Here is a 57,671-nt window from a genome sequence, read left to right as displayed (position 1 = left end):
CTCGGCCGCCTGCCGTCCGCTGATGCAGTCTCCCGTGAGAAGCAAGCGTTTGGCTCGCTGGTCGCCGAGGCGGTGCGCCCACATACCCGCCGCGGGCACACCCCACACTCGGGTCGGGGGATAGCCGATTTTCGTGTCGTCTGCGGTGATTATCTGGTCGCAGAACAGCGCGATATCGGTGCCGCCGGCTACACAGAAGCCGTGGATCTTTGCGACCGTCGGCTTGTTCGCGTGAAGCAGACTCGCGAAGCCGCGGTTGAATCGGCTCATCATGGCGTAGTCGACCATCGGATCCCAGTTGCCGCCTGGATCGTGATTGCGCGCCTGGACACTAGGGTCCAGCACCGTCCCGTCCGTCGCCCGTCCGTCGCCCGAACTCCCGCGGTTCTCGGCGAAGACATTCAGGTCGTATCCACCGCAGAACCCCTTCCCGCGTCCCGACAGCAGGATTACGTGGACCCGAGGGTCGAGGTCGGCCCGCTCGACGGCGTCGGCGATCTCGAAGGGGGTATCGGCGGTGATCGCGTTGCCGTGTTCCGGTCGATTGAAAGTGATCCGGGCGATGCGTCCGGTCACCTGGTAGGTGAGAGTCCGATACTCGGTGGCCGTTTTGTCGCGGTCCGGTGGCGGGCTTGCGAACAGGTAGTCTCCGCCCTCGCCCCAGCCTTCGCGCCATGCGGCGGGACGGGTGCCGGACTGGTTGTCGTAGTCGGTCATAATCCTACCTTCGGGGTGGCGCGGTCGATGATCACGCTGGTGTCGACGCCGGTCGGTAACGTCCCGAAGACGCTGCCCCAGTCCCCGGACAGTCGGCTGACGCAGAATGCATCCGCGACCGCCGGGTGTCCGTAGCGAATCAGGAGCGACCCCTGAAGGGCGAGTGCCATGTCGCCGACGATGCGTCGGGCCCGGTGCTCAAGGGTACCGAAGTCGCGGAAACTCGTCTTCAGATCCTCGACCGCGATGTCGAACCGGGAGTCGACGCCCGTGGCGGTGTCGAGTTCGTCGAAGAAGACCTGTAGCGACTCCGGCTGCTTCGCCACTGCACGCAGGGTGTCGAGCGCGGCGACGTTGCCGGAACCCTCCCATACCGACAGCAGTGGAGCCTCCCGGTACAGCCTCGGCATGCGCGACTCCTCCACGTACCCATTGCCGCCCAGGCATTCGAGGGCCTCGGCCGCGTGGATCGGCCCGCGTTTGCAGACGAAGTACTTGCTGACCGCCAGCGAGATGCGACGCAGCGTGATGGCGTGCTCGTCGCCCGCGGTCGCACGGTCGGTGAGCGCGGCCAGCCACATGGCGACGGTCGTGGATGCCTCTGACTCGACCGCGAGGTCGGCGAGCACGTTCCGCATCAACGGTTGATCGACCAGGTGGGCGCCGAATGCGCTGCGGTGGACGGCGTGGTGGGTTGCCTGCGCAGTGCCGGCAAGCATTCCGGTGGCCGAGCCTATGGTGCAATCCAGGCGGGTCATGTTGACCATTTCGATGATGGTGGGAACACCGCGCCCCTCCTCGCCGACGAGCCAGGCAACGGCGTCGTCATATTCGACTTCGCTGCTCGCGTTGGAACGGTTGCCGAGTTTGTCCTTGAGCCGCTGCAGATGCATTCGGTTTTGGGTGCCGTCCGGCAGGATGCGAGGCAGGAAGAAGCACGACAGTCCGCCCGGTGCCTGTGCGAGGACGAGGAAGATGTCGGACATCGGAGCCGAGGTGAACCATTTGTGCCCGGTCAGCAGGTAGCTGCCGTCGGATTGCGGAACGGCGCGGGTGGTGCCTGCGCGCACATCGGACCCGCCCTGCTTCTCGGTCATGGACATCCCGGCGATCAGACCGGACTTCGTCAGCGGGGGACGCAGCGTCGGATCGTAGACTCGGGCGGTCAACAGCGGCTCGTACTGTTCCGCCAGTTCACGGTTGTGCCGCAACGCGGGGACGACGGCGTAGGTCATCGAGATCGGACAGCTGTGGCCGGCGTCGACTCGGCCCCACACGGCCATCTTCGCAGCCCGCGCCAGATGCGCGTGCGGGCCCGGGTCGGCCCAGGGGGCGCCATGCAACCCCATCTCGACCGCCGCAGTCATCAGGTGGTGGTAGGCGGGATCGTATTCCACCTCGTCGATGCGGTGTCCGTAACGATCGTGGGTGCGCAGGATCGGAGGGTGGGCCTCGGAGAGGTCGCCCCAGCGCTGCGCCTCCTCGCTTCCCGCGAGCCGTCCGACCTCATGTAGTCCCTCGAGCGCGTCGTGTGCGCCTTCTCGTTGAAGCGCTTCGAGGAGGGGTGGGTAGTCGGCGGCGTCGAAGTTCGTCAGTGGAGGCACTTGGTTGAAGACCTCGTGTGTGGCAGTCATGTCGGGCTCCCGAGAGATCGAAGTGTGAAAGTGAGAAGAGCAGGGATGATCGTGGAGTCGGCGGATCCGCTGCTTGTGGAGTCGCCAACTCCGGTGCTTGTGGAGTCGCCGACTCCGCGGGCCAGGGGCAGGACGAGGGCCTCGCCGATGGCGCCGACGATGCAGGCTGCGGTCACCGAGGCGTCCTGTTCGGGGATCTCCCCGGACTCGACGGCTGCCGCGATCGCACCAGCGAATGCGTCACGGAACGATTCTCGGAACAGCAGGCGTTGGGTGTCGACCTGCGGGTCTACTGGTTCTACGAGTAGCGCGTACGCGAGTGTCGGTGCGCGCAGCGCACGTTCGGCGAAGGTGCTGACGGAAGCGGAGACCGCGGCTAGGTTGCGACCCTCGATGTTGCGTGCGGTATTGCCGGCTTCGACGGCGGCGCTTACCTCGCGACTGCAGACGATGCGGAAGACCTCCGTGAAGAGTTCACCCTTGTTCGTGAAGTGCCGGTAGACGGTGCCGGTGCCGACGCCGGCCGCTGCCGCGACGGCCGAGATCGAGCACCCGCCGTATCCATGGCGAGCGATCAGCTCGATCGCGGATTCGATCAGCGTGGTGCGAAGTGCGTCCAGTCGTTCCTGGACCGCGGGTGTGCGCCGGTAGGCCATATAAAGAAGTGAACATCGGTTCCGTTCTTGTGTCAAGGGTGGTCGAAGAGTGCTAGCGTCGCCGTACCGGCGAGGAAAGGCGAACTTCGATGACCTCCAACTTGGTGCTCGTGCGCAAGGACGGCCCGGTCACGACGATCAGCCTGAACCGGCCCGCGGTGCGTAACGCGGTGGACCGGCCCACCGCCGAGGCGCTCGCCGATGCTTTTCGCGCGTTCGACGCCGACGAGGGCGCATCTGTGGCGGTGTTACATGGGGAGGGCGGAACATTCTGTGCCGGGGCAGATTTGAAGGCGATAGGTTCGGAAACGGGAAACCGGGTCGCGCCCGACGGCGACGCACCGATGGGTATCTCCCGTATGCGCTTGACCAAACCCGTGATCGCCGCGATTGAGGGGCACGCGGTGGCCGGTGGGCTGGAACTGGCGCTGTGGGCCGACCTGCGGGTCGCAGACCAGGACGCCGTCCTGGGCGTGTTCTGCCGCCGCTGGGGCGTGCCCCTCATCGACGGCGGGACCGTCCGCCTGCCGCGCCTGATCGGTGAGAGTCGCGCGATGGACCTTATCTTGACCGGGCGCCCGGTCGATGCCGACGAAGCCTTGGATATGGGGTTGATCAACCGAAAGGTCGCGGCGGGAAGCGCGATCCCGGCGGCCCAGCAGTTGGCCAGGGAGATCGCGGCCTTTCCACAGGTATGTATGAGGCAGGATCGACTGTCGCTGCTCGAGCAGGACGGGCTCACCGAAGATCATGCCCTCATGAACGAATTCCGTCACGGCGCATTCTCTCTGGCCAACGGGACACTCGAGGGCGCTGCGCGGTTCGCTGCGGGAGCCGGCAGGCATGGGGAGTTCGGGTGAGCCGGAATCTCAGCGGCCAGTTCTCTCGGTTGCGGGTACCCGTTGTGGCCGGCTGATGCCCTTGCCCCAGAGTTCCAGGGGAAGCTGAGTGGGAAGCTCCAGAAGAAGAAGGCACCCGATCCGAAGAAGACTGTACCTCCGGATCCTTCCGAAACGGACTCAACCCAGAAGGAGAGCGGAGGGGGATATTCAGAATCCGGGGCGATTGATCCAGTAGACCCCGTCTACAGGTTCATTTTCAGCCGAAATGTCCGGCCCTACGGCCAAGTCCTCCAGGTACAGTGATGCTGCAAAGGACGGGTCGTGATTGTCGTCGGCCATTATTCGAAGTTTCGACAGGATGAATCTGTATCCCATCACACCCTTGGGGACGTCATCGTTGCCGTAATACTCGATCACGGCAACGATGACGTCCTCATTTGGTAGTACTTCAAATGATCGAACCCGCAGGCCGCCGCGATTCTGGAGGGATGCCAATCCCCTGAGGAAGGCGCCTGCACATTCGAGCGTCCATGTCTCGAATACTGTTGAGTATTCTCGATCCTCCTCGATTGAGGGTGAATCTTGGCTAATGCGTTTACGATGCCGTTTGGACATATTCCCCCTTCCAGGTTGATCACGCATTGACAGACTACGGATGCTCGGTACGAGGCGGTCGATCTCTCGCTTCGCGTGGTCTCCTACAACCTGACGATCGCCGGATGCACCCCCCGATGCGTCCAGGATCACGTGTGTATCCGCCCGCCGCCCGCTACCTATATCTTTCGCGCAGCGCGAAAACGGCTGGAGGCGGGGCACTCATCAGCGACCGGTCCGACATCGGCCGCGTAGTCGACATCGCGGAGCATCGGTAGGTCCACGACCTCCGCACCGCTCGCGACAAGAGCATCGCGGGTGAGCCGGCCGGTGTCCGGACGCGACGTGGGGACGGGGAGTATCGCTTCCGCCATCACTGCGTCCGGCACACCGAGGACCCACCAACCGCCGTCTTCGGCGGGCCCCAGGACACACCGTTTTTGCTGGGTCAGGATCGCCGCCGATTCCTCGAGGAGAGCCGCGCTCACCTGTGGGGTGTCCATCCCGATCTGGAGAATCGGCACGGCGAACGCCCTGAATGCGTCGGCGTGTGCGTGCACCAGTCGCTCCGCGAAACTGCCTCCGCGCTGCTGTATCACGGTGAATCCGCGGAGCGCCGAGGTGATGTCCTCGGTCCCGACCGCTCGGTCGAGGTCACCGGTCATCGCTACGACTCGATGCGTGACATCGGCTGCTGCGACGGCGTCGAGGGTATCGAGCAGCGAAGCCGCCGCGAGGTCGGCGGCTCGGGTATCGCCGATCTCGGTCGCAAGCCTGGTTTTTGCGAAACCGGGGACCGGTGCTTTCGCGACGACGAGAACCACGACGTCGAGCGTCACCCGATCACCTTCCAGAAGTCGTGCACTGCAGTGATGGTCCCCTTCAGGGAACCGGACACCTTCGATGTTCCTGCGGTGCGCGGGCGGTAGGTGATGTCGTGCTCCACAACCCGCCATTGCGCACGGCCTGCGAGGACGAGAAGTTGCAGCGGATACCCGGACCTCCGGTCGTCGACGTGCAGGTCGAGTAGGGCCTGACGTCGGACGGCTCTCATCGCCCCGAGATCGTGGACCGGCAGTCCATATCGGCGTCGAATCCGCGCGGCGAGGACGGCATTGCCGATTCTGCTGTACAGCGGCCACGTTCCGCGCCGATCGGCACGACGACGCCCCACCGCGAGATCGGCGCCCGAGTCCAATGCGGCGACGAGGCGCGGAAGTTCGGCTGGGTCCATCGAACCGTCGCCGTCCAACACACAGACCACCGGGCTCTGTGCCGCAAGTACCCCGGCGTGAACGGCGGAACCGTAGCCCGGGATCTGTTCACGCACCACCGATGCACCGTGGGCACGCGCGACACCGGCGGTGTCGTCGGTGGAGTTGTTGTCGACCACCACCGTCCGGTAGCCGTCGGGCACCGCCGCCAGTACACCGGGCAGGGACCCGGCCTCGTTCATGCAGGGGATGACGACGGTGACGTCCGGCGGGGTGGTCGGTGCGCGCTCAGACACGAGGCGGCCCTGCCGGCGCCGCGGACCTCAATGGTGCGTGCGCAAAGGCCGCGATCCCCGCTTCAGGGAGGATCTGCGCCCGGAATCCGAGTTTCTCGCCGGCCAGTCGAGGGCTTGCGACGATGTGCCGTACGTCCCCGGGACGGTACTCGCCGGTGACGACGGGCGCTGGCCCGCCGTAGGCGCGCGCGAGGGTCACGGCCACCTCGCCGATCGTGATCGGTTGCCCCGAGCACACATTGAATGCCGAGAATCCCGGTATCGGCGCGTCGATTGCGGCCATATTCGCCGAAGCGACGTCTCGGACGTGCACGAAGTCGCGCATCTGCAGGCCGTCCTCGAATACGCGCGGTGGTTCACCGGCTTCGAGGAAAGAGCGGAACATCGCGGCCACCCCGGAGTACGGGGTGTTGCGCGGCATGTGATCGCCGTACACGTTGTGGTACCGCAGGGCGGTCACACAGCCGCCGGTGGCCAACGACCAGGCGTGGGCGTAATTTTCCTGCGCGACCTTGCTGGCCGCATACAGGCTCCGTGGTCGCAACGGTGAATCCTCCTCCACAAGCTCCCAATCGAGAGTCTCACCGGTGGTCGGGTCGGTGGTGTCGAATATGCCCGCCGCGAGGTCATCGCTTCGGCGGGCCGCAGGCTCCACGATTTCTCCGACGGCATTGCGGTACCTTCCGTCCCCGTAGACGACCATCGACGACGCCAGGACCAACCGGCGGCAGCCGGTTTCGTGCATCGCGGCGAGCAGCGTCGCCGTACCGACGTCGTTGTGGCTGGCATATGCGGGGGCGTCGCTCGCATTCACTCCCGCCCCGACGACCGCGGACTGATGGCATACCACGTCCACACCCCTAAGTAGCTCTGTCAGTGTGGGGAGGTCGCGGACGTCCGCGCGCTGAATACCTTCCGGTGCCTGGGCATCGGCGCCGTGGGCGGATGGGAGCAGTGCATCCACAGCCACGACGTCGTGACCGGCAGCGGACAGCGTGGTGTGGATATGGCTGCCGATGAATCCGGCTGCACCTGTGAGCAGTACGCGCGTTCCCGTCACGGCAGCTCGATCGGTAGTGTTTCACCCTCGTGGACCCGGCAGGTATCGCAGGCGCCTTCGGGGGCGGCGGCGATCGCCGACCGCACCAGCGTCTTCAGTGATCCGATATTGCGTTGGACCTCGGCGAACACATCCACGGCTCGCACACCGGCACCCACCTCGATCCCCGCGTCGAGATCGGTGACCAATGCGATAGTTGCGTAACACATCTCGAGCTCGCGTGCGAGGACAGCCTCGGGGTGGCCTGTCATGTTCACCAGGCTCCAGTCCTGCCGAGCGAACCATAAGCTTTCCGCCCGGGTCGAGAACCGAGGTCCCTCGATCACCACCAGCACGCCGCCCTCGATCGTCCCCGGCTGCGACGCCGCCTTGCGAAGAACGGGGCAGTACGGGTCGGCGAACTGGACGTGTACGCCGCCGCCGTCGAAGTACGTCTGGGTACGACCGCTGGTGCGGTCGACGAGTTGGTCGGGTACCACCATCGCACCATGCGCGAGTTCGGGGGTGAGACTGCCGGTGGTGGTGGGGGCGAACACCTGACGCACACCGAGCATGCGCAGTGCCCACAGGTTCGCGCGATAGGGGATCGTGTGCGGCGCGAACTCATGTCGAGCGCCGTGTCGCGGCAAGAAGGCGACCCTCTTGCCCTCGACGTCGCCGACCGTAATAGGGGCGGCCGGACTGCCGTACGGAGTGTCGACCGTGACCGTGGCGGCGCCCTCCTCGAAGAACGAGTAGAAGCCGCTCCCACCGATGATGGCAATGTCCGCGGAGGGCAGTTCGGGCGAGGATTGTTCAACCATGAGGCCATCCTTCGTCGTTATGCTGGGCGCGAGTGCGGCATTCGCCAAAGGAGATGACATCATCCGATCTGCTCAGCAAGCTGGTAAACGCAACTTTCGGTGCAGCGATGGTGTGGGTGCGGCGTTGGCTCTCTTGCTCGTCGCGGTGGCGTTCGTCGTACCGTATCTGGGCAATAAGACCATCACTCCGATCATCAACCGGTCAGCGCAATCGGTCAAGGACTTCGCCGATGCCGCCCCGCTCTTCGGCTTCCGGGATGTGCACGTCGGCTGGGGCACTCCGTTCGCGGTCCTCATTGCGGTCGCGATGGTCTTGTGGGGTCCGCCGCTGGCACAGCGATTGTCGTGGCGTCGACTGGCGGTGGGTACCTACCTGACCGCGGTGGCGTGGGCGATGGCGCTGGCCATGGTGGACGGATGGCAGCGCGGCTTCGTCGACCGGCTCACGTCCAGGGACGAATACCTGCATGACGTGCCTGGAATCACCGATATTCCGGCGGTGCTTCGTGGATTCTCGCAGAGAATTCTGGACTACCAACCCGATTCGTGGACCACGCACGTGTCCGGGCACCCTCCCGGTGCGGTGCTCACGTTCGTGTGGCTCGACCGGATTGGGCTAGGCGGTGGAGCATGGGCGTCCGCGCTGTGTGTCGCGGTTGGGTCGAGCGCCGCTGTGGCAGTGATTGTCACGGTCCGTGCGCTCGGTGACGAGCAGATGGCGCGCCGGGCTGCTCCGTTCCTGGCCTTGGCGCCCGCGGTCATCTGGATCGCAGCCTCGGCCGACGCGATCTTCGCCGGTGTAGTCGCATGGGGGATTGCACTGCTGGCGCTCTCGGCGTCGCGGCGTGTGCGGTACCCGTGGTTGGCCGCGCTCGGGGCAGGTGTTCTGCTCGGATTCGGCGTCTACCTCAGCTACGGACTGGCGTTGATGGGTGTAGTGGCTGTTGCGGTGCTCCTCGTCGCCCGGACTGCGCGATCGCTCCTCGGCGCCGTGATCGGGGCACTGGCCGTCGCCGCGATCTTCACGGCGTACGGGTTCTGGTGGTTCGACGGCTACACGCTGGTGCAGGAGCGCTACTACCAGGGCATCGCCATGGATCGGCCTTTCGCGTACTGGGGTTGGGCGAACTTCGCCGCGCTCGTCTGTGCGGTGGGAGTGGCAGTGCCCGCCGCTCTGCCCCGCGCGTTTTCCTGGGCGCGGTTGCGGTCGTTGTCGCCGGTTCCGGTACTCGTGATCTCCGCGCTCCTGATAGTGGTGATCGCCGACCTCAGCAGGTTGAGCAAGGCGGAGACCGAACGGATCTGGTTGCCGTTCGAAGTGTGGCTCCTCACCGCCCCGGCGCTCCTACCGAGGGGTAGCCACAGATTCTGGCTGGCAGCGCAGGCAGTCGGGGCGCTGGCGATCAACCATCTGCTGTTCACCAATTGGTGACGCAGAGCGGCAGAATGTTCGCGGCAACCGTCATCTGAAGTCACAACCGTTGTCCAATGGACGCCCCGAAGGTCTTTGTTCTCAAAAATGCGTAAGTGTGGTTTGATCAAAATTCAAAGGTTCTCTACTCTCGGAATGGCACCCCTCACTCGCCTGACTTGAAGAGGACACGAATCATGGCCCTGATGATTGGCATCGACGTCGGTGTCGCTGACCTGGCCCAGAAACGCACCCCGGAACTCCCCCTGGACGGCCGGCAAGTATCTGAAGGAGTGAGATGTCCAATCGGTTGAGCCTTCCCACCCCGGTCACGGAGGTGTGGGATTGGCAGAGGGAGGCCGCGTGCCGCGGTCGCGAGTCTTCTGTTTTCTTCCATCCCGATCGCGAACGAGGCCGCGCCCGTGCAATGCGTGACGTGCAGGCCAAGCTTGTCTGCCGCGGATGTCCGGTGCTAACCCCCTGCCGGAAGCATGCGCTCAGTGTTGGTGAACCGTACGGTATTTGGGGAGGGATGTCCGCGAATGAGCGCACAGAACTTCTCGACGCCCACAACGGTTCGGTCGACGACGCTGTAGCGGACTCGTTCGGCTTCGACCGGGCGCGCCGGGCCTGAGCTCTCGACCACGTCGGGTCAGTCCGGCAGTCGCCGCATCTCGATGATGGTCAGACCCAGCGCGTCGAAACGGGCCAGCATGCCGCGGAGATCAGTTGGGCCGTCGACCCGGCCGAAGAGTGTGGTGTCGCCGGTCGTCACGTCCGAGACATCCAACTCGGGGAAGGCGGCCAGTACCCGATCGGAGAGGCTGCCGGAGATCAGGAAGGTATACCTGACGTTGCCGGGCCAACTCGATTCGGGACGTACCACGTCGGGCTCCTTCATTCGCATCGTCTTCCAGAACTCGGTCAGCCGTTAATCTCAGAGTGATCCACCGAATCGACTCGTACATCACCCGCAAGTGGTGAACCAGCTCAGAGCAATCCGCTCCGCTGCGCCGCTCCGATGGCGTCGCGGCGGGATCTGACGCCGAGTTTGCGGTAAATCCCGCGCAGATGCGTCTTCACGGTGTTCACCGACACGCACAAGTCGGCCGCGATCTGCTCCGCGGTGCGCCACGACGGAAGCTCCATCAGGAGCTCCAGTTCGCGTCGAGTCAACATCTCGGACGCGGTGCTCTGCACCCGCGGGAACGATGCGCGCAGTCGGTCTGCGAAGGGTTCGAGGACCCCGAATCGGCCTGTGCTCCGCACGAGAAGCTCTCGAATCTGTGATCCGCAGTCGTGGAATGGTCGCAGTACAGAGTGGGGCTCCGCAAGGCGTAGCGCCTCAGTCAGGGCGCGGTGGGCGCGTGAATCATGCTTACGGGCATGCGCGATTGAGGCGTCCACGAGCCATGCCGCAATCAGATTGGTTCCTGCGACGCACTCGAGATCACCGTCGAGGACGGGTTGTAGCCATTTTTGGGCGGCATCGAGACGGTGAGCGTGAAGATGGGCGATCGCCTCGACGAGTGCGGTGTCGCCGGTCGATCCGAGAAATTTATGCGTTTCGGTGACCAGTTCGCGCACCCATCCGGTCTCGCCTGCGGTGAGGTATGCGCACTGGATTCCGGGCAGCAGCACCGCTCGGATTCCAGGCGGCACGGGCAGGGAAGAAGACAGGGGACTGTCCGCGTGCAACGACGTCACCAATTTGTGCCGATGCTCAGACCCGCCGAGACCGAACAGCGCAGCGACGCCGTCGGCGAATCGCGCGGCATCGGTGTTTGCGTGGCGCAACGCGTCGGCGGATTCGAGGGCGATTGTCGCGGCATCGCCGTCGGACCGAACGTAGCGGCACCAGGAGTCGACGAGCCGCACCAACTGGAACATCGGATCTTCGGTCGCCGAATGGTCTCGGCCGATCGAGAGCGCCTCGTCCGCGAACGCTGACGCCCGTACCACGTCTCCCTGGGACATCGCCATTGCCGCCAAAGTTCCCAGGCAGTACATGACGCTCAGTGGGCCATCCCCGAGTCGCGCGTGGGCCAGTGCTTTCGCGAGCACATCCTCCGATTCGTCGGTTCGTCCGAGGAAGAGTAGCGCGCGCCCTTCCTGCAATAGGACGAATGCGTCGAGTCCGGGATCGCCGGTAGATTCCACGCCCACGCTGCGAAGTCGCTTCAGAGCATCGTCGATGCCACCTGCCTGAATAGCGGTCTGGACACGGAGAGATTCGCGGAGCAGTAGGTGCAGTCGGGACTCGGTGGCGCCGTCCACCAGCATCCCCGACCGCTTGCGGTCGAGGAGATCGAGGGTTGATGTGGCAACCGGGACGTTTCCGGCCGCCAGAGCTGCGGCGGCACGGATCAACCGCGCTGACGCGTGGTCTTGCGACGAGCGGGGCGCCCGCGCGAGAAGCCGGTCCACGGCTTCACCATGACCATCTACGATCAGGGATAGAGAACAGCGGCCGAGGAGCGCCACAATCTCGCCGTGGTCACCGGAGTTCACGGCGTGTTCGAGTGCGAGCAGGGAGTCGCCGAACTCATCGTGCCAGCGGGCGACTGTCAGTTCGAGGCGTTCGACCTCGACGTGACCGATTCTGCTGATCTCCGCCCGGAGATAACTCCGCAGCAGCGGATGATAGCGATACCGCGTTGGGGAGTTGGCGATTCGGCTGATCAGAAAATTATGGTGTTCGAGCCAGTCGATCTTGGCGCGCGCGTCTGTACATCCAGTGAGCTTCTCCGCGAGTTCGACTGTGAACGAGGCGGGTACGGATGTACGCAGAAGGAATTCACGCATGTCGTCGGTCTGGCCGGAGAGAACCTCCTCGATGAGATAGTCGGCCACCGCCCGGCGGTCACCAGTGAACTCCGCGATCAACTGGCTCGGATTTGGGTGACCTTCCAAAGACATTCCTGCCAACCGTATTCCGGCCGCCCATCCTTCACTGCGATCCATGAGGGCGTCCAGATCGTCCACGTTGAGTCGAACGTCGTGTTCTGCGAGCATCTCGGTCGCCTCGTCGGGCGTAAAGGCAAGATCTCGAGCCGTGATCGTGAAGAGCTTGCCGTCCAGACGAAGCCGCTGCAGTGCCAGCGGTGGTTCGAAGCGTCCGCAGACGATCGTTCGGAGCATCGGAGGTTGCCAGCGCATGAATGCCTCGAGGTCGGCGAGAACGTCGGCGTCGAGCAGGAGATGGGCGTCGTCGATCACTATCCAGATGTTTTCGGCCAGTTCGTTCAACGCCGCCGACAATTGTGTGCCGAAGTCGGGTGACGTGGAATCGAGTTCTTCGCATGACTTCTGCAGCCCAGGATTCCCTGTCTCTGCGAGGGACCGCAGAATCGTCCGGTGGACGCCCTCAAGATCGTTGCACCTCTCCTCGATCGTGAGCCAGGCAATTGTGGGAGTGCGTCCGGTGGCGAGTATTTCTCGCGCCCAGTCGGCCACAGCGCGCGTCTTGCCCGACCCCGCCGGCGCACAGACCAGCGCAACCGAATATGGGTGGGCATCGTCGACAAGAGCTGCGGTGAGCAAAGTGTGCAGGCGGGTACGGGTGACCGTTCGTCCCCGGGCACCGGAAGGTATTCGAGTGTTCCGATCAAACTCGCCGACATGTACTGCCGTCACGCAGACCTCCAATTCTCGCTGGACCGAGAAACGATCTTCGACAAGCACCGATTACCGACCTCGACGGTCGGTATGGGTGATTTTAGCGAGTGGGTGCTGGGTTGCGTGCGTGAACGCGCCCCGCGACATCGGGCCTCGTGGCTCCGATGTTGCGGGGGGGTGAACGTTTAAGGTGTGACGATTGGGAACGCGGGGTCGGGTACGTCGAGCAGTTCCGTGAGGACGAGAAGCTTCGACGGATCACCCGTTACTTGGATCCCCTCAGCTCCCTTGCCGGTGAACAGTCCGACTAGCTGCATCTTCGTCAATGTCAGAGTGACATCCGCTTGCACCGAGGTCCTCGGCGAGACTGTCTGAATGAGTGCGCCGTTGGACAGCGTCGTACGGTAGTGCGCTTCAGGGTCGGTGAAATGCCACTCGGCGACGAGGGACTTGTCCCATGCACGGGGGCCGTTGATACGCAGGGCCATCGAGTCGAAGATCTGATCGATGGTGAGCGCTCCCAGCATGTCGACCGCGACGGTCTGGAGTGGGGGCGGAACGATGCCGCCGCGCAATTCGAGGGCGCCGGTGAGGTAGAAGTTACGCCACGTCGCGTTCTCCGAACCGAACCCGAGTCGCTGGTAGGTGCGGGCGAGCAACTCTTTGGCCTCACCGTCCGACGGGTCGGCGAACACGGCGTGCTTGAGGAGTTCGGCGGCGAACCGGAGATCACCCTCGTCGAAGTACTGCTTCGCCTTCGTCCGGACCTCGTCCTGTCCACCCATGCATTCCACGTACCTGGTAGCGGCGTCTTCGGGTGGGTGCTGCCACAGCGACGACGGGTTGCCGTCGAACCAGCCCATGTAGCGCTGGTAGATGGCTTTCACGTTGTGGCTGACCGATCCGTAGTATCCTCTTGCATGCCAGGCTGATTCGAGTGCCGGTGGCAAGGGGAAGTCTTCGGCGATCTCGATGCCGGTCATGCCCGTATTCAGCATGCGCAACGTCTGGTCGTGCAGGTACTGGTAAAGGTCGCGTTGTTGTGACAGGTACGTGACTACGCGGTCGCGCCCCCACGTCGGCCAGTGGTGAGACGCGAACGCGACGTCGTAGTCGCCGTCGAACATCTCGATGGCCTGGTCGAGGTAGCGTGACCACGTTCGGGGATCCCGGACCAGAGCACCCCGCAGCGTCAGTAGATTGTGCATGTTGTGAGTGGCGTTCTCCGCCATGCACAGTGCTCGTTGGTCGGCGAACAGGAAGTTCATCTCCGCGGGCGCCTCCGTGCCGGGTGTCATCTGGAAGATGATCCGGATACCGTCCAGGATCTCCACCTGGCCAGTGTGTGTGATGTCGACAGTGGGCGGAAGCAGTCCGGGAACCCCGGTCGACGTGGTGGTTCCCAGACCCGCACTCAGGTGTCCGTCCGGTCCCTTCGGGAGCATGGCGCCGTACATGTAGGAGGCCCGCCTGCTCATTGCTGCCCCGGCATAAATGTTCTCAGAGATGGCGTGTTCGAGAAACCCTTCCGGGGCGAGGATCGGAACGTCCCCGCGGCCGTTCGGCAGAACGCCTTTGACGCCCCCGAAATGGTCGGCGTGCGAGTGGGTGTAGATCACCCCGGTGACAGGCCGATAGCCTCGATTACGCCGATACAGAGCCAGCCCGGCAGCCGCGGTCTCCCGCGAGATCAGTGGATCGATGACGATCACACCGGCTTCGCCCTCGACGATCGTCATGTTGGACAGATCGAGGCCGCGCACCTGATAAATGCCCTCGGTCACCTCGTACAGGCCGTCCTTCGCGCACAGCTGAGACTGCCGCCAGAGGCTCGGGTCGGCCGTGTCCGGGCAGTCACCGGCCAGGAACGAATACTCCTGCATGTCCCAGACGACGCGACCGTCCTCGTCCGTGACGGTGCACGGGTCGAGTCGGTCGACGAAGCCGCGGTTCGCATCCTCGAAGTCGGTGATGTCCGAGAAATCGGGTGTCATGTTCCTTCTTTCGACTGGGCTGGGTAAGCGAGTGGGCTGGGTAAAGAGGAAATGGAGCCGACACCACGGTGTGGGTCGTCGGCACCCGAGATACTCGATTCAGACTCTGGCACCAGGTCTGTGGGGGCACATCATCCGTTGAAGATGAGGATCACCCGGCGAGGATGATGTGGCGATTTCTGCGACGTCGGATGATGTGACTGTTCGCTATCACACTTTCGAGAAGGGCATGGACATGACGACCAACCCGGAGTCCGGTACGGACAGCCCTGTCAAACAGGGTATTGCAGCAGGAACGTCCATTGCGGCAGCAATCTTGCTGCTGACACTCGGCGTGATCTCGTTCTTTCAGGGCATCGCCGCGGTTGCCTCCGACGATCTGCTGGTCATCGGCGTCGAGTACACCTATCAGTTCGATACCACCGCGTGGGGCTGGGCCCACATCGCTCTCGGTGTCCTTCTCGCCATCAGTGCGATTGGTCTGATGACCGGTGCCACGTGGGCTCGCATCGCGGCCATCGGCATCGCCTCGTTGTCGATCCTCGCAAACTTCCTGTGGCTGCCCTACTACCCGCTGTGGTCGGTTCTGATCATCGCGCTCGACGTGGTCGTGATCTGGGCTGTCTCCACCTGGGACACCAAGTCGGTATCCGCAGCATGATTCGGTAACCGCAGAATGGGCCGTGCGGGGGTGGCCGCGGTCGCGTATTGATCTCTCGCTGCCGGCCGAGACGATCGATGTGAGACTTTAGCTCACACAGCGGGACTTTCGCGTGTTGTCGGCGGGTGTTCATGCTGGGATCGGTCCACCTCTGTTAGCGTCTGCATCCATGTCGATCTTCGGTCGTGCCCGCCCCACTGGCAGCCTCGTTCTTCTCTGGAGTGCGCTGGTCGCGGTACTCGTTGCAGTCGCGGCCCCGCCTGTCTCGGCCGAACCGGCATCGGGATCCACAACGACCTGGCTGTGCAGGCCCGGTCAGGCCGACGATCCGTGCGGCGGCCGGTCCGGCGCACCGATCGACTGCTTCTACGTCTATCCCACCGCGTCGCTGCAGCAGACCGCGAACGCCAACTTCGACGCCTCGCCCGAGCTGCGCGCGGTCGCCCGCTTGCAGGCCGAACCCTTCGGCGAGAACTGCAACGTGTGGGCGCCGGTGTATCGGCAGAGCACGCTGCGCGCACTGTTCACCGGGACGCCGCAGGAGCGCAGTGCAGCAGCGGATCTCGCGTACGACGACATCGAACATGCCTGGGAAGACTATCTTGCCAACCACAACGACGGACGTGGTGTGGTCCTCATCGGACACTCCCAGGGCAGCTACATGCTGCGGGAGTTGATCCGCAATCGCATCGAAGGTGAGCCGGTCCAGTCGCAACTGGTTTCGGCGCTCCTGATCGGCGGAAACGTACTGGTCCGCAAGGGTGAAGGGATTGGCGGCGACTTCGCTTCCGTGCCGGCGTGCACGGACCCGACGCAGACCGGCTGCGTGGTCGCCTACTCGGCATACTCGACCACCGCGCCGGCCGACACCAAGTTCGGCCTGGCACCCCAGTCGGCCAGCGGCAGAGCGAGCCTTCCGTTCGGACCCGAGTACGAGGTGTTGTGCACTAATCCAGGGTCGCTGAGTGACAACGCCGACGCCCCTATCCACGGGATCATATTGGGCCACAATGTGGACGGATTCCGCGCTCAGTGCACCGGCGGCGACGGGCCGCACGTGCTCATGGTCGACGGACCCGGCGCCGACCTGTTGCCGGCAATCCCGGCCGCGAACTGGGGACTGCATCAGATCGATATCAACCTTGCGCAGCGGGACCTGGTCGACCTGGTCGGCGCTCAGAGCGAGGCGTACCGGCGCTGACGCTCGCGTGGCCGACGAGTGCAACTCTGACTTCTGAGAGTCATCGATCTTCCGTCGTCGGGGACGGTGGATCGACGGAGAACAGATCGCCGACCGAACACTGCAGTACGTGGCAGATCGCAGTCGACGTGGAGAATCGGATGGCTCTGGCGCGGTCGTTCTTGAGCACCGACAGGTTCGCCACGCTCACTCCGACACGCTCCGACAGGGCTGCCAGAGTCATGGCACGCTCGGCTAGCAGTTCGTCGAGGTGGCAGCGCACCGAGTGCTCGAGTTCGGGCGGCATCAGATGAGCCCTTCCTGATCGCGGGCCATGCGCGCGCCGAACCGGAGCACGATCGCGATGGCGAACAGCACCATCGAGGCCGCGAGGGTGAACCAGAGCTCTGTGCCGAACGGCGCGCTGGCTGCCCCAACGCTGTCGCCGAGTCGCGGCCGGGTGGACATGATTCGCCTCGACCTCATTCCGGGAGCGAGACCAGTGCGATTCCCGTCCGGGCTGCTCGGTAGGTTGACCATGCTGTTCGTTTCACCGACACGATCGAAGGTCGAGCTGCCGTTCCAGCACTTCGACGTCGACCCGGTGCTGATGCTGAACCTGCTCTACGACTTGAACACCCATCCGCCGCTGAGGGCCGAGATCGTCGACGGGCGGATCTTCGAGTACCTGCGATTCATGCTCGCCCAGCCGCGGTGACGACCATCTGCCCCTAGAACGCTTTCCAGGGGACCGGGTCGTCGAAACTGCGGATTCTGCCCCGACACGGCGACGCGAGACGAATAATGGACAGGAGACCCGGTTCACGCTGCTGTGAAGAAGGGAACCGCCATGTCGGGGTATTCATCAGTCGATCAAGGAGTCGTGGCGCGCACATCCAACGCTCATCCACGCCCTCGACGTCGTGGTGATCTTGGCGACATTGCCTGGAACCCGAACCGGGCCTGACTATTCGGCCGCCTGGAGAGAGCCGTGGGAAAGAATACGAAGCACGAGACGTCTGGGTTCGACCTGTCCCGGACAGACGCTGCTGAGCCCGACACACCGATGAAGAACAAGGAGTACCGCCGCCTACTCCGTCCGCTCCACACCGAACTCGTCGCGTTGCAGGAGTGGGTGAAATCGTCCGGGGCAAGGATCTGCATCGTGTTCGAGGGTCGCGACACCGCAGGGAAGGGGGGCGTCATCAAGGCGATCACCGAGCGGGTCAGTCCGCGCGTGTTCCGTGTAGTCGCCTTGCCCGCCCCGACGGATCGCGAGAAGTCGCAGATGTACTGGCAGCGGTACATATCGCATCTCCCGGCCGGCGGGGAGGTCGTCATCTTCGACCGCAGTTGGTACAACCGGGCCGGGGTCGAACGGGTTATGGGCTTCTGCACCGAGGCGGAAACGCAGCAATTTCTCCAGCGCGCCCCGGGGGTAGAACGCGCGATCGTCGACTCGGGCATCATCCTGCTGAAGTACTGGCTGGAGGTGAGCGAAGAGCAGCAGACGCTGCGCCTGCAGAGCCGGATCGACGACCCGCGGAAGATTTGGAAGCTGTCGGACCTGGACCTGAAGTCCTACAGCCGCTGGTACGACTACTCGCGAGCACGGGACGAGATGTTCCGACTCACCGACACAGGCTGGGCGCCGTGGTACGTCGCGGTCACCGACGACAAGAAGCGCGGTCGGCTCAACATCATCAGTCACCTGCTGAGCCAGGTGCCCTACGCCCCGCTCGAATACTCCGACATCGCGCTGCCCGGGCGGCAGCGCCCGCACGGCTACCGCGCGCCGACACAGCCACTGCACTGGATCCCCACGCCCTTCTGACGATTCGTCTCCGGCAAGGAGTAGCGATCATGGCCCCCACCGAACCCCCACCGGACTCGGTGCACCAGTCCGGAATCAATGCCGCACAGTCCGGTCAGTACCCCTGGCACACTCAGCCGCCGGATGCGGTCGTCACGACGCTGGCCTCGGACCGGGAGTCGGGGCTGATGACTGGCGAAGCCGATGCACGGCGCCAACGCCATGGTTCCAACGAGATCGTCTCCGAGCCAGGACCGTCGACGTGGGCGATTGCGCTCGAGCAGCTGAAAGACTTGATGAACCTGATGCTGGTCGTGGTGGTGGTCTTCAGCGTCGTCATAGGCGAGGTTCCGACGGCGATCGTGGTCGCAGTGCTCGTCGTGCTAAACGTCGTATTGGGCGCGCGACAGGAGTTGAAGGCACGTGCCAGTGTCGACGCGCTCGCAAGAATGCAAACACCGCAGGTGCGGGTGACCCGCGACGGGACGCTCGTTCAGCTTGCCGCCACAGAACTCGTGCCGGGCGACGTCGTTCAACTCGAGGCCGGCGACCTCGTACCCGCCGATGGCCGCTTGCTCACGACAGCGACTCTCGAGACTCAGGAGGCCGCGCTGACGGGTGAAAGCGTACCCGTCCCGAAGGACCATCAGACCCTCGGTGCTGCCGACCTCCCCCTGGGTGACCGCAGCAACATGGTCTTCCAGAACACCTCGGTCACCCGCGGTACCGCCACCATGGTGGTCACCGAGACTGGCATGGATACCCAGATGGGCCAGATCGCGTCGATGCTCTCGGCCGTCGCGCCGGGCAAGTCTCCGCTCCAGCGCGAACTGAACTCGCTCACCAAGGTTCTCAGCATCATCGCGTGGTCGGCGGTCGCCCTCATCGTAGTCATCGGAGTGATTCGCGGACAGAGTCTGACGACGGTTCTGCTGTTGGGTATCTCGATGGCGGTGGCCGCGATCCCGACGGGCCTACCGACCTTCGTGCAGGCGATGCTCGCCTTCGGTGCCAGCCAGTTGGCCGAGGCGAAGGCCGTCGTGAAGAACCTCACCGACGTTGAGACCCTCGGCGCCACCAGCTCGATCAACTCGGACAAGACCGGCACGCTGACGATGAACCAGATGACCGTGCGGTCGCTGTACTTCCACTGCCAGTGGTACACCGTCGATGGCGAGGGGTACAGCAAGTCGGGGAGGATCGCCCACGCCGCGGGCGAGGAAGCCCCCGACTTCACCCTGCTCGCATACGGGCTGTGCCTCGACAGTGACGCCACCGTTTCCGACACCGGAGAGGTTATCGGGGATCCGACCGAGGCCGCGCTGGTCGTGCTCGCGGCCAAGGTCGGCGTGGACGCCCCGCTCACCCGGCGAAAGTATCCCCGGGTTGCAGAAGTACCGTTCGACTCCGCGTACAAGTTCATGGCGACGTTTCACCATCTCCAGATCGACGGCAGCACCCAGTTCGTGGAACTAGTCAAGGGCGGCCCCGACGTGGTCCTCGCCCGATGTGCAACCGCTTACCGTCCGGGCCGGCAGGTGGTACCAATCGACGAGGTTCGGGAGGAACTGTCCGAAGCGAACCGGGTCCTGTCCGAGAAAGGCCTCCGCGTGCTGGCGTTCGCTGCCCGCCGGCTCGATGAGCCGGAAGAGGCCGTGCAGGCAGACCCCATGTCGTTCGTCGAGGATCTCACTTTCATCGGCATGATCGGCATGATCGACCCGCTACGTCCGGAGGCGATCGACGCCGTGCACACCGCCCAGGCTGCAGGCATCGACGTGCGCATGATCACCGGAGACCATGTGATCACGGCATCCGCGATCGGCGCCGAACTCGGCCTCGGACCGGGCGCCATCGGCGGCGGCGAACTCCAAGCGACGACTGACGAGGATCTCACGGCGGCGCTCCCGAACCTGCACGTGTTCGGCCGCGTCACCCCGCAGGACAAGCTCCGCCTGGCCGACATCATGCAGAAGAGCGGCGAGGTCGTGGCGATGACCGGGGACGCCGTCAACGACGCGGCCGCACTGAAGAAGGCCGACATCGGCGTCGCCATGGGATCGGGCAGCGAAGTCACCAAACAAGCCGGCAAGATGATTCTCACCGACGACAACTTTGGAACCCTGATCACTGCGATCCGATTGGGTCGCAACATCTACGACAAAATCGTGTCGTACATCCGATACCAGATGTCGAAGCTGTTCTCGCTGGTCCTGCTGTTCCTGGTGGCGAGCATCTTCAACATCAACGACGGGGTCGCGCTCACCCCGCTGATGGTGCTGTTTCAGAATTTCTTCATCACGCTCTTCCCGGTCGCCGTCATCATGCTCGACCCACCGCCGCCGGACCTGATGAACAAGCCGCCACGCGATACGCGGATGCCGATTACCAACCGGAAGTCGTTCGTGCAGTGGCTCGCGTATGGAGTCCTGCAGTTTGCCGTCACGCTCGCCGCGATGCTCCTCGCACCGGGCGAGATGAGTACGACCGAGGCAAGCGTCCCCATGACGATGGCGTTCGTAGTGCTGTCGTTCAGTTCCATTCTCGCCGGACTCGTCATGCGGCGCGATCCGGAATCCGGCCTCACATCACCGATTCTCAGCGCGCTGAAGATCCTGTCGGTTCCGATCGTCGTCACGGTGTTCGCGGTCGAGATCGGGTTCCTCCAAGGTCTCCTCATGACCACGTCGTTGACGGGTGACCAGTGGCTCGCCTGTCTCGGCTGGTCGCTGATCGTCCCGATCGCTGTGGAAGCGGAGAAGGCGCTCCGTCGCCGGCGGCAAGCGCGACCGAGCACACCGATCCCTGCCACAGCCGCGGTCGACCCGCAACGCGCGCGCTGAGACCCAATCCATCGGGAGAACGACGACTCGCTCGGTGATGAGGCGGGTTTCCGGATCGACGCGCCTGGAAGCAAGGTGACGATGTCGTTCGCTGTCCAGGCGTTGAGGAAGACCGACCAACCGCGCTCGCCACGCCGAAGCCGGTCGGCGACCGCTGCCTATAGTCGCCTCGACAGAGGGTGCGACCGATATCACCCGACCTGATACGGATGTCGACGAGTTCACTCGCAGGCTCGTCTCACGCGAGTGCGGTCGTCACTGTTCACGGGCCGAACTGCGCGTCCGTGGAGACGGTCGCGGACGCCGCGAACACGGTGTTCGGATAGGCGTGCGTGCGGACTCACCCAGGGTGGGATTGGACCGCGCCGGTAAGCTCGACAGCTGGACCAGTACAGATTCATCGACCTGGAGGTAGAAACGCGTGGCTCTCGTCGTCCAAAAGTACGGCGGATCCTCGGTGGCAACCGCCGAGAGAATCCGACGAGTGGCTGAACGGATCGTCGAGACCAAGAAGGCCGGCAATGATGTCGTCGTCGTGGTTTCAGCGATGGGGGACACCACCGACGAGCTGCTCGATCTGGCTCAGCAGGTGTGTCCAGCCCCGCCAGCTCGTGAAATGGACATGCTGCTGACCTCTGGTGAGCGCATCTCCAATTCTCTCGTGGCAATGGCGATTCATTCGCTTGGTGCGGAGGCTCGTTCGTTCACGGGCTCGCAGGCGGGCGTCATCACCACCGGCGCGCACGGCAACGCCAAGATCATCGATGTCACGCCGGGCCGCGTCCGGAATGCGCTAGACGAGGGCTCGATCGTCCTGGTCGCCGGATTTCAGGGTGTCAGCCAGGACAGCAAGGATGTGACGACGCTCGGCCGCGGAGGTTCTGATACCACTGCGGTGGCGCTCGCCGCAGCCCTCGAGGCAGATGTCTGCGAGATCTACACGGACGTGGACGGAATCTTCACCGCCGATCCGCGCATCGTCCCCGATGCGCAGCGTCTCGAGACGGTCTCGTTCGAGGAGATGCTCGAACTGGCAGCCTGCGGCGCGAAGGTGCTCATGCTCCGCTGCGTCGAGTACGCCCGCCGCTACAACGTGCCTGTGCACGTCCGCTCGTCATACACGACCAAACCGGGCACCATCGTGTCCGGATCGATGGAGGACATTCCCGTGGAAGAGGCAATCATCACCGGAGTCGCGCACGATCGCGGCGAGTCCAAGATCACCGTTGCCGGGCTGCCCGACACCCCGGGCTACGCGGCGCAGGTCTTCCGCGCAGTCGCCGAGGCGGAGATCAACATCGACATGGTGCTACAGAACGTCTCCAAGGTCGAGACTGGCAAGACCGACATCACGTTCACCCTGCCTACCGCGGATGGCCCGCGCGCCGTCGAGAAGCTGTCTAAGCTGCAGGAGAAGATCGGCTTCACGCAGGTGCTCTTCGACGACCACATAGGCAAGGTGTCGCTGGTCGGCGCGGGAATGAAGAGCCACCCCGGCGTCACCGCCACGTTCTGCGAGGCCCTCGCGGACGCCGGAATCAACATCGACCTCATTTCGACCTCCGAGATCCGCATCTCGGTACTGGTGAAGGACACGGAACTGGACAAGGCCGTCGGGGCTATCCACGACGCTTTTGACCTCGGCGGCGACGAAGACGCCGTCGTGCACGCAGGAACAGGACGGTAGACGATGACCAATCAGGCGAGCGAAGCTACGGCGCATGTGACTGTCGCGGTCGTCGGTGCCACCGGACAGGTCGGCATCGTCATGCGCGCGCTCCTCGAGGAGCGGAACTTCCCCGCAGACAAGGTGCGATTCTTCGCCTCCGCGAGGTCGGCGGGCAAGAAGTTGCCGTTCCGCGGGGAGCAGATTGTCGTCGAGGACGCAGCGGAAGTGTCCGATGAGGACTTGAAGGGCATCGATATCGCCCTGTTCTCGGCCGGCGCGACGCTGTCTCGGGAGCAGGCTCCGCGGTTCGCGGCGGCCGGTGCCACGGTCGTAGACAACTCGTCTGCGTTCCGTAAGGACCCCGACGTCCCGCTGGTCGTGAGCGAGGTAAACCCACAGCAGGCGAAAAACCCGCCGAAGGGCATCATCGCCAATCCCAACTGCACCACGATGGCTGCGATGCCGGTGTTGAAGGTCCTGCACGACGAGGCCGGGCTGCAGCGGCTCATCGTGTCGAGCTATCAGGCGGTGTCCGGTAGTGGTATCGCTGGTGTCGAGGAGTTGTTGGGCCAGGCCCGTGCCGCCATCGGCGACGCCGAGAAACTGGTACACGACGGCGGCGCCGTCGATTTCCCGGCCCCGAACAAGTACGTCGCGCCCATCGCCTTCAACGTGCTGCCGCTCGCCGGTTCTATCGTCGACGACGGCAGCGGTGAGACGGACGAGGATCAGAAACTCCGCAACGAGAGCCGCAAGATCCTGGGGTTGCCGGACCTCCTGGTGTCGGGCACGTGCGTCCGCGTCCCCGTGATCACGGGTCATTCGCTGTCGATCAACGCCGAGTTCGAGCGTCCGCTGTCGGTGGAGCGTGCGCAGGAGCTTCTCGCGAACGCTCCTGGTGTGAAGCTTGTGGACGTGCCCACCCCGCTCCAGGCTGCGGGCAGCGACCACTCGCTGGTCGGCCGCATCCGTCAGGATCCGGGTGTTCCCGAGGGTCGTGGACTCGCGCTGTTCGTGTCGGGCGACAACCTGCGTAAGGGTGCCGCCCTCAACACCATTCAGATCGCCGAACTACTGGTCTGATCTCCCCCCACGTGAGCGGCCAAAGTCCGCTACGGCGCACTTTGCCACTCACGTGGGTTCACCCGAGTTGTGCGAGGCGCACGTCACGCGCTGCCCCTTACGGTTGGGACCATGGGCCCTGCCATCGGACAGTTGTTACCGCTTGCGGTGGGTGTCGCGATCTCGCCGATACCGATCATCGCCGTCATCCTGATGTTGCTGTCGGCACGTGCGGGCGGTGCCAGCGCGGGCTTCGGTCTGGGCTGGATTGCCGGCATTCTTATCGTGACAGCCATTTTCGTGCTCGTCGCCGGGGGCATCGACACCTCCGACTCCGACGAGCAGTCAGCGGCTGCGTCGTGGGTGAGGGTTGTCCTCGGCGCACTATTGCTCCTGCTCGCGGCACGGCAGTGGCGAAGTCGCGATGCCGACTCGGAACCACCCAGGTGGATGCGGGCCATCGACGACCTGAACTTCGTGAAGTCGACGGGGCTCGGATTTGCGCTGGTCGCAGTGAATCCCAAGAACCTGCTGCTCTGCGTGTCTGCAGGCGTCGCGATCGGCTCTGCCGGGGTGAGCGGCGGTGGGCAGATCGGGGCCCTCGTCGTCTACACCGTACTCGCCGGGTCGACAGTGCTGATCCCAGTGATCGCCTACGCCGTCGCCGCGGACAAGATGCGAGGGACCCTGAACGATGTGCGAGCCTGGCTCCAGGCCAACAACGCGGCAGTGATGAGCGTGCTGCTGCTGGTAATTGGTGCCGTCGTCCTGGGCAAGGGTGTCGGCGGGTTCTGACGCACCCGGCGATTTCACTGTCCGGGTGGTGTTCCTCGCCACCTGAGAACGCCAGGGCCGGTCACGGATGGATTATGCACCGGAAGCCGATATGGCAGGTGGACGTCTCCTCGGTGTCGCCCTGCCTCGCGGAAGGACGGTAACGGAGGCAGTAGTTGGGCGCACAGAGGTGGGAGCCGCCCTTGATAACCCGACGAGCGTAGGGCTCGCCGGAGTTCTCCACCCGTGCAGTGTCGACGCGCGGGTTGCTGGGGATGCAGCAGGAGCTGGCCGCCGCGGTGTTCTTCCCGCTCTCGGAATGATCAGCCGTGAAATGGTCGGTGGTCCACTCCCACACGTTGCCGGCCATGTCACTGAGCTCGTAGCCATTGGGCCGGAACTGGCCGACCGGTGACGTTCCGGCATACCCGTCCTCGAGTAGGTTCTCCCACGGAAACTGTCCTTGCCACACGTTCGCGCTGGGCTTGCCGCCGGGCTCGTGCTCGTCGCCCCACACGAAGGGCTGCCGGTCGAGGCCGCCGCGCGCCGCGAACTCCCACTCCGCCTCGGTGGGAAGGTCTTTGCCCGCCCACGCTGCGTACGCACGCGCGTCGAACCACGACACCTGGGTGACGGGATGCCGTTCGCGTCCGCCGACGTTACTTCCCGGACCCTCTGGGTGACGCCAGTCGGCGCCCGGCATGAACGACCACCATCGGGTGTAGTCGTCCAGGGGGACGGGTCCCGCCGTCGGGGTGAACACCAGAGATCCAGGCACGAGCAGCGAGGGGTCCGCGCCTGGGTACTGTGCGGGGTCGGGGGCGATTTCAGCGGTAGTGACGTGACCGGTGTCCTTCACGAAACGACGGAACTCGGCGACGGTGACCTGATGCGAGTCCATCCAGAACCCATCGACGTTCACCTGGTGGACGGGACGTTCCTCGGGATAGAAATCCTCCGAACCCATCCAGAATGTTCCTCCAGGAATCCAGGCCATGTTCTTCGGAGCCGCACGAGTCATGGGATCAGGTTTGCACGTCGAGCGGTGCTCGGGGGGCAAAGGCGTCCACAATCCTGAGTGGTCGACGGTTGAGGTGCGGTACCGTCGGCTACTGACCTCGCAACTTCGTTCTCACCGAGCAGGGGGCGCACCCGAATGGGACCGATTCCGCGTAGATCGTTCGTTCGAGGGCTGGCTCTGACAGCGGGACTCGGCGCCGCGGCCGCCGCGCCGGCGAGGGCCTTCCCGTTCGACATCGACCCGTTTCGCCCGTTCGTCTTCTCGTCGCCGCACCTCGAGCCGTTTCGCGAACAGTTGCCGCCGCTCCCGGTACTGGGGGGGACCGGCATCGAGGTACATGCCGCTAGTACGGCGCACCTCTTTCATCCCGACCTTCCGCCTTCTCCCGCACTCGGTTACGGCGGCTTGGACTACCTCGGTCCGACCATCGAGGCGCACGTCGGCGAGCAGACGTCGCTCACCTACCGCAACGACATCACGAGCAACCCTTTCGCCGCAGACGTCGACACGCGGTTACACGGCGTCACCGAGCAGGACCGAACCCAGGTCCCGACGTCGCTGCACCTGCACGGCGGCAGGACGCCACCAGAGTTCGACGGGCATCCGGAGCACACGATGCGACCGGGGCAGGGGATGACGCATCAGTTCCCTAATCGCCAGGATGCCAGCACACTCTGGTATCACGACCACGCCATGGGTGTCACCCGTCTCAACATCTACGCCGGTCTGGCAGGGATGTATCTACTGCGGGATGAGCACGATACCGGCGCCGGCGACAACCCGCTGGGTCTGCCTTCGGGTGAGTTCGAACTACCGTTGATTTTGCAGGACAAGAACTTCACCAATGACGGACGGCAGAGTGTGCGCTCGAATCCGTTGAACCCACCGGGCAGCTGGGAACCGGCTACGCCCGGCGATGTCGGCGTGGTGAACGGCAAGGTGTGGCCTGAACTCGAGGTGGCGCGCGGCCTGTATCGGCTGCGCATGGTGAATGCCGCGTCGTTCAGTGTGTGGAACCTCTTTTTCGAGAACCGGATGAGGTTCTGGGTGATCGGTGCCGGAGGTGGACTTCTCGACGCCCCCGCGTCGGTCGACCATGTACGGCTCGGGCCCGGCGAAAGCGTCGATCTGCTTGTGGACTTCGGGATGCTTGAGTCTGGAACCACGGTCGAGTTGCGCAACGACGAGCCCATCCCGGCCCAGGTTGCGCAGCGCGGGGTGCAGATCATGCCGCAGTTCTGCCGGTTCCTAGTTGGTTCGGCGGCGGGTTTCACGGGTCCGGTGCCCCAGAGCCTGCGCGGCGGAAGCCGTGGTCCCGCGCTGCTCCCGGCAATTGCGCAACCCACAGTGGTGCGCAACGTCTCGGTACTGCAACTCGCGAGCGGGCCGGGCCGGCCGGCTCCGCTGATGTCGCTGAACAACCTGCTCTACACCACCGATGACATCGAGATGCCGCGGCAGGGAACCGTCGAGCAGTGGAACATCGTCAACGTCACTCCCGAGCCGCACCCGATCCACCTGCATCTCGTGACGTTCCGGGTGGCAGGCAGGCAGGCGATCGACACGAACGCGCTGATGTCGGGGTATCCGCTTCCGCCGGTCGGGACGAGGTGGACACCATCCCCGGATCAGTTCACCATGGGTCCTGTCCTGCGGCCTCAACCGTGGGAGACGGGCTTCAAGGACACCGTCATCGCCGACGCCAACTCCGTCACCCGGGTGATCGTCCGTTTCCCGACCGCCGACGAACTCGGCTTCGACCCCGACGCGACGTTCGGGATGTCGGGGGAGTCGATGGACCACTCCGGCGGCGGGCATCCCTCGGAGCCGTCCCGTCCGTTGCAGGGCTACGTGTGGCACTGTCACATGCTCGACCACGAGGACCACGACATGATGCTGCGATACCGACTCGTCCCCTGATAGGACGGATGTCGGCGATCCGACGCTTCCAAGGGCCGACATCCGTCAGAACTCGTCGCTTCGAGGTATGGGCGGGACCAGCGAGCAGTCCGGCTGACGGACACCAACGGGCGCCCGCGGGCGTGCAGATCCTGATCCCACGGCGAGGTTGGGCCCTTTCAGCTGCAACGTCCCCAACCGGCTGTCAATCATTCTTGTGTGCAATAGTGTCCCCAACATCTGCATGGCGCCGCGGTGCATATTTCAGTCGCCGCCGCACGCAGTCATCAAATGAGAGGCCAAATTTTGAGCATGACCCGTAAGATCACCACCGTCGCAGCTACTCTCGCCATTGCGAGCGTCGGGTTCGGGGTGGCGTCTGCCGCCCCTGCGTCTGCCGCTCCGGCATCCGGAACCGGGTCATCCGACATCGGGCGATCCGTGCTGGGGTCTGCCGTGCTGGGGTCCGTCGCGATCGGGATTGCCGACATCGGGTCATCCATCATTGGAGCACTCACCCCTCCGGCCTAGGCCGCGGCTCCGGCATCACCCCATCACGGGTAAACCGACAACGAACCGCGGTAGCTTTCTCGGCCCGTGAACTTTCGGGGATGTCATCACCTTCTACCGATTCGAAGCCCACAACCGGCATTGCCGGATGCAACGTACGCGGATTCGCCACCTCGGACTTCGGACATGCTGACCGTTTCTCCCCTAGCAGTTTCGATGGTGGATCGGCACGTGGTTCGAGGATCCGATGGTGGGCGGATTCAACCGGCGGGCACCGCCCATTCAGTTTGATGCACGCAACAAACTTGATGCACGCAACAAACGTCAAGGACTCCGCGAGAACCTGAACGCATTCTGGACTGGCTTCCGGTTTCCGGCTTACAGTGCTTGTGTGGCCTCTGACGCGGCAGCAGTGAATATGCCGAAGCACGTACAAACCTTGATCGTGGGCGCGGGTTTCGCGGGTTTGGGCCTCGCGGCTCGGATCCTCCGGGAGCAGTCCCAGGCCGATGTCTTGGTCATCGAACGCGGCAACGACGTCGGCGGGACGTGGCGCGACAACACCTATCCCGGTTGCGCCTGCGACGTTCCGACTTCGCTGTACTCGTTCTCGTTCGCACCGAGCGCGGAATGGAGCCACATATTCGCCCGCCAACCAGAGATCTACCGCTATCTCAGGCAGGTCGCGGCCGATACTGGGGTCCTCGACCGGGTGGTGACCGAATGTGAACTCCAGGAAGCGCAGTGGGATGACAGCAAGGCCTTGTGGGCCGTGCGGACAAGCAGCGGCACGTTGACCGCCGACGTGCTCGTGGTCGCGACCGGTGCGTTGTCGACGCCCAGCTATCCAGATATTCCCGGTCTCGAGACGTTCGGCGGTACCTCGTTTCATTCCGCCAAGTGGAACCACGACCACAACCTCCGAGGTGAGCGTGTCGCTGTTATCGGCACCGGGGCGTCGGCGGTGCAATTTGTGCCCGAAATAGAGTCTGCAACGAAGCATCTCACCGTGTTTCAACGCACCCCGGCGTGGGTCATTCCGCGTCTCGACCGCGAACTCTTCGGCCTCGAGAAGTACCTGTATCGCCGGATCCCGTGGGTGCAGAAGGCTGTGCGGGGGTCCGTGTACAGCCTGCGCGAGGCGCTCGGTGGTTTGCTCCAGCACGCAACCGGACTGTTGCCAGTTTTCGAGGCTGCGGCCAAGGCGCATCTGCTCCGGCAGGTCCGCGATCCCGAACTGCGCCGGAAGCTCACCCCTGTTTTCACGATCGGCTGCAAGCGGATTCTCTTGTCGAACGACTGGCTCCGCACACTCGACCGCCCCGACGTCACGTTGGTCGATGCCGGACTCGCCGGCGTCACGCCGGACGGGGTCGTCGATGCGGCAGGCAACGAGCACAAGGTCGACACGATCATTTTCGCGACGGGGTTCACTCCCACCGAACCGCCCGTCGCGCACGCGCTGCGCGGGTCGAATGGTCGCACGCTCGCCGAGCACTGGAACGGCAGTCCAAGTGCGTACAAGGGCGCTACGGTCGCCGGCTTTCCCAACCTATTCTTGATGTACGGGCCGAACACCAACCTCGGTCACAGTTCCATCATCTACATGCTCGAGTCGCAGTCCACTTATGTCATTGATGCTTTGAAGGTGATGCGTCAGAGCGCGATAGCGTCTTTCGAGGTCACCGAGGACGCGCAGCGCCGGTACAACACCCGGATCCAGTCTGCACTGGAGAAGACGGTCTGGAACAAAGGCGGGTGCTCGAGTTGGTACTACGACTCCGAGGGGCGCAACTCGGTTCAGTGGCCGACCTTCACCTGGAAGTTTCGTGCTCAGATGCAGCGATTCGACGAGGAGAATTACATCTCCCGGCGTATGGGACCTTCCTTTTCTTGACTAATTCCAAATTAGGTGCCAGGCTTTGCGATATGCGACACGATATCGATCCCCGAGGGCAACTGCGCAGCGCGGGCTTGCGTGTCACTGCGCCACGAGTTGCAGTGTTGAATACGGTGGCCATGCGGCCGCATTCGGACGTCGACGACATTGCGGCCGTAGTACGTGGCGAGCTGGGTTCGGTCTCCACTCAGGCGGTGTATGACGTTCTGAGAGCATGCACAACCGCCGGCCTGCTTCGCCGAATCGAGCCTGCGGGTTCACCCGCGCGGTTCGAGACCCGTACCGGAGACAACCATCACCACCTTGTGTGCCGCGGTTGCGGAACCGTCGTGGACGTGGACTGCGCAGTCGGCGAGGCGCCGTGCCTCGAGCCGTCGCAGTCCCACGGTTTCGAGATCGACGAAGCCGAGGTCGTCTTCTGGGGGCTCTGCTCCCAGTGCCAGACCGCTTCTGGGGGCTCTGCTCCCAGTGCCAGACCGATGGACAGAAAGGAATCGGGATGACAGCCGCGTCCTGACCCGTCCGCCCCATCGACACACGTCTCATCAGATGCAACCTGGAGGCTTTGCCATGCCCGAAACGCAGCGCGCGACTACCACCAACGTTGGAATCCCGGTCTCTAGTGACAACGAATCACTCACCGCGGGACCTCGAGGCCCAATCCTGCTGCACGACCACTACCTCATCGAAAAGCTTGCGCAGTTCAACCGTGAGCGTGTTCCGGAGCGCGTCGTCCACGCCAAGGGCGGTGGTGCGTTCGGTGAACTGGTGGTCACCCATGACGTGAGCCGGTACACGAAGGCCAAGCTGTTCCAGCCGGGTGCCAAGACCGAGTCGCTGGTGCGTTTCTCCACCGTGGCCGGCGAGCAGGGCAGCCCGGACACCTGGCGTGACCCGCGGGGCTTTGCAATGAAGTTCTACACCGAGGACGGAAACTACGACCTCGTCGGCAACAACACACCCGTGTTCTTCATCAAGGACCCGATCAAGTTCCCGGACTTCATACATTCACAGAAGCGCATGCCTGGCTCCGGACTGCGTGACCACAACATGCAGTGGGACTTCTGGACGCTGCGGCCCGAGACTGCGCACCAGGTGACCTGGCTGATGGGTGACCGCGGAATCCCGAAGACATGGCGTCACATGGACGGATTCGGCTCGCACACGTATCAGTGGGTCAACGCCCAGGGCGAGCGGTTCTGGGTGAAGTACCACTTCAAGACCGATCAGGGCATCGAATTCCTCACACAGGACGAGGCGGACATGCTGGCCGGCAACGACCCCGATCACCACCGCGCCGACCTGTACGGCAGCATCGCCCGCGGAGAGCTCCCGAGTTGGACGCTGAAGGTCCAGGTCATGCCGGTCGACGAAGCTGAAGGTTACCGCTTCAACCCGTTTGACCTCACCAAGGTCTGGTCACAGAAGGACTATCCGCTGATCGAGGTCGGCAAGTGGACCCTCAACCGTAACCCAGACAACTTCTTCGCCCAGATCGAGCAGGCGTCGTTCGAACCGTCAAATGTGGTTCCGGGAATCGGCTTCTCGCCCGACAAGATGCTGCTCGGACGCGTCTTCTCCTACGCTGACGCTCATCGGTACCGGATCGGCGCAAACTACGCGCAGTTACCCGTCAACGCACCCAGGAATCAGGTGAACTCGTACTCGCAGGACGGCGCGATGCGGTACGCCACCAATTCACCCGAGACCCCGGTGTACGCGCCGAACTCCTACGGCGGACCGCACGCCGACGCCTCCCTGGCCGGCGACGAGGGTATGTGGGCGTTCGACGGTGAGTCGGTGCGCGCCGACTACGTCGAGCACTCCGAGGACGGTGACTTCACGCAGGCGGGCACACTTGTCCGCAAGGTGCTGAGCGACGACGAACGCGACCGCCTGGTGAACAACATCGTCGGTCACGCGCTCGGCGGTGTCAGCGAATCTGTGTTGCTGCGGGTCTTCGAGTACTGGAAGAACGTCGACGCAGACTTGGGCAAGCGAGTGGAACTCGGTGTCCGAGACGGGCAGAACCAGAGCTGATTTGTTTGGTTAGGGAAGGCATTGGGGAATACCCAGGGAATGCCCAGGGAAGGCTCAGAGCAGGCCCCACCAATAGACCAGCAAGGCGAGAACGAACACGATCGCGGTTTCCATGACATCCTCCTTCGCCCGACTGCACAACGCACGCTTCACGAACATTCGCCATGGTGCCAACTCCATCATCCTCCCTGGGAGGTAACGAATGCCCGGCAGGTGCGCAGTGTTTCCAAGTTGTATCCGGAGGGTCCATTTCGAGTGTGTCTCCGGTCACAGGAGGAACGGCGGTGTCACCAAGATCGTCGACAAGTAAGAAACTCCGTTGCGCGCCGAACATACCGGCGTCGAAGAAACCGAACCGAAGGGAGGGCGCTCGCAATGAGTAACCCCATCACGAGCACACTCGACAATGACCAGCAGAAGATCGTGGGCGACGCGCTGCAAGCGACCGTCGTCGACCTGATCGACCTGAGCCTGATTGCGAAGCAGGCCCACTGGAACGTGATCGGACAGAATTTCCGGTCGGTGCACCTCGCACTCGACGAACTGGTGGCCGCGGCGCGTGACTTCACCGACGAAGCGGCCGAGCGGGCCACTGCGATCGGTGTCAGCCCCGACGGTCGCGCGGCCACGGTCGCAAGAGATTCGGGTACCAAGGGCATCGGCGACGGCTGGACCAAGGACTCCGAGATCATCGCGTCGATCGTCGGTAACCTCGCAGCCCTCATCGATCGCCTCCGCAATCGCATCACGTCCACGGAGAAGGCCGACCCGGTCACTCAGGACCTGCTGATCTCCATCACCGCGCGACTCGAGCAGTTGCACTGGATGTGGCAGGCGCAGATCGCCTGAGAACGCTCCGCAGCCTGTGAGTGTTCGTCAACCGCTAAGCGGTCGACGAACACTCACGGTCGGCGACGGCGGTGTCGGGTGACGTTGCTAGGTTGGGCGGTGCCAGGGCGCCGGCTCGGATGACCGTGTCCCGGGCCGGGTTCGAAAGGTGCTGTCTTCCATGGTGATGGGTCCCACTCATGCAATGTCCGGTGCTGCCGTCGGTCTGGCGGTCTCAGATCTGCTTCCGCCCGACTGGGGTGGACCCACCTCCACGGCCGAGACGTTCACGTTCGCGGCCGTGTGTGCGGGAGCGGCGTTGCTCCCGGACCTCGACACGACCCAGTCCACCGTTTCGCGTTCCTTCGGACCGGTCAGTAACGTCCTTGCCAAGGGTGTCGACGCGCTGTCGCTAGGTTTCTACACCCTCACGAGAGGCAAACGCGACGGAAAGCGGCGCGGCGGGCACCGCACGCTCACCCACACCGCGCTGTTCGCGGTCGGTGTCGGGGCGGGGGTGACGGCGCTGGTCGTTCAGTTCGGAAAACCCGCCATCATCGCCACGCTCTTCATCTTCCTCGGCCTCGCACTCCGCGGTCTTGCCGGTGAGTTGGCCAAAGAAAAGGGCTGGCTCGCGGTTTCGGCGGTGGCTGCTGTCCTGTCTGCCTTGACGTGGCAGATGTATCCCACCGAAGCGGGCTCCACCGGGCTCGGCGTCGCGGTGGCGCTCGGTTGCGTCACCCACTGTCTCGGGGACGCGATCACGAAGGACGGCGTGCCGTTCCTCGCCCCGTTCCTCACCGTGGGCAAGGAGCGGTGGTGGGAGTTACGGTTGCCGTCCTTCCTGTCGATCAGGGCGGGCGGGGCCTTCGAGAAGGTTGTGCTCGGGCCCGCCCTCACCGTGGCCGTCGGTCTGATGGTCGTCTGGACCATCGACGGCGCGCCGCAGGCGATCTACGACGCATTCATGCCCTTGCAGCGCTGAGTCAGGCCGCAAGCATGCTCGCCAGGTCCTCGCGGACAGTATCGCGCCGGTGGTCGCGCTCGCGTCACTGTCGTTGTAGTCTTTGCCGGAGCGAGGCAGACTGGTTATCGACGCTGGTCTGCCAAATCGCAGGCATCGGAGGAGGCGATCGTGGAACTGCACATCGTGGCGGTGGACAAACCCGACGACATGAACGTGGTCGTCGGGCAGTCCCACTTCATCAAGACCGTCGAGGACCTGCATGAAGCATTGGCTGGAGTGAGTCCGCACCTCCGGTTCGGTGTGGCGTTCTGCGAAGCCTCCGGGCCGCGCCTGGTGCGTTGCTCGGGCAACGACGATCGTCTCGTCGAGTTGGCCACGCGCAATGCGCTTGCTGTCGGCGCGGGCCACTCGTTCTTCGTGTTCGTGGAGGACGGCTATCCGGTGAACATTCTGAACACGGTGAAGCAGGTACCAGAGGTGTGCGGCATCTTCTGCGCTACGGCCAACCCCGTGGAGATCATCGTGGCCGAGACGGAGCTCGGCCGGGGCATTGCCGGTGTGATCGATGGGCGCCCGCCTGCCGGCGTGGAGACGAGTGCCGATGTCGCCGACCGCAAGGCATTGCTCCGCACTATCGGTTACAAGCTCTGAGCGCCCTCAACCCAACAACGACCCGTGTCGTCAGAGCACGCGATTCGCGATGAAGTGGTTCACGGATCGGATGTCGACGTCACGGTTGAACTCGAGGCGGACCATACCCAGGCCGCTGAACCAGAGGTCGAGCTCGGAGTCGAGATCGAATATTCCGGCTGTCTCTACAGAGAACGCTTGGATGCGGCTGTACGGCAGAGAGGTGTAGTCCTTCTTCTTTCCGGTTATGCCCTGCACATTGAGCGTGACGATGCGCTTGTTGGTGAAGGTGACCGAGTCTCGCACGCCTCTGAATGCCAGGTGGATCTCTTCGTCAGGGACGAGGATTCCTTGAAGGGCCTCCCAGGCGGCGTTGGGATCCGACGGGGCGAGTTTGGCGAACGTCGCGTTGTTGTTGAAGTCGATCATGGGCATACCCTAGCCAGCTTGGACGGGTGAGTTTCACGCGCGCCTGAACGCCCACGGGAGAGAGACACGGTAGCTGTCGGGTGTACGCCTCCTGCTGTACTGCGAAGGCATCTGCCAGACGGGTGTTGCCCAACGGTGGGAGACTCCGCACCAGCAGAATACGACTCGTTCGAAGGATTTGAACCCACGACCTATTCGTCACATGCTCGCCCGGATCTCCGGGGCAATCGAGCAGTTCACCGGTAGGGACTGTCGCCGGTCGGACCCCGCTGGATCAGGGAGAACGGAGGCACGGCCCGTCCGGTGGTGGGGTGTGTTCGTAGCCGGGGTAGCAGGGCAGTACCTGCGGTGAGGGTGCCGCTGGTGCTTGTGCCGGTGCAGGTGGTGACCCGGGTCGGAGGCACGGCCCGTCCGGTGGTGGGGTGTGTTCGTAGCCGGGGTAGCAGGGCAGTACCTGCGGTGCGGGTGCCGCTGGTGCTTGTGCCGGTGCAGGTGGTGACCCGGGTCGGAGGCACGGCCCGTCCGGTGGTGGGGTGTGTTCGTAGCCGGGGTAGCAGGGCAGTACCTGCGGTGCGGGGTGTGGAGTTGGTGTTGGTTGGGCGGCTTGCCGAGGTGGAGGCGTATCCGCCAGCTGCGTCTCCGTCGGCGGCGGTGCTTGCACTGGTGGTACCTGCTCCGCAGCCGTCGGATTGGTTGTGGCGGTCGGTGAACTGGCCACTGTCGGCGAGGATGCCCGCGCCGAGGTCGGCGACGCGACGGGTCCGGCGACGTCGGGCGATGACGATCCTGACCCGATGATTATCCCGCCGACGATCGCGACGGCGATGATCGCCGCGAGCGAGAGGCCGGCGACCATGGCACGGCGGCTCCAGTTGATCGGAGAGATCGTGGGAGTGAGCCCGAGGGCGGATTGTGTCGGTGTCGCGACGGCGCGAGCGGCGGCGGCCAGCTCGCCCGCGGACCGATAGCGCCGTGCGGGGTCGACTGCCATTCCGCGTGCGATCACGGCGTCCATGCCGACGGGCACCGTCGAGACCATCGATGACGGGCGCGGCGGCGACTCGCTTCCGCTCGACGACTGAAACGGCATGCCGGTGAGACACTCGTACAAGACGGTAGTCAGACCGTAGACCCCCGACGCCTCGCCGGGATTCGTGGGGAGTCCGACGTCGGTGAGACAGATCAGCCCACTGTCCTGCACGCGAACGTTTGCCGACGTCAACCCCTGCTCGACCACTCCGGCCGCGCGCACAGCCTCCAGCGCCGACGCCAGCTGCTCGACAACGTCGACCGCTCGAGGTACCTCCATCGCGCCGGTGGACTGGAGCATCGTTTGCAGGTTGGTGCCCTGAGTGTGCGGGGTTGCGAGGAAGAGCCGGTCGCCGATCTGTCCGAAGTCGTGGATCGGTATTACATGCGGGTTGCGGATGTGCGCCGCGATGTCGGCTTCTCGTTCGAAACGATCGCGGTATTCGTCGTTCTCAGTAATTTCCGGCGGCAGCGCCCGCACGGTGACGTGCCGATACGTGATCGTGTCGAACGCTGCCCAGACCTCGCCGGTCGCATCCGCCGACAGCGGAAGGTCGAGGCGGTACCTGCCGAATAGGGCTCCAAATTGCATCGTCATTCTCCGCCGCTTGAAATGGGCGCGTCTGCGGGACTGTCCACCGGGGAGGTTGATCGCCTCCCTTTCCGGAATTCTACGGCGTAGCTTCCGGTGGTGCCGCGCTTGATTTGTGAACTGCCCTCGTATGCCACATCTTTCGCTCCGGAGTGCAGCGGAGCCCTGATCAAGGGACACCGCAGGTCTACCGGCAGTGTATGTGCGCATTCGTGGGACGAGTGGGAAGCGGCCGGTGGGAAACGACAGGCCCGAAATGTCGGTTCGAGGCCAGCGGTGGTGGTGTGGCGGCTATCAGGATTGCCCGAGACAGTCCCCGACGATCACCCTGCGCGACCTTCGGCACACCGCGGTCCCGCTTGCGGTCGGCGTGGGCGCGAACCTCGAGGCGGTCCCGCCGATGCTCGTGCACAAGTCGGCCGTCCTGACCTCGGGCACGTATGTCGATCAGTTCCTAGACGATTTCGAGGCTGTGGTGGACCCGCTGGACATGGCCTGCGGGGGGGGCAGCGTGAGGGACCGTACTCGAACCGCCGCGGACCCGTATACACCAGAGGCCACTCTTCGATGCGGAAAGGGTTTCTGACCTGCTCTCACGTTGTCGGGGTGGCGCGATGTGAACCCGCGACCTCTTCGTCCTGAACGAAGCCTTCTCTTGCTTCGGGCGGTAGCCGTATCACGGCCGAACTGTGGGACGCCGTGATCGAGGCGCTCCCACCGACGGTGCTGACCGATGCGTCCGAGTGGTGGTCGCGGATACAATCGAGGTTTCTACGCTGGCAAGGCGGATTGCGGATGGGAGCTGGTCTCGAATGGCCGATCAGGCGAAGCTCCTCGACTACCTGAAACGAGTGACCGCAGACCTCTACCAGGCCCGAGAGCAACTCCGCGAGGCCGAGGGAGTGAGCCGCGAACCGATCGCCGTCATAGGGATGGGTTGCAGGTTCCCTGGCGGGGTGCGGTCGCCGCAGGACTTGTGGAGTTTGGTGGAATCGGGTTCAGAAACTGTAGCAGAGTTTCCCGAGGACCGGGGTTGGGGGCTCGCGGAACTCTACGATCCGAAGGCCGAGCAGGCCGGCAAGACCTACACGGTGCAGGGCAGCTTTCTCGACGATCCGGCGGCGTTCGATCCGGAAGTCTTCGGGATCTCTCCGCGTGAAGCGCTGGCCATGGACCCACAGCAGCGACTTCTACTCGAAACGAGCTGGGAGACCTTCGAAAATGCGGGCATCGATCCGCGGTCGGTGCATGGCAGCCAGGTCGGCGTCTTCACCGGGCTGTCCGGTATCGACTACGCGGCGCGGGCCGGTGGACTGCCGCCCGAAGACCTAGAGGGTTACTTCATCACCGGCAACGCCATGAGCGTCGCCTCCGGGCGAGTGGCATACAGCTTCGGCCTGTCTGGCCCCGCGATCACCGTTGACACCGCGTGCTCGTCGTCGTTGGTCTCCATCCACCTCGCCATGCAAGCGCTCCGCAGCGGTGAGTGCGAGATGGCACTGGCCGGCGGGGCGACCGTCATGTCGACCCCCGCGGTGTTCGTAGAGTTCAGTCGTCAGCGTGGACTGGCCCGAGACGGGCGGTGCAAGGCATTCTCCGCCGCTGCCGACGGCACCGCATGGGGCGAAGGCGTGGGGATACTCGCGCTGGAGCGCCTTTCCGAGGCAGAGCGGAAGGGTCGCCGGATATTGGCAGTCATCCGAGGCAGTGCGGTGAATCAGGATGGCGCCAGCAACGGCCTGACCGCTCCGAACAAACAGGCCCAGGAGCGCGTGATACGGCAGGCGCTGGCCAGCGCCGGGCTGGATCCGGCCGACGTCGACGCGGTCGAGGCGCACGGCACCGGCACAAAATTGGGCGATCCGATCGAGGCGTCCGCATTGTTGGCCGGCTACGGTCGTGATCGCCCCGCCGACCGGCCGCTGTGGCTCGGCTCGGTGAAGTCGAATCTCGGGCACACCCAGGCGGCCGCCGGCGTTGCCGGCGTGATCAAGATGATCATGGCGATGCGGCACGGCGTCCTACCGAAGACACTGCACGTCGACCAGCCGACGCCGCACGTCGACTGGTCCACGGGGTCGGTGTCCTTGCTGACCGAAAATCGGGATTGGCCGGAAGCCGATCGGCCCCGCCGGGCGGCGGTCTCGTCGTTCGGCATCAGTGGCACCAACGCTCATGTCGTTCTGGAACAGTTCCTACCGGTCGAGTCGCAGTACGATCCGCCATCTCCCGAGCCGCGATCTCCCGAGCCGGGCTCCCGATCAGGCGAAGTCTTGGCCTGGTTCGTTTCGGGCCAGACCGAACCCGCGCTGCGCTCCCAGGCTGAGCGGCTACGCGAGTACGCCGCCGACCACCCCGAGCTGCCGCCCGCTGCGGTGGCCAGGGCGCTGCTGGGTTCGCGTGCCACCTTCGACCACCGCGCCGCCGTGATCGGTGCAGAGCCTCAGCGCCTACTGGCCGGCCTCGACGCGCTCAGCCGAGGCGCGCCGAGCCCCGACGTGGTCACCGGCGTGGCGTTGGAAGCCGGGGACCGGCCGGTGTTCGTCTTCCCTGGACAGGGTTCGCAATGGGTGGGTATGGCCGCCGAGTTACTGGATTCGTCGCCGGCGTTCGCCGACGCCGTGCAGGAGTGCGCCGACGCGCTGGCCCCGTACACGACGTTCTCGCTGCTCGATGTGCTGCGTGATCCCGATCCGGCATCGCTGGACCGGGCCGACGTAGTGCAACCGGCGCTGTTCGCGGTGATGGTTGGTCTCGCGGGGCTGTGGCGCGCGCACGGCGTCGAACCAGCTGCTGTGGTCGGACATTCGCAGGGTGAGATTGCCGCCGCCTACATATCCGGTGCGCTGAGCCTTTCCGACGCGGCACTGGTCGTCGCGGAACGCAGCAGGGTCATCGTCGCATCGGCCCCGCGTGGCGGAGGGATGGCCTCGGTGGCACTGCCGGCGGACGTCGTGCGGGCGAAGATCAAACCCTGGGCCGGCACCGTCGACGTGGCGGCGGTCAATGGACCGTCCGCGACGGTGATATCCGGCCCCGACGATGCCCTTGATGTTCTGGTCGAACAGTGGCAAGGCGACGGCGCCCAGGCCAGGCGGATCGCCGTGGAATACGCCTCGCACTGCGCGGATGTCTCAGTCCTGCGTGAGCCGATTCTCGACGCACTTGCTTCGATAACCCCCCGCCGGTCGCGGATTCCGTTCTACTCGGCGGTGACCGGTGGCGCGCTGGAGGGCACCGCACTCGACGCGGACTATTGGTACCGGAATCTGCGCCGCCCGGTTCGGTTCGAGGAAGCGACGAGATCGCTGGCTGCGGATGGGTATCGATTGTTCGTAGAGTCGTGTAGCCATCCTGTACTGACCGTGCCGATGCAGGAAACCCTTGATACGGCGGGCATTGCCGGCCGGGTCATCGGCACCATCCGGCGCGACCGTGCAGGCCTCCGTCAGTTCACCGCCGCACTCGCCGAGGCGCGGGTACACGGACTAGACATCGAGTGGGACCGGGTGAGCTGGGCTCGACGCGACGAGCGACAGCCGTGGGTGGACCTGCCTACGTATGCCTTTCAGCACCGCCGCTACTGGTTGGACAGTCCCGCGCCGCAGGGCGACTTCGGGTCGACGGGTATGGAAACGGGTGGACACCCGATGCTTGCCGCGTCTGTCGAACTCGGCGATGGCCGCGGTGCGGTCTTCACGGGATTGATTTCTCCACAACGTTTTCCATGGCTGACCGACCACGCTGTGAGCGACACCGTCATATTGCCCGGCACGGCTTTCGTGGAGTTGGCTCTGCACGCGGGGAACCGCGTCGCGTGCGGCCGAATCGAGGAACTTGCCATCGAGGCACCCTTGATGATTCCCGCGGAGGGTGAGGTCGCCATACAGGTGAGCGTGCTCGCCGACAGCGAAGCCGGCCGGTCCACAGTGGCGGTGCACTCGAGGGCCGCGGATGCCCCACAGGAAGCTCCGTGGACCCGGCACGCCAGCGGCACGCTCACCGCCGCCGCGGAAACCGACGACTCCCCCGAACAGCAGTGGCCGCCAGCCGATGCCACGCCGATTGACGTCAGCGGTCTTTATGGGCTGCTCGACGAGGTCGGCTACGGGTACGGCCCGACCTTCCGGGGCCTGCGGGCAGCGTGGCGCCGCGGTGATGAGTTGTACGGCGAGGTCCGGCTCAGCGGCGAAGACCCGGCTGCGGCGGTCGCCGGGTATGGGATCCACCCGGCGGTGCTCGACGCGGCGCTGCACGTGATTGCGCTCGGAGCCGCAGCGACTGGCGCCCGCGACATTCGGTTGCCGTTTGCCTGGGACAACGTGCAACTGCACGCCGTGGGCGCAACCGACTTGCGTGTGCGCATCACCATGACCGGGGCAGAGCGGTACCGGGTATCTGCGTACGACGCGGTCGGCAAACCGGTGTTGACCGCGGATTCGCTGGCGCTGCGACTGCTCGGGGATACGGACGTCTCGGCTGCCGGGGTCGGCAACAGCCTCTACCGCGTGGAATGGATGCCAACTGCCGCGTCCACCACGGCCTCGGCGGACCTGATGCCGCTCGACGAGGCGCTCGCCGGCGTTGATCACACAGGTCGGGTGCTGTGGCTGGATCTCGAACCGGGCCATGAATCGGACATGCCGACTCGGGCACACGCTGCCGCGCAGGTGGCGTTGCAGGCGATCCAGTCCTGGCTCCGCGACGACAGCCTGGCCGAGACCCGCCTTGTGGTCACCACCAGGCTCGCGGTGGCGGTCCGCGATGACGAATCGATTGACGACGTGTCTGCCGCGCCCGCGTGGGGGCTGATCAGTGCCGTGCAGAACGAGCATCCGGATCGCATCACGCTGGTGGACCTCGACGTGCCGGCCGGTGAACTGCCAGATCCTGCGTTGCCGGCAATGGCATTGGCCTGCAAGGAACCTCAATTGGCGATCCGAGGAGGTGAACTGCTGGCGCCCATGCTCGCTGCGGTAACACCGGCCAAGGCTGCACCCGAAGAGGGCCCGGCCCCCTTCGGTCCGAATGGCACGGTCATGATTACCGGGGGCACGGGTACCATCGGCAGGCTGATCGCCCACCACCTCGTGGCGCGGTACGGGGTGCGCCGGGTGGTGCTGACGGGCCGACACGTGCTCGATGCCGAAAGTGCGGCCGAATTGCGAGCCGATTTCATCGAGGCAGGGGCAGGGGTCGAGGTCAGGACTGCCGCCTGCGACGTGGCCGATCGCGCAGCGGTCGCTGCTCTGCTTGCCGACATTCCCGACCTGTCCGGCGTGATCCACGCCGCCGGGGTGCTCGACGATGGCACCGCCGCTACCTTGAGCCAGGACCAGTTGCACGCCGTCCTTCGCCCCAAGGTGGACGGTGCCTGGCATCTGCATGAACTCACGAGCGACCGCGACTTGTCGGCGTTCGTGCTGTTTTCCTCCGCGGCGGGGGTGCTCGGCGGTGCCGGCCAGGCAAACTATGCGGCGGCGAATGTTTTCCTCGACGCACTCGCGCAGCACCGCCGGATCCGCGGGTTGCCGGCTATCTCCATGGCGTGGGGGTTGTGGGACCGACCCAGCGGGATGACGTCCCATCTGAATGCGGCCGACCTTGATCGGTTGCAGCGTAACGGTATCGATACCATCAGCCCGGAGTCAGGGCCGGCGCTGTTCGATGCGGCGATGGTTTTGAACCGACCATTGATCGTGCCGATACGACTCTCGATGCGTGCCTCTCGAACGGATGGTGAGTCGGTACCGCAAATCCTGCGCCGAGTCCTCGGCATCCGTCATCGTCGCGCCGCTGTCGCCGATTCACCTACCGGCCTTGCCGACGAGTTGCGGTCACTGGATCCCGGGGAGCGGCACAGCCGAGTGCTGGACATTGTCACCACTCACGTGGCCGCAGTACTCGGCCACGACGGAAAAGAGGCGATCGACCCGGAGCGCGCCTTCAAGCAACTCGGCTTCGACTCGCTCACCGCCGTTCAGTTGCGGAATCAGCTGGCGACCGCTACTGGCGTAAGTTTATCTGCGACAGTTGTTTTCGATCATCCCACCGCAGATGCGCTCACCCGGGAACTGGTAGCTCGCCTACTCGGCAGCAGTACGATTCCGCAGCCGACCCGCCCTGCCCGTACTCGGGATGACGACGACCCGATCGTGATCGTAGGGATGTCCTGCAGATACCCCGGCAAGGTGTATTCCCCGGACGACCTGTGGCGACTGGTCCGCGATGGACGCAACGCCGCGGGTGCGTACCCCGACAACCGAGGCTGGAATCTCGACGACGTGTACGACCCCGACCCAGACCGCAGTGGCACGACGTACATGAGCGAAGGGGGCTTCCTCTACGACGCCGACGAATTCGATGCCGCGTTCTTCGGCATCGGCCCACGTGAAGCGATCGCCATGGACCCGCAGCACCGGCTGCTTCTGGAGAGCGCTTGGGAGGCCTTGGAGCAGGCGGGGATCCAGCCGAATTCACCCGATCTCACCGGTACAGGCGTGTACATCGGGCTGATGGGTGGCGATTACGGTTTCCATTTGATGGCTCAGCGAAATATCGACGCCGAGGGCTATCTGATGACAGGGACCAGCAATAGCGTGGCCTCCGGCCGGATCTCTTACTCTCTCGGCTTCACCGGTCCCGCAGTCACCGTCGACACGGCCTGCTCGTCGTCGCTGGTGGCCATGCATCTTGCTGCACAGGCGCTGCGCGACGGTGAATGTCCGCTCGCGCTGGCCGGCGGAGCGACGGTGATGTCCACACCCGGTGTGCTGATCGAATTCAGCCGCCAGCGCGGCCTTGCCGCGGACGGACGGTGCAAGCCGTTCTCCGACCGGGCAGACGGCACCGGGCTCAGCGAGGGCTCCGGAATGGTGGTGCTGGAGCGGCTCAGTGACGCCAAACGCAATGGTCACCGTGTGCTGGCGATAATCCGCGGATCGGCGGTCAACCAGGACGGGGCCTCCAACGGATTGACCGCCCCGAACGGGCCGTCTCAGGAGCGGGTGATCCGCCAAGCGCTGGCCAATGCCGCGCTCGGCACTACCGACATCGACGCAGTGGAAGCACACGGCACCGGAACTACGCTGGGTGATCCGATCGAGGCACAGGCGCTATTGGCCACTTATGGCCAAAATAGGGAGAGTTGGCCGCTATGGCTCGGTTCGGTCAAGTCGAACATCGGGCATTCTCAAGCGGCGGCGGGGGTGGCCGGCGTAATCAAGATGGTGATGGCGATGCGGCACGGGGTGCTGCCGCCGAGCCTGCACGGTGACGCCCCGACCCGGCACGTTGATTGGACTGCGGGCGGGGTTTCTCTGCTTGCAGAATCGGTTGCCTGGCCGGAGACGGGACGAGCTCGTCGAGCGGCCGTCTCGTCGTTCGGTATCAGCGGCACGAATGCACACATGATCCTGGAAGAGCCACCCACCGAAGCAGTGCCGAACGTCTTACCGCCGTTGGCATCACCGCTGGTCTGGGTGATCTCTGGAAAATCCGCTGATGCGTTGCGTGCGCAGGCTTCACGGTTGGAGGAGTTCCTCGAGAATAGCGAGACAGATCTTCCGGATCCGGCCGATCTCGCATACTCACTGGCCACCACCCGATCCGACTTCCCGCATCGCGCCGCGGTAATAGGAGAGACTTTGGCCGACCTGCGCGAGGGCCTCGCTCGTATTGCCCTGGGCCGATCGGGCGGCAACGTCATCGCCGGGACGAGTGTCCGCGGTAAGACGGCATTCATGTTCACCGGCCAAGGTGCACAACGGATCGGGATGGGCCGCGGCCTCTACGACGCCTATCCCGTGTTCGCCGACGCTCTGGACGAAGTGTGTGCCGCACTCGACGAGCATGTGGAAAGCCCAGTGCAGCAAGTAATCTGGAACGACGCTGATGGCGGTGATGCGAAGCTCGACAGCACCGAATACACCCAACCGGCGTTGTTTGCCGTCGAGGTCGCGCTCTATCGTCTGCTGCGGGATTGGGGCATCGCCCCCGACTACCTGATCGGCCATTCGATCGGAGAGATCACCGCTGCACATGTCGCGGGGGTGTTCAGTCTGCCCGATGCCGCAGCGCTGGTGGGTGAGCGCGGACGGTTGATGCAGTCGACCGAACCGGGTCTGATGATCGCCGTACGGGCACGCGCGGAGGACGTCATGGCGCGGATCGACGGCCGACTCGATCTCGCGGCGGTCAACGGTGCCGAATCGGTGGTCCTCGCGGGTGGCGAAGACGACGTGCAAGCCGTCGCATCCGAGTTGGCGGGCGCGGGCATCAAAACCACGAGCCTGCGGGTCACACGGGCTTTCCATTCCACACTGATGGAGCCCATCCTCGACGAGTTCACCACGGTTGTGTCAAGGCTGACCGCGCAACCGCCGAAGGTTCCGGTCGCCTCCAACGTCACCGGGCGCGTCGCCACCGCCGATGAACTCATGTCCCCGGATTACTGGGCAGAGCACATCCGGCAACCGGTGCGCTTTCATGACGGCATTCGCGCCCTCGAGGAACTCGGCGTCACCCGCTTCATCGAAGTCGGTCCCGGTGCAGCCCTGGCCGCATACGCTGCCGAGTTGGTCCCGGACACGATCGCTACCTTGCCCGGACGCGGAGGCGAGGCGCACGGGATCATCGAGTCGGTCGCTGCCGCCTATGTGCGGGGTGGGGCGATCGACTGGGATCGGGTGCTGCCCGGTCGTCGCCGGGTGGACCTGCCTACCTACGCATTCCAGCGCCATTCCTTCTGGCCGTCGGAGCCCATGCGAAATGCCGGCGATCCGACGGAACTGGGGCTGAGCGCAGCGAATCATCCGCTGCTCGGCGCAGTGGTGAAACTCGATGACGACTCGACGTTGTTCACCGGACAGTTGTCGCTTCAGCGGGATTCATGGCTCGTGACACCGCGGGTCGATGACGGAGACTCGTCCTCGACCGATGATGTTCAGACACTGTCGCCCGCGGTGCTGGTCGAACTCACATTGCACGTAGCCCACCAAGTGGGTCTCGACCACATTCAGGAACTCACCCTGACTCACCCACTGATCCTCCCGTCGTCGGGGGTGGCACTGATTCGCTTGCGGGTGTCGCCGGCGAGCAACATCGGCGATCGCACCGTCACCATCTCGTCGAACCTGGGTGAGGACGACAGCTCGGATAGCTGGGTTCGAAACGCTTCGGCGACGATCGACGACGTCGTCAGCGTTGCCGCAGAGGTACCGCAACAGGTCTCGGGCGACGCCGAAGTGAGCGTCGAAGAAGGCATCGAGGTCGAAGTGAGCCTCGAAGAAGGCATCGAGGTCGAAGTGAGCCTCGAAGATAGTATCGACACAAGCGGTTTCGGCATCCATCCGGTACTGCTGCAGGCGGCGCTCGAGCCCATCCTCGGGTGGGACGGCTGGCCGCTGGTCTGGTCGGGAATCCACCTGCACACCGTCGGCGCGGAGACGGTGTCGGTGCGATTCGACACTAACGAGAACGGGCGGTATCGCGTTGTCGCCGTAGACCCAGAAGGTAAGCCGGTGCTGACCGTTGATGCGCTCCGGGTTGCGCCGCGGGCGACTGACGGGGACGGCGCGGGCCGCTGCGCCGCTCAACAACTGCATCGGCTGTCCTGGGTTCGGGTCGACGTCGAAGAATCCGGGCAGGCGCTCGGTCCGATGGTCGTTCTCGGTGCTGAAGGGTTGGGTGCAGAGGGGTTTGGCGACCCAGGTATTGGTTCGACCTTCCCGAGCTATCCCGGCGTGGCAGCATTGCGAACCGCGATGGAGTCCATGCCGGACGAAGATGACCGACGCCCTTGGACGGTACTGGTCGGGTGTGGCTCCCAGGGCGACCACGGTCCGGAAGCGACCCACGAACTGTGTGCTCGGGTGCTGAGCCTGCTGCAGAAGTGGCTCGAAGACGATCTCGCCGGCAGCCCGCTGGTGATCGTGACCCGCAACGCGATGATCACCAGTGACGACCGCGATCAGGACGATCGCGATCAGGACGATCGCGCTGACCTTGCGGCCGCGGCAGTGTGGGGTCTCGTCGGCTCAGCACAAAACGAGAATCCGGACCGGCTTATTCTGATCGACCTCGATGAAGGGTCGGATGCGGAAGTCGCGATCACTTCGGCATTGGTGAGCGGGGAAACGCAATTGGCAGTGCGGAACGGCACGTTGTTTGCGCCTCGGTTGCGACGCCTGCGTGCGGTAGACCAGTCTGGTTCACCATTCGATCCCAGCGGCACCGTTCTCGTCACCGGCGGCACCGGAACTTTGGGATCTTTGGTGGCTCGCCATTTGATGGCCGAGCATGGGGCACGGCATTTACTGCTGACCAGTCGGCGCGGACCCGACGCCGAGGGCTGCGACGAATTGCGCCGCGAACTGGGCGGCATGGGGGCCGAGGTGAGCATCGTTGCCTGCGATACGTCCGACGAGTCGGCAGTGGCCGCGTTGCTGGCCGGGATACCGTCGGAGCACCCACTGACGGCGGTGATCCACGCGGCCGGGGTGATCGACGACGCCACAGTGCCTTCGCTCACCCCAGAGCGTCTCGACGCGGTGCTGCGGCCGAAAGTCGACGCGGCCTGGCACCTACACCGACTGACCGCGAAATGCGATTTGCGGACATTCGTCATGTTCTCGTCGCTGGCCGGCATCCTCGGTGCGCCCGGGCAAGCGAACTACGCTGCCGCGAACATGTTCCTCGACGCTCTCGCGCATCATCGCCACGCCCTCGGGTTGCCCGCGCTCTCGATCGAGTGGGGCATGTGGGCGCCGCCGAGCGCCATGACTGACAACCTCGGTGCAATCGATCTCGCCCGAGCGCGCCGCAGCGGAATGGTTCCGATGACCGCAGCCGACGGCCTGGCTCTCCTCGACAGCGCGCTGACCGCCGGTATACCCGCTGTGGCTGCCGCCCGGTTCAACCACACCGGTCCGGCGGCACCCTACGTCCCCGCCCCGCTGCGTGGTCTGATTCGGGAATCGCGCCCACGAGCGGCGGGATCGGACTCTGCGGTGATCGGATCGAACGGGTCCGGGCCCACGGATTGGGCACAGCGCCTTGCCAACCGGTCGATTCCCGAGCAGCGGCACCTGATGCTCGATCTGGTACGGGCTGGAGCCGCCGACGTCCTCGGCTATGCCACTTCGGACTCTGTTGACCCAGACCAGGCGTTCAAGGAACTCGGCTTCGATTCGCTGGCAGCCGTTGCCCTCCGCAACCATCTCGGTGCCGCCACTGGCCTGCGGTTGCCGCCGACAATAGTGTTCGACCATCCGAGTTCGCGTGCCGTCGCCGAATTTCTGCGCGCGGAACTCGCTCCGGATCCGGTTTCGGTAGCCCTTGCCGACATCGACCGGCTTCGCGCGGCGATCGCGCAACTCGGCGACAGCAGCGAGACTCGGTCTTTGATCGCGCAGCGATTGGAGAAACTGTTGGCCGAGGTGGGTGCCGACGATGATTCGCATGCCGATGCGGTAGATAAGATTCATGCGGCGACCAGCGAGGAAATCCTAGACCTGATCGACCGCGGTCTGTGAACCTCAAAGGCCCTCTCCGCATCGCGGAGAGGGCCTTTGAGGTTCACAGACACTGTCGGGGTGGCGGGATTTGAACCCGCGACCTCTTCGCCCCGAACGAAGGTTTCCTGCCGGGATTGGTCACGGTACTCCTATGCGCCTCGACCGTGCGCTCCTATGAATGGTGGTCGACCTCGACCTCGGCGTCACGCGGACCACGTCGTAGGTGGATATTGACGCTGTCCGCTCGCAGTCGCCGAAAGCCTCGACCAGGAGTCAACCGGACGTCACCGAACTCAGGACCGCCCCAGGCTTGGTAGCCAGCCGGCGATGGCCTCGCCAATCTCGTGTGGGCTGTCCTCTTGGATGAAGTGGATCCCGGCGACGGTCGTCTCGGTTTGGTTCGGCCAGGTGCGGGCGAACTCGCGTTGGGGTCCGGTCAGGGTCGTGCCCGGCTCGGCATTGATGAACAGCTTTGGCACCTCGGAGGTCGACAACCAATCGGCGTATGACTGCACGATCTCGACCACGTCGGCCGGCTCACCCTCGAGCGGGATCTGACGCGGCCACGTCAGCGTCGGGCGGCGGTCCTCACCCGGGTCGGCGAACGGGCGCCGGTACTCGCTCATCTCCTTGTCGCTGAGCGTGCGGATGATCGATGCAGGCAGGATCGCCTCGACGAACAGGTTCTTCGTGAGCACCATCTCCTCGCCAGCCTCCGAACGCAGCGCCTCGAAAATCCCGCGCGCTGACTCCGGCCATTCTTCCCACGTCACGGGGCGAACGATCGCCTCCATGTACGCGATGCCGGCGACTCGGTCACGGTGGCGGTTGGCCCAGTCGAACCCGAGTGCCGATCCCCAGTCGTGGATGACGAGGGTGATGCTGTCGCCGAGGTCGAGTTGATCGAGTAGACCGTCGAGGTACTCGCGATGCTCGACGAATGTGTAGGAGCCGGCTCCCGGGTCATCGAGTTTGTCTGAGTCGCCCTGCCCGATCAGATCGGGCACGACGCACCGAGCCTGCCCGGACACGTGAGGCACGATGTCGCGCCAGAGATACGACGATGTCGGGTTGCCGTGCAAGAACACGACAGGGTCACCCGTTCCGACGTCGTGATAGGCCATTTGCTTACCGTTCACGGTCTTGTACTGCTTGCTCAGCGCTGCGGTGGTCATGCAGGCGAGTCTAAATAGCGCGTGCCAAGATATGTCAAGATCCGGACGCATCACACGGCGCTCGAACGCCGCGGCCAGAACTGCGTATCGATGCAGGAGAGGCCCCACCCGGCGAACCAGATAGGGCCTCTGAAATGCTCAAACACTGTCGGGGTGGCGGGATTTGAACCCACGACCTCTTCGTCCCGAACGAAGCGCGCTACCAAGCTGCGCCACACCCCGTGTTGAACCTCGGCTAGCCTACAGGATCGAGATAGTAGGAACTAAATCCGCTGGTCAGTTCCGCAAAACTTCACTCTGCGACGGCTGGGTGCGGGCCCGCGCGGCGTCTGCGTCGGAGCTACCTCGCTTTGCCGGAGTCAACGTGAGGAGCGTCGCCTCCGGTCGGCAGCAGAAGCGGGCAGGCGCCCAAGGTGATGTTCCGATTCCGGCCGACACGTGTACCTGGGTGTGCGCGCCCCACTGGGACGGGCCTTTGACTCGCGAACGGTCGATGCCGCAGTTGGTGACGAGCGCACCGTAGAGCGGCAGGCAAAGTTGACCGCCGTGTGTGTGGCCGGCGAGCACGAGGTCGTACCCGTCGTCGGCGAAGCGGTCGAGCACGCGTGGCTCGGGGGAGTGTGTGATGCCAAGACGAAGATCGGCGAGCGGGTTGCGACTTCCGGCGATGGTGTCGTATCGGTCGCGCCCGAGGTGCGGGTCGTCGACACCGGCCGACGCAATCCTGACCCCCGATACTTCGAGGTCGCGTCGCATGTGGGTGACGTCGAACCAGCCGCGCTCGGTGAACGCCGCGCGCAGGTCACCCCATGGCAGCGGCTCACCGATTACACGCCCGTGTTCCTTGCGGAAATATTTGAGCGGGTTCTTCGGTTTGGGCGCGAAGTAGTCGTTGCTGCCGAAGACGAACAGCCCGGGGCGGGCCAGCAGATTCCCCAGCGCCTGAACCACCGCGGGCACCGCCCGCTGATGTGAGAGGTTGTCGCCGGTGTTGACGACGAGGTCGGGGTCGAGATTGTCCAGTTCCCGCAGCCAGTTCTGTTTGAGTCGCTGTCCGGGCATCATATGCAGGTCGCTTATGTGGAGTACTCGCAGCGTCGACGACTCGGGTTCGAGGACCGGCATTGTGACCTCACGCAGCGCGAACGCGTTGCGTTCGATGAGCGAGGCGTAGCCGATGCCGAGGGCGGCGGCGCCCACAGTACCCAGGGCGGCGCGGGTCAAGTTGTTACGGAACTCGTCAGGCACCTTCCTAGGATACCGATGAGCGCAATCGAGATGCAGTGCCCAAGCTGGTGCGGAGAATTCCGGGGGTTTCGCTGTTCGTGGGCGCTAACGTTTCGTTCGTGTCAGATTCCGGGTGCGTAGCGTTTCGCTCGTGTCAGATTCCGGGCGCGTAGCGTTTTGCTCATGTCAGAAACACTGAAAGCACGACTGCGCTCCGACATGACGGCCGCCATGAAGGCGAGAGATGTGCTGCGCACTTCCACTATCCGCATGCTGATGGCTTCCGTGCAGACCGAAGAGGTCTCCGGCAAGCAAGCCCGCGAACTCACCGACGATGAGGTTCTCGAGGTCCTCGCGAAGGAATCGAAGAAGCGCGGTGAGGCTGCGGAGATCTACACCGAGAACGGGCGCGGCGAATTGGCGGCGAAGGAGCGCGCCGAGGCTCAGATCATCGACGAGTACCTCCCGACGCCGCTGACCGACGGCGAGCTCGTCGATGTCGTCGACACGGCAATCGCTCAGGTGGCCGAGGATCTCGGGGAGCGTCCCAGTGTGCGTCAGATGGGTCAGGTCATGAAGGCTGCTTCGGCAATTGCCGGTAGCAAGGCAGACGGCAAGCGACTCTCACACGCAGTCAAGTCTCGGCTCTGACCATGCGGGTGGGGACGTTATGGACCGTCCCCACCCGCATTCGGTCACCGAGGTAAGGGCGGCAGCTGTATCGGCGGCAGACCGGGCAGTTGGATAGGCGGCAGTTGGATCGGCGGAACGGGGATTCCCTGTTCCGGTAGTTGTTGCGGTTCGGGCTGCGCCAATCCGTCGCTGACGTAGATCGTGATGGTCGAACCCGGGATGGCAGAACCAGAGGGAGACGACCCCGTGACCGTTCCCTCTGCCGCCTCAGACTCGGTGGTGACGGAGTTCACGGTGAAGCCCGCACCTTGCAGGAGCGAGGTTGCGGCTGACTGGCTCAGGCCACTGACGTTCGGGACCTGGCCGTTCTGCGAACCTCGAACATACTTCTGGTCGAGCGGCGGTAGCATCGTCGGCCCGAACTTGTCGGCGACCGGTTTCAGCGCTGCGAACCATGTTTGCGCGGGCTCGTTGCCGCCGTAGAGATTTCCGCTGCCGCAGGGGCGCAGCGGACTCGAGCAGATCTGACCCGGCGTCGGCGAGTCGCCGAACACGTAGACGGCTGCGGCGAAGTTGTTGGTGAATCCAAGGAAGCCCGACGACATGTTGGACTCGGTGGTGCCCGTCTTACCTGACATCGGGAGCGTCCAACCGGCACTGCCTGCTGCTGCGGCGGACGTGCCACCGGGCTTGTCGTCCTCGCTCATGGCATTGGCCAGCGTATCGGCCAGACCGGGCTCGACGACCTGCTCGCACGCTTGCTCCGTGATGGTGACAGGATTGCCGTCACGGTCGAGTACCGAGTCGATCGGTGTCGGCGGGCACCACTTGCCGTGTGACGCGAGCGTCGCCGCGACGTTCGACAACTCGAGCGGATTGATCCAGGTGGGGCCGAGCGTGAACGAGCCCAGGTTCTGTTCCTTCTGGAAGTCCGCCATGCTGCGGTCGTCGAAGCCCGAAGTGTTGGGGTCGGCGTACGAACGAAGGCCGAGACGTACGGCCATATCCACGGTCGGTGTGACCCCGGTGGCCTGGATCAGCTTGACGAATGCAGTGTTGGGCGAGGTTGCAAGCGCGTCCGTCACCGAGAGCGACGGGGGGTACCTGCCTGCGTTCTCGACGCAATACGTGTTTGCGGGACAGCCTGCCGCACCACCGCTACCCATGCCTCTTGCCTCGAACCGCGTGGGCACGTCCAAGATGGCGCTGGTGCCGAGGCCTTTCTCCATGGCGGCCGCTGTCGTGAAGATCTTGAAGATCGATCCGGCGCCGTGGCCGGCCAAGGAGTATGGCTGCTCCTGGACGGTTTCACGCGCGTTCGCGTCGAGGCCATAGGTGCGGCTGCTGCCCATCGCGAGGATTCGGTGTGAATCCTGTCCGGGCTGGACCACGTTCATGACATTGGCGATGCCGTTGAGGGTGGGGCTCGCCTTGGCGTCGAGCGCCGCCTTGGTGGACGACTGGATCTCAGGGTCGAGCGTCGTCCTGATCAGGTAGCCGCCTTTGTCGATCTGCTCACGGCTGATGCCGGAGGCGGCAAGGTACTCCAGGGCGTAGTCGCAGAAGAAGCCGCGATCACCGGCCGCAATGCACCCGCGGGGCAGTCGGTTGGGCTGGGGCAGCACATCGAGAGGAGTTTCCTTGAGCTGTCGGAATTCGTCGGCGCGGGCGGGGATGCTCGAGATCATCGTGTCCAGAACGACGTTGCGGCGCGCGAGGACACCCTCGGGGTTCGTGTATGGGTTCAGTGCCGAACTCGACTGCACCATGCCCGCGAGCATCGCGGACTGCTGCGCGTTGAGCTCGGATGCGTCGATGCCGAAGTAGGTCTGTGCGGCGTCCTGGATGCCGAACGAGCCGTTGCCGAACGGCACCAGGTTCAGATACCGGGTAAGGATCTCGTCCTTGGTGAGTTCCTTGTCGAGAGTCATCGCCATCCGGATCTCGCGGATCTTGCGGGCTGGCGTCGTCTCGATGGCGGCCCGACGTTCGGCGTCGGTCCTGGCGACGACGAGCAGTTGGTAGTTCTTCACATACTGCTGGTCGATAGTCGACGCGCCCTGCTGGACCTCGCCGCTCGTGGTGTTGGTCAGGAATGCTCGTATCGTGCCCTGCCAGTCGACGCCCCTGTGTTCGGGGAACCGACGGTCCTCGACGGAGACGATCGCGAGTTTCATCTCGTTCGAGATCTTGTCGCTAGGGACTTCGAACCGTCGCTGATCGTAGAGCCAGGCTATGGGGTTGCCCTCGGAATCGACCATCGTCGAGACGGCAGGGACCGCTCCGTCGACCAGTTCCGCGGAGACGTTGTCCACCGTGTCTGCCGCCCTGTTGGAGGCGTAACCGAATCCTCCGGCGAGTGGAAACATGACGCCGGCGAGGAGTACGCCCGCCAAGGCGGAGGATCCGGCGAGCTTCCCCACTGTTTTTGCAATCGACACGCTCTACAGAGTACGTGGGGTCTGAGGGTGCCCTGGTCGGGTGCGGATTATCGGCCAGAAAATTGCCCTGAGCACGGAGTATGGACGGACGTACCAAAAAAGCATGGATTACGTCTTGCGCATTGGGGATTCTTTACCTAAATTATGGGAACAGTGTGATGGAGATAACACCCCATCGCTTATGTGGTGCAGTCTCAACGTGATACGCGGGGGGCTGTGCAGACTCGAAGAGGGGAACCGAATGCACATGACCACCGCAATCAGCCGTTTGGACGTCGAGCAAGCAGAAGCCCGAATTTCCTGGGTCACCAAGGCTCGTTGCCGGGAAGTCGATCCCGATCAACTTTTTGTCCGTGGCGCAGCGCAGCGCAAGGCTGCCACGATTTGCCGGCATTGCCCGGTCTTGATGCAGTGTGGAGCCGATGCCCTCGACAATCGTGTCGAATTCGGCGTGTGGGGCGGCATGACGGAGCGTCAGCGCCGAGCACTACTCAAGCAGCACCCCGAGGTCGAATCATGGTCCGACTTCTTCGACACTCAAAGGCAGCATCAGGCCGCTGTCTGACTTCCGAAGTCTGATTCGCAGCAGTCGGGGGAACACCCGGGCCGGGTGACCGGTTCAGGTGACGGGTTCAACGGTGGCGAGCTCATCGGCTCTTGCGGGTGAGCTGGTCACCTACCGCCCTCAAAGCTTCGAGGTCGGACACCTCGAACGGTAGCGAGGGAACGCCGACGATAGGAACCCGCGGGTGGGCCGCTGTAAATCGGCTCAGTAGCTGGACCTCACGCTTGGCGATCACTGCGCGGTGGGCGTGAATACGCAGCACGGCGGCAGTGAGGGGGTCCTGGTCTTCCAGTTGGTCAGCGGCGGTGACCGCGTGATCGGCCGACAGGGAAGCGAGGGTGGGATGCGTCCGATTAAGGACGAGGCCGGCGAGTGGCATGTCGTCGGCGACTAGCCGATCCACGAAGAACGCCGCCTCGCGCAGTGCGTCCGGTTCGGCCGTCGCGATCACCAAGAAGTTTGTCCCCGGCTGCCGAAGCAATTCATAGGTGGTCCTGGCTCGTTCGCGGAAGCCACCGAACATCGAATCTAGTGATTGAACGAAATTCGAGGCGTCCGAGAGCATTCGGCTGCCTACGATGGTCGACACTCCGCGTAGCGCGAGGCCCATTGCCCCCGTGACGAACCGGGTGAGGCCACGTCCGGGCGCCGTGAGCAGCCGGATCATGCGACCGTCGAGGAACGCGCCGAGGCGCTGCGGTGCGTCGAGGAAGTCCAGGGCGTTACGGGATGGCGGCGTGTCGACGACGACCAGATCCCAGTCGGAACTTGCAGCGAGTTGTCCCAATTTCTCCATCGCCATGTATTCCTGTGTCCCGGAGAACGAGGTGGCGACGGTCTGATAAAAGGGGTTCGCGAGTATCTGCTCGGCCTTCTCCGGCGTGGAGTGCTCGATCACCATCTCGTCGAACGTGCGCCGCATGTTGAGCATCATGGCGTGCAGTTCACCGGTGGCGCCGGCTCCGAGCTCCACAGGTTGCGGAGAGTTGTCGAGTTCCGCGACGCCGAGAGCCTGCGCGAGTCGGCGGGCTGGGTCGATGGTCAGCACGACCACCTTGCGGCCCTGCTCTGCTGCACGAAGGGCCAGTGACGCCGCCGTGGTGGTCTTTCCTACGCCGCCGGAGCCGCAGCACACGATGATCCGGGTCGCCCTGTTTTCGAGCATGCCCGCCACATCAAGGGCCGAGGCGATGTGGCGACGCTCGTGGTCAGCTGCCTGGGTCATCGGACGCCCTGTTCCATCAGATATTCCGCGATTTCGTACAGTCCGCCCAGATCAACGCCGTCGGCAAGGGACGGTAGATGCAGCCGTGCCCCATCCACGTCCCCGAGTTGCCCTGCGCTCGCTTCCTCGGCTTCGAGGATGGACGCGTGCTCGATCGTCTCGGTGAGCAGTCCGGCGAAATCTTCTTCGGTCAGTGTGATCCCACCCTTCTGCAATCCGGCGCGAATCCTCTCGGCATCGACACGGCCCTTGGCGGCGTCGGCCAGCGCTTCGGGCGGCAGGAACTGCGGGCTGGTGCGATTGACGACGACGGTTCCCAACCGGAGATCGGACCGGACCAGATCCTCCGCGGCGTCGGCGGTCTCCTGTACCGGAAGAGCTTCGAGCAGTGTCACCAGGTGGACGACGGTCTCGTCCGAGTGCAGCAGTCGCACCACGCCCTCGCTCTGCGCGCGCACTGGTCCGCCCTTCGCGAGGTCAGCCATCGCCTTCGTCACGTCGAGGAAGTTGCCGATGCGACCTGTAGGTGGGGCATCGACGACGACGGCGTCATAGACCCGTTTGCCGGACTTGTCGGTCCGCACGACGCATTCCTTGATCTTGCCGGTGAGCAGCACGTCACGGAGACCGGGAGCGATGGTGGTCGCGAACTCGATCGCGCCGAACCTGCGCATTGCGCGACCAGCGAAACCGAGGTTGTAGAACATGTCGAGGTACTCGAGGAAAGCGGTCTCGATGTCGATGGCCAGCGCCATCACCTCGCCGCCCCCTTCTGCGGCTGCCACCTTCGTGTCTTTCGGTGGCAGCGGGGGCACGTCAAAGAGTTGGGCTATGCCTTGCCTGCCCTCGACTTCGACCAGCAGTACCCGACGACCGCCCTCCGCCAGTGCGAGAGCCAACGCGGCCGCCACCGTGGACTTTCCGGTGCCGCCCTTTCCGGAAACGAAGTGCAGCCGAGCCCTGGCAGCCATGTGCGGCCACGTGGGGGTGAGCTGGTCTGAGGATGCAACCACGGGGTCGAGCCTATAAGTCTGGGAGTCGGGACGTGCGGGGGATAGGCTCACCGGCATGAGTGAATTGATTTCCTGGGAGTACGCCACCGTTCCACTGCTCACGCATGCGACCAAACAGATCCTGGACCAGTGGGGCAACGACGGCTGGGAACTGGTAGCGGTTCTCCCCGGACCGACAGGTGAGCAACACGTCGCCTACCTGAAGCGCCCGAAGGGCTGAAGGCAGATGGCGCAGACACAGAGTTGGTCGACCCGCCTGACCGAACTCGGCATCACCTTGCCGTCCGTCGTCCCACCGGTGGCCGCGTATGTGCCGGCGGTGCGCACAGGGAACTACGTCTACACGTCGGGGCAGCTACCGATGGTTGCGGGCAAGTTGGCAGCTGTGGGCAAGGTCGGTGCCGACGTGTCGGCCGAGGATGCCAAGGTCGCGGCCCGGACCTGTGCGCTGAACGCGTTGGCGGCCGTCGATGCCCTCGTCGGCATCGACTCCGTGGTGCGGATCGTAAAGGTCGTCGGTTTCGTCGCGTCCGCCGAGGGGTTCACCGGTCAACCCGGTGTCGTGAACGGCGCGTCCGAGTTCCTCGGTGAGGTGTTCGGTGCGGCTGGTGCTCACGCTCGCTCGGCTGTGGGTGTGGCGGAACTACCCCTCGGCGTGCCCGTCGAGGTGGAGTTGATCGCAGAAGTCCAGCCGGAGTCGTAGGGTCATGACCCTCGCCCATCCCGCCTACGCCCAGCTGCGAGCGGTCACCCCGATCGTCTCGGTGATGCTCGAGAACAATCCCGGCATGATGACGCTCGACGGCACCAACACCTGGATTCTGCGTGCGCCGGGCCGTGCCGAGTGTGTGGTGGTCGACCCTGGTGACGACGAGGAGGAGCATCTTGCTCGCGTTGCCGCCGTCGGTCCGGTGGCCTTGACGCTCATCACTCATCGTCATGCCGATCACACCGGTGGAGTGCGTCAGTTCTTCGAACTCACCGGCGCGCCTGTGCGTTCGGTGGATCCGGAGTTTCTCCACGGTGGGGGCGAGCCCCTCGTGGACGGTGAGGCAATCGACGTCGCCGGACTCAGCCTCACTGTGATCGCAACACCCGGGCACACGCGGGATTCGGTGTCCTTCGTCGTCGAGGCTCAGGGCCTCGAGAGCGTGGGCGCAGAGGGAGTGGGCGCCGAGGGAGTGGGCGCC

The 57,671-nt window shown here is 64.4% G+C and carries 47 protein-coding genes and 1 tRNA gene (1 of these 48 running past the window's edge); 26 read left to right on the top strand and 22 right to left on the bottom strand.

Going from position 1 to position 57,671, the window contains the following annotated elements; genetic code table 11:
- The 3 genes in view from RM2_RS14225 to RM2_RS14215 are tightly spaced (each overlapping or abutting the next) and all read right to left on the bottom strand, a layout consistent with a single transcriptional unit that may run on beyond the window.
- Positions 1–717, bottom strand: the 5' portion of a protein-coding gene (locus RM2_RS14225) for a crotonase/enoyl-CoA hydratase family protein (RefSeq protein ID WP_072690227.1). 309 nt of this gene lie to the left of the window's left edge; 717 of the gene's 1,026 nt are visible here — the first part of the coding sequence; it begins with the start codon at positions 715–717; its stop codon lies off the left edge, out of view.
- Complete coding sequence (locus tag RM2_RS14220; protein ID WP_072690226.1) at positions 714–2,351, bottom strand: acyl-CoA dehydrogenase family protein; 1,638 nt, start codon at positions 2,349–2,351, stop codon at positions 714–716. The genes RM2_RS14225 and RM2_RS14220 overlap by 4 nt, the downstream gene beginning before the upstream one ends.
- Complete coding sequence (locus tag RM2_RS14215) at positions 2,348–3,007, bottom strand: TetR/AcrR family transcriptional regulator (protein ID WP_072690225.1); 660 nt, start codon at positions 3,005–3,007, stop codon at positions 2,348–2,350. Before RM2_RS14215 ends, RM2_RS14220 begins: the two co-directional genes overlap by 4 nt.
- A gap of 89 nt (positions 3,008–3,096) precedes the next feature.
- Here RM2_RS14215 and RM2_RS14210 point away from each other — a divergent pair, with 89 nt between their 5' ends.
- Complete coding sequence (locus RM2_RS14210) at positions 3,097–3,867, top strand: crotonase/enoyl-CoA hydratase family protein (RefSeq protein ID WP_072690224.1); 771 nt, start codon at positions 3,097–3,099, stop codon at positions 3,865–3,867.
- Positions 3,868–4,056: 189 nt separating this feature from the next.
- On the opposite strand, the gene RM2_RS23965 is transcribed toward RM2_RS14210, so the two are convergent.
- Genes RM2_RS23965 through RM2_RS14185 form a run of 5 tightly spaced genes read right to left on the bottom strand, consistent with a single transcriptional unit; the run spans position 4,057 to position 7,816 of the window.
- Complete coding sequence (locus RM2_RS23965) at positions 4,057–4,596, bottom strand: hypothetical protein (RefSeq protein ID WP_139277772.1); 540 nt, start codon at positions 4,594–4,596, stop codon at positions 4,057–4,059.
- Positions 4,597–4,622: 26 nt separating this feature from the next.
- On the bottom strand, positions 4,623–5,282 hold the full coding sequence (locus tag RM2_RS14200; protein ID WP_072690222.1) for a TIGR04282 family arsenosugar biosynthesis glycosyltransferase: 660 nt from the start codon (positions 5,280–5,282) through the stop codon (positions 4,623–4,625).
- Complete coding sequence (locus RM2_RS14195; RefSeq protein ID WP_072690221.1) at positions 5,279–5,953, bottom strand: glycosyltransferase family 2 protein; 675 nt, start codon at positions 5,951–5,953, stop codon at positions 5,279–5,281. The genes RM2_RS14200 and RM2_RS14195 overlap by 4 nt, the downstream gene beginning before the upstream one ends.
- Entirely contained in the window at positions 5,946–7,013 is a 1,068-nt protein-coding gene (locus tag RM2_RS14190; protein WP_072690220.1) for an NAD-dependent epimerase/dehydratase family protein, read from the bottom strand. Before RM2_RS14190 ends, RM2_RS14195 begins: the two co-directional genes overlap by 8 nt.
- Positions 7,010–7,816 carry an S-methyl-5'-thioadenosine phosphorylase gene (locus RM2_RS14185; RefSeq protein WP_072690219.1) on the bottom strand — a complete coding sequence of 269 codons (807 nt, stop codon included), beginning with the start codon at positions 7,814–7,816 and terminating at the stop codon, positions 7,010–7,012. Before RM2_RS14185 ends, RM2_RS14190 begins: the two co-directional genes overlap by 4 nt.
- 19 nt (positions 7,817–7,835) lie before the next feature.
- On the opposite strand from RM2_RS14185, the gene RM2_RS14180 reads away from it, so the two are divergent.
- Positions 7,836–9,248, top strand: a complete 1,413-nt coding sequence (locus RM2_RS14180) for a hypothetical protein (RefSeq protein ID WP_072690218.1) — start codon at positions 7,836–7,838, stop codon at positions 9,246–9,248.
- 277 nt (positions 9,249–9,525) lie between these two features.
- Positions 9,526–9,861: a WhiB family transcriptional regulator gene (locus RM2_RS14175; protein ID WP_072690217.1), complete on the top strand. Its 336-nt coding sequence runs from the start codon at positions 9,526–9,528 to the stop codon at positions 9,859–9,861.
- Between the two features lie 18 nt (positions 9,862–9,879).
- Here the strand turns inward: RM2_RS14175 and RM2_RS14170 are convergent, their stop codons facing one another.
- From RM2_RS14170 to RM2_RS14160, 3 genes are all read right to left on the bottom strand, one after another.
- Positions 9,880–10,128 carry a DUF8691 family protein gene (locus RM2_RS14170; protein WP_072690216.1) on the bottom strand — a complete coding sequence of 83 codons (249 nt, stop codon included), beginning with the start codon at positions 10,126–10,128 and terminating at the stop codon, positions 9,880–9,882.
- 89 nt (positions 10,129–10,217) lie between these two features.
- Positions 10,218–12,863, bottom strand: a complete 2,646-nt coding sequence (locus RM2_RS14165) for a winged helix-turn-helix domain-containing protein (RefSeq protein ID WP_084721797.1) — start codon at positions 12,861–12,863, stop codon at positions 10,218–10,220.
- Between the two features lie 167 nt (positions 12,864–13,030).
- The gene (locus RM2_RS14160; RefSeq protein ID WP_072690215.1) at positions 13,031–14,839 is read right to left on the bottom strand and encodes an alkyl/aryl-sulfatase; all 1,809 of its coding nucleotides are present in this window, start codon (positions 14,837–14,839) and stop codon (positions 13,031–13,033) included.
- A gap of 229 nt (positions 14,840–15,068) precedes the next feature.
- Between RM2_RS14160 and RM2_RS14155 the strand changes: the two genes are divergently transcribed.
- Both RM2_RS14155 and RM2_RS14150 read left to right on the top strand, forming a co-directional pair.
- Complete coding sequence (locus RM2_RS14155; protein WP_084721796.1) at positions 15,069–15,500, top strand: DUF7144 family membrane protein; 432 nt, start codon at positions 15,069–15,071, stop codon at positions 15,498–15,500.
- Positions 15,501–15,669: 169 nt separating this feature from the next.
- Positions 15,670–16,701, top strand: a complete 1,032-nt coding sequence (locus RM2_RS14150) for a DUF3089 domain-containing protein (protein WP_072690214.1) — start codon at positions 15,670–15,672, stop codon at positions 16,699–16,701.
- 40 nt (positions 16,702–16,741) lie between these two features.
- Here RM2_RS14150 and RM2_RS14145 read toward each other — a convergent pair whose 3' ends face one another.
- Positions 16,742–16,987 carry a helix-turn-helix domain-containing protein gene (locus RM2_RS14145; RefSeq protein ID WP_072690213.1) on the bottom strand — a complete coding sequence of 82 codons (246 nt, stop codon included), beginning with the start codon at positions 16,985–16,987 and terminating at the stop codon, positions 16,742–16,744.
- Entirely contained in the window at positions 16,987–17,148 is a 162-nt protein-coding gene (locus RM2_RS24550) for a hypothetical protein (protein WP_169846732.1), read from the bottom strand. Before RM2_RS24550 ends, RM2_RS14145 begins: the two co-directional genes overlap by 1 nt.
- On the opposite strand from RM2_RS24550, the gene RM2_RS14140 reads away from it, so the two are divergent.
- From RM2_RS14140 to RM2_RS14115, 6 genes are all read left to right on the top strand, one after another.
- On the top strand, positions 17,147–17,398 hold the full coding sequence (locus RM2_RS14140) for a hypothetical protein (protein ID WP_169846731.1): 252 nt from the start codon (positions 17,147–17,149) through the stop codon (positions 17,396–17,398). The two genes, RM2_RS24550 and RM2_RS14140, sit on opposite strands and share 2 nt — an antisense overlap.
- Positions 17,399–17,671: 273 nt before the next feature.
- Positions 17,672–18,514 carry a polyphosphate kinase 2 gene (gene ppk2, locus RM2_RS14135; protein WP_072690211.1) on the top strand — a complete coding sequence of 281 codons (843 nt, stop codon included), beginning with the start codon at positions 17,672–17,674 and terminating at the stop codon, positions 18,512–18,514.
- Positions 18,515–18,543: 29 nt separating this feature from the next.
- Positions 18,544–21,336 carry a cation-translocating P-type ATPase gene (locus RM2_RS14130; RefSeq protein ID WP_072690210.1) on the top strand — a complete coding sequence of 931 codons (2,793 nt, stop codon included), beginning with the start codon at positions 18,544–18,546 and terminating at the stop codon, positions 21,334–21,336.
- Between the two features lie 421 nt (positions 21,337–21,757).
- A complete protein-coding gene (locus RM2_RS14125) occupies positions 21,758–23,023 on the top strand; it encodes an aspartate kinase (protein ID WP_072690209.1) in 1,266 nt (421 codons plus the stop codon).
- A gap of 3 nt (positions 23,024–23,026) precedes the next feature.
- Positions 23,027–24,088 carry an aspartate-semialdehyde dehydrogenase gene (locus RM2_RS14120; protein WP_072690208.1) on the top strand — a complete coding sequence of 354 codons (1,062 nt, stop codon included), beginning with the start codon at positions 23,027–23,029 and terminating at the stop codon, positions 24,086–24,088.
- A 111-nt stretch (positions 24,089–24,199) separates the two neighbouring features.
- Positions 24,200–24,862, top strand: a complete 663-nt coding sequence (locus RM2_RS14115) for a GAP family protein (RefSeq protein ID WP_072690207.1) — start codon at positions 24,200–24,202, stop codon at positions 24,860–24,862.
- Between the two features lie 61 nt (positions 24,863–24,923).
- Here the strand turns inward: RM2_RS14115 and RM2_RS14110 are convergent, their stop codons facing one another.
- Positions 24,924–25,862 carry a formylglycine-generating enzyme family protein gene (locus tag RM2_RS14110; protein ID WP_072690206.1) on the bottom strand — a complete coding sequence of 313 codons (939 nt, stop codon included), beginning with the start codon at positions 25,860–25,862 and terminating at the stop codon, positions 24,924–24,926.
- Positions 25,863–25,997: 135 nt separating this feature from the next.
- Here RM2_RS14110 and RM2_RS14105 point away from each other — a divergent pair, with 135 nt between their 5' ends.
- The 8 genes from RM2_RS14105 to RM2_RS14070 all read left to right on the top strand — a co-directional run bounded on the left by RM2_RS14105 (position 25,998) and on the right by RM2_RS14070 (position 34,657).
- Entirely contained in the window at positions 25,998–27,782 is a 1,785-nt protein-coding gene (locus tag RM2_RS14105; RefSeq protein ID WP_072690205.1) for a multicopper oxidase family protein, read from the top strand.
- A 291-nt stretch (positions 27,783–28,073) separates the two neighbouring features.
- Positions 28,074–28,292: a hypothetical protein gene (locus tag RM2_RS14100; protein WP_072690204.1), complete on the top strand. Its 219-nt coding sequence runs from the start codon at positions 28,074–28,076 to the stop codon at positions 28,290–28,292.
- 391 nt (positions 28,293–28,683) lie between these two features.
- Positions 28,684–30,168 (top strand): flavin-containing monooxygenase, encoded by a 1,485-nt coding sequence (locus RM2_RS14095; protein WP_072690240.1) that lies wholly within the window; start codon positions 28,684–28,686, stop codon positions 30,166–30,168.
- A gap of 32 nt (positions 30,169–30,200) precedes the next feature.
- Entirely contained in the window at positions 30,201–30,674 is a 474-nt protein-coding gene (locus RM2_RS14090) for a Fur family transcriptional regulator (protein ID WP_072690203.1), read from the top strand.
- Positions 30,675–30,741: 67 nt separating this feature from the next.
- A complete protein-coding gene (locus RM2_RS14085) occupies positions 30,742–32,211 on the top strand; it encodes a catalase (RefSeq protein WP_072690202.1) in 1,470 nt (489 codons plus the stop codon).
- A gap of 375 nt (positions 32,212–32,586) precedes the next feature.
- Complete coding sequence (locus tag RM2_RS14080; protein WP_072690201.1) at positions 32,587–33,060, top strand: Dps family protein; 474 nt, start codon at positions 32,587–32,589, stop codon at positions 33,058–33,060.
- Between the two features lie 160 nt (positions 33,061–33,220).
- The gene (locus RM2_RS14075; protein WP_072690200.1) at positions 33,221–34,024 is read left to right on the top strand and encodes a metal-dependent hydrolase; all 804 of its coding nucleotides are present in this window, start codon (positions 33,221–33,223) and stop codon (positions 34,022–34,024) included.
- Positions 34,025–34,174: 150 nt separating this feature from the next.
- Positions 34,175–34,657 (top strand): adenosine-specific kinase, encoded by a 483-nt coding sequence (locus RM2_RS14070; protein WP_072690199.1) that lies wholly within the window; start codon positions 34,175–34,177, stop codon positions 34,655–34,657.
- Positions 34,658–34,687: 30 nt separating this feature from the next.
- Here RM2_RS14070 and RM2_RS14065 read toward each other — a convergent pair whose 3' ends face one another.
- Together RM2_RS14065 and RM2_RS14060 are read right to left on the bottom strand one after the other, a co-directional pair.
- Positions 34,688–35,065 (bottom strand): PH domain-containing protein, encoded by a 378-nt coding sequence (locus RM2_RS14065; RefSeq protein ID WP_072690198.1) that lies wholly within the window; start codon positions 35,063–35,065, stop codon positions 34,688–34,690.
- A gap of 274 nt (positions 35,066–35,339) precedes the next feature.
- Positions 35,340–36,686 carry a serine/threonine-protein kinase gene (locus RM2_RS14060; protein ID WP_072690239.1) on the bottom strand — a complete coding sequence of 449 codons (1,347 nt, stop codon included), beginning with the start codon at positions 36,684–36,686 and terminating at the stop codon, positions 35,340–35,342.
- A gap of 235 nt (positions 36,687–36,921) precedes the next feature.
- Here RM2_RS14060 and RM2_RS14055 point away from each other — a divergent pair, with 235 nt between their 5' ends.
- On the top strand, positions 36,922–37,272 hold the full coding sequence (locus RM2_RS14055; protein ID WP_139277771.1) for a hypothetical protein: 351 nt from the start codon (positions 36,922–36,924) through the stop codon (positions 37,270–37,272).
- A gap of 226 nt (positions 37,273–37,498) precedes the next feature.
- Complete coding sequence (locus RM2_RS14050) at positions 37,499–48,220, top strand: type I polyketide synthase (protein WP_072690196.1); 10,722 nt, start codon at positions 37,499–37,501, stop codon at positions 48,218–48,220.
- 275 nt (positions 48,221–48,495) lie between these two features.
- On the opposite strand, the gene RM2_RS14045 is transcribed toward RM2_RS14050, so the two are convergent.
- From RM2_RS14045 to RM2_RS14035, 3 genes are all read right to left on the bottom strand, one after another.
- Complete coding sequence (locus RM2_RS14045) at positions 48,496–49,377, bottom strand: haloalkane dehalogenase (protein WP_072690195.1); 882 nt, start codon at positions 49,375–49,377, stop codon at positions 48,496–48,498.
- A 148-nt stretch (positions 49,378–49,525) separates the two neighbouring features.
- Positions 49,526–49,599 (bottom strand) — tRNA-Pro (locus RM2_RS14040).
- A 54-nt stretch (positions 49,600–49,653) separates the two neighbouring features.
- Positions 49,654–50,625 (bottom strand): metallophosphoesterase, encoded by a 972-nt coding sequence (locus RM2_RS14035; RefSeq protein ID WP_072690194.1) that lies wholly within the window; start codon positions 50,623–50,625, stop codon positions 49,654–49,656.
- 162 nt (positions 50,626–50,787) lie between these two features.
- Here RM2_RS14035 and RM2_RS14030 point away from each other — a divergent pair, with 162 nt between their 5' ends.
- Positions 50,788–51,255: a GatB/YqeY domain-containing protein gene (locus RM2_RS14030; RefSeq protein ID WP_072690193.1), complete on the top strand. Its 468-nt coding sequence runs from the start codon at positions 50,788–50,790 to the stop codon at positions 51,253–51,255.
- A gap of 44 nt (positions 51,256–51,299) precedes the next feature.
- Here the strand turns inward: RM2_RS14030 and RM2_RS14025 are convergent, their stop codons facing one another.
- A complete protein-coding gene (locus RM2_RS14025; protein ID WP_072690191.1) occupies positions 51,300–53,660 on the bottom strand; it encodes a penicillin-binding protein in 2,361 nt (786 codons plus the stop codon).
- 259 nt (positions 53,661–53,919) lie between these two features.
- Here RM2_RS14025 and RM2_RS14020 point away from each other — a divergent pair, with 259 nt between their 5' ends.
- A complete protein-coding gene (locus RM2_RS14020) occupies positions 53,920–54,243 on the top strand; it encodes a WhiB family transcriptional regulator (RefSeq protein ID WP_072690189.1) in 324 nt (107 codons plus the stop codon).
- An 82-nt stretch (positions 54,244–54,325) separates the two neighbouring features.
- Here RM2_RS14020 and bagB read toward each other — a convergent pair whose 3' ends face one another.
- Entirely contained in the window at positions 54,326–55,468 is a 1,143-nt protein-coding gene (bagB, locus tag RM2_RS14015) for an ATPase BagB (protein ID WP_072690187.1), read from the bottom strand.
- Positions 55,465–56,481 (bottom strand): ATPase BagA, encoded by a 1,017-nt coding sequence (gene bagA / locus RM2_RS14010; RefSeq protein ID WP_072690186.1) that lies wholly within the window; start codon positions 56,479–56,481, stop codon positions 55,465–55,467. The genes bagB and bagA overlap by 4 nt, the downstream gene beginning before the upstream one ends.
- Before the next feature lie 55 nt (positions 56,482–56,536).
- Here bagA and sp36 point away from each other — a divergent pair, with 55 nt between their 5' ends.
- The 3 genes from sp36 to RM2_RS14000 form a co-directional block, all read left to right on the top strand.
- The gene (sp36, locus tag RM2_RS23960; RefSeq protein WP_139277770.1) at positions 56,537–56,701 is read left to right on the top strand and encodes a Sp36 family protein; all 165 of its coding nucleotides are present in this window, start codon (positions 56,537–56,539) and stop codon (positions 56,699–56,701) included.
- Between the two features lie 6 nt (positions 56,702–56,707).
- The gene (locus tag RM2_RS14005) at positions 56,708–57,184 is read left to right on the top strand and encodes a RidA family protein (protein ID WP_072690185.1); all 477 of its coding nucleotides are present in this window, start codon (positions 56,708–56,710) and stop codon (positions 57,182–57,184) included.
- A gap of 4 nt (positions 57,185–57,188) precedes the next feature.
- Positions 57,189–57,671 (top strand): MBL fold metallo-hydrolase (locus tag RM2_RS14000; protein WP_139277769.1); only part of this gene is annotated, 483 nt, incomplete at its 3' end.

This window comes from Rhodococcus marinonascens NBRC 14363 (assembly GCF_001894885.1).
Classification (GTDB): domain Bacteria; phylum Actinomycetota; class Actinomycetes; order Mycobacteriales; family Mycobacteriaceae; genus Rhodococcus_F; species Rhodococcus_F marinonascens.
The sequence above is the reverse complement of the archived record's forward strand: the minus strand, read 5'-3'. Positions and strand labels throughout refer to the sequence as shown.

What these genes read in the sequence shown, in the direction of transcription:
- RM2_RS14220 (WP_072690226.1), bottom strand. Translation starts at nt 2,351, where the DNA reads ATGACTGCCACACACGAGGTCTTCAACCAAGTGCCTCCACTGACGAAC.
- RM2_RS14215 (WP_072690225.1), bottom strand. Translation starts at nt 3,007, where the DNA reads ATGGCCTACCGGCGCACACCCGCGGTCCAGGAACGACTGGACGCACTT.
- RM2_RS14210 (WP_072690224.1), top strand. Translation starts at nt 3,097, where the DNA reads ATGACCTCCAACTTGGTGCTCGTGCGCAAGGACGGCCCGGTCACGACG.
- RM2_RS14185 (WP_072690219.1), bottom strand. Translation starts at nt 7,816, where the DNA reads ATGGTTGAACAATCCTCGCCCGAACTGCCCTCCGCGGACATTGCCATC.
- RM2_RS14180 (WP_072690218.1), top strand. Translation starts at nt 7,836, where the DNA reads ATGCTGGGCGCGAGTGCGGCATTCGCCAAAGGAGATGACATCATCCGA.
- RM2_RS14175 (WP_072690217.1), top strand. Translation starts at nt 9,526, where the DNA reads ATGTCCAATCGGTTGAGCCTTCCCACCCCGGTCACGGAGGTGTGGGAT.
- RM2_RS14170 (WP_072690216.1), bottom strand. Translation starts at nt 10,128, where the DNA reads ATGAAGGAGCCCGACGTGGTACGTCCCGAATCGAGTTGGCCCGGCAAC.
- RM2_RS14160 (WP_072690215.1), bottom strand. Translation starts at nt 14,839, where the DNA reads ATGACACCCGATTTCTCGGACATCACCGACTTCGAGGATGCGAACCGC.
- RM2_RS14155 (WP_084721796.1), top strand. Translation starts at nt 15,069, where the DNA reads ATGGACATGACGACCAACCCGGAGTCCGGTACGGACAGCCCTGTCAAA.
- RM2_RS14150 (WP_072690214.1), top strand. Translation starts at nt 15,670, where the DNA reads ATGTCGATCTTCGGTCGTGCCCGCCCCACTGGCAGCCTCGTTCTTCTC.
- RM2_RS14145 (WP_072690213.1), bottom strand. Translation starts at nt 16,987, where the DNA reads ATGCCGCCCGAACTCGAGCACTCGGTGCGCTGCCACCTCGACGAACTG.
- RM2_RS14140 (WP_169846731.1), top strand. Translation starts at nt 17,147, where the DNA reads ATGATTCGCCTCGACCTCATTCCGGGAGCGAGACCAGTGCGATTCCCG.
- RM2_RS24550 (WP_169846732.1), bottom strand. Translation starts at nt 17,148, where the DNA reads ATGTCCACCCGGCCGCGACTCGGCGACAGCGTTGGGGCAGCCAGCGCG.
- RM2_RS14130 (WP_072690210.1), top strand. Translation starts at nt 18,544, where the DNA reads ATGGCCCCCACCGAACCCCCACCGGACTCGGTGCACCAGTCCGGAATC.
- RM2_RS14120 (WP_072690208.1), top strand. Translation starts at nt 23,027, where the DNA reads ATGACCAATCAGGCGAGCGAAGCTACGGCGCATGTGACTGTCGCGGTC.
- RM2_RS14115 (WP_072690207.1), top strand. Translation starts at nt 24,200, where the DNA reads ATGGGCCCTGCCATCGGACAGTTGTTACCGCTTGCGGTGGGTGTCGCG.
- RM2_RS14110 (WP_072690206.1), bottom strand. Translation starts at nt 25,862, where the DNA reads ATGACTCGTGCGGCTCCGAAGAACATGGCCTGGATTCCTGGAGGAACA.
- RM2_RS14105 (WP_072690205.1), top strand. Translation starts at nt 25,998, where the DNA reads ATGGGACCGATTCCGCGTAGATCGTTCGTTCGAGGGCTGGCTCTGACA.
- RM2_RS14100 (WP_072690204.1), top strand. Translation starts at nt 28,074, where the DNA reads ATGACCCGTAAGATCACCACCGTCGCAGCTACTCTCGCCATTGCGAGC.
- RM2_RS14090 (WP_072690203.1), top strand. Translation starts at nt 30,201, where the DNA reads ATGCGACACGATATCGATCCCCGAGGGCAACTGCGCAGCGCGGGCTTG.
- RM2_RS14085 (WP_072690202.1), top strand. Translation starts at nt 30,742, where the DNA reads ATGCCCGAAACGCAGCGCGCGACTACCACCAACGTTGGAATCCCGGTC.
- RM2_RS14080 (WP_072690201.1), top strand. Translation starts at nt 32,587, where the DNA reads ATGAGTAACCCCATCACGAGCACACTCGACAATGACCAGCAGAAGATC.
- RM2_RS14075 (WP_072690200.1), top strand. Translation starts at nt 33,221, where the DNA reads ATGGTGATGGGTCCCACTCATGCAATGTCCGGTGCTGCCGTCGGTCTG.
- RM2_RS14065 (WP_072690198.1), bottom strand. Translation starts at nt 35,065, where the DNA reads ATGATCGACTTCAACAACAACGCGACGTTCGCCAAACTCGCCCCGTCG.
- RM2_RS14060 (WP_072690239.1), bottom strand. Translation starts at nt 36,686, where the DNA reads ATGCAATTTGGAGCCCTATTCGGCAGGTACCGCCTCGACCTTCCGCTG.
- RM2_RS14050 (WP_072690196.1), top strand. Translation starts at nt 37,499, where the DNA reads ATGGCCGATCAGGCGAAGCTCCTCGACTACCTGAAACGAGTGACCGCA.
- RM2_RS14045 (WP_072690195.1), bottom strand. Translation starts at nt 49,377, where the DNA reads ATGACCACCGCAGCGCTGAGCAAGCAGTACAAGACCGTGAACGGTAAG.
- RM2_RS14030 (WP_072690193.1), top strand. Translation starts at nt 50,788, where the DNA reads ATGTCAGAAACACTGAAAGCACGACTGCGCTCCGACATGACGGCCGCC.
- RM2_RS14020 (WP_072690189.1), top strand. Translation starts at nt 53,920, where the DNA reads ATGCACATGACCACCGCAATCAGCCGTTTGGACGTCGAGCAAGCAGAA.
- bagB (WP_072690187.1), bottom strand. Translation starts at nt 55,468, where the DNA reads ATGACCCAGGCAGCTGACCACGAGCGTCGCCACATCGCCTCGGCCCTT.
- sp36 (WP_139277770.1), top strand. Translation starts at nt 56,537, where the DNA reads ATGAGTGAATTGATTTCCTGGGAGTACGCCACCGTTCCACTGCTCACG.
- RM2_RS14005 (WP_072690185.1), top strand. Translation starts at nt 56,708, where the DNA reads ATGGCGCAGACACAGAGTTGGTCGACCCGCCTGACCGAACTCGGCATC.